The sequence below is a fragment of the Chitinophaga arvensicola genome, from assembly GCF_900110835.1.
GTDB lineage: Bacteria > Bacteroidota > Bacteroidia > Chitinophagales > Chitinophagaceae > Chitinophaga > Chitinophaga arvensicola.
The window spans coordinates 1,012,322-1,069,992 of sequence record NZ_FOJG01000002.1 but is presented as its reverse complement, the minus strand read 5'-3'; the positions used below and the strand labels follow the sequence as shown (position 1 = coordinate 1,069,992).

Sequence of the window (57,671 nt, the reverse complement as noted above, 5' to 3'; positions counted from 1 at the left end):
TGAGGCTGATGTGGTTGGATTAATTGTAGCAACTCATTCTCCTTTTATTATTGGGCAAAGGTTTAAATCATTTGCACGAGGTGTTAACGAATTTTTAGTTTAGACATGGATTACATTGCTGAAATGTTTCAATTGCAAGAAAAGTATACTGTTTCGGCCAGTCTATTGAATCTTAGCAACGAATACCATCCCCATAAGAAGACCCTACATCTATTTGTCGAGGATGATGACGACTATGACTTCTATCGTTCCTTTGCTGTTAGAATTTATAATGGCTATGAAATTCAGAAGTATTCTCAGAAGGGGAAACAGAATTTAGTTGATGCTTTTAATCAGATTGAATGGGCAAGGTATAATCCAGGGCGCGTATTATTTTTCTATGATAAAGACTATGATGATTTATTAGGGAATGCGCAGCCAATAGCAAGTAATCTATTTAAAACTTCACATTATTCTCTCGAGAACTACTTTGTTATTGACGAGGTTTACAGAATAATTTTATCTAAATTTTTTTATGATGTTCCTCCACAAATGATTGATGATGTGATCAGGGACATCAAACCTTTATATGATTTGTTTGTCGGTAAATTAAAAATTATTACTAGTTGGATTCTTATCTACCGGAAAAAAGGACAAGATTGCGATCTTGACGAAATTAAATTTGAAGACTTGTTTTACAGAAACAAGTCGAACCTTTCCTGTATAAAAATGTTGACGACTGGACAATATACGAAGCTTATGAATGATCCAAATGTTCCACCCCAAGATAGAAAGAGGTACCGGATTAAGAGTTTGAGGTCAATTTTAGAGGAGAGCACAAAGGCTGATCCAAGTTTTTTTGCCTTTAAAGAATTTGTTTCAAACTTCAGGCAGATAAATGGTATTAGTGAGAAAAAGCAATATTTAAGAGGAAAGTATGAGTTTTGGTTTATATTCAGGGTCTTTTTTCCATACTTTAAGGAAAAATCAGATGAATTTAATAGGAAGGCACATGCTCATAATTCGATATTAACAAATGTGATCAAGATTCCGGGGATAGTTCAGAAGACACTCATTAAGGAGGATAATATTTTCGGAATTGTTCCTCAGTGGATGAAGATACCTGCGGATATTGATCTTTTTTTAAGAAACAATCATGCTCAAGCATAATGAAAGCGATAAAAGAAATATTTCAAAATGCTGTTTATAGAATTCCCGATTATCAAAGAGGGTATTCTTGGGAAACAGTCCATTTGGAGGATTTTTGGCAAGACCTTAGAAACCTTCAGAAAGACCATATTCACTATACAGGCATGATAAGTGTAGAATTAGTTGAGGATAACGAGTATCGCAGCTGGAGTAATGACTTATGGCTAATCGAAGTAAAAAGAGATAGTCCATTTTTTATAGTCGATGGACAACAGCGGTTGACGACTATTGTGATTCTTTTGTCGGTGTTAGTCCATCATATGGAAGATGGTGAATTACTATCGTTCGATAGCAAAAGTGGCATTATTGAAAAATACCTTTATATAAAGAATCCAAAGACTAATTCGAAGAGTTATCTTTTTGGATATCACAAAGACAATCCGAGTTATGACTATCTAAAAATTGAAATATTTGAGCAGTTCGATGAAGGTGATATACATAATCTTGAAAAGACGTCCTATACGAATAATTTACTAAATGCCAAAAAATTCTTTCATGAGAAGATTCATTTAATGACTCATGAAGAGAGAGAGAACCTCTATACAAAAGTTACTCAGAATCTCGTATTTGATTTTAAACCTCTTGAGAAGCAACTAGATATTTTTATTGTCTTTGAGACTATGAATAATAGGGGTAAACCACTCTCTAACCTTGAAAAGTTAAAGAATAGGCTAATTTATCTATGCTCTTTATTAAACGTCGATAATTGCGAAAAGAGAGAGCTTAGAGATAGTATTAATGATAGGTGGAAGGTCGTTTATAGGTATCTTGGTCTCACTGCTGACAGGCGGATGGATGATGATACATTTCTTCAGACGCATTGGGTCATGTATTCACGGTATGATCGGAGAGAACCGGAGTTCTACGCAAAAGATATTTTTGACAGAGTGTTCACTCCGCATAATGTGGTTGACGAAAAAGTTGATATTGGCCAATTGCGTGGTTACATTGATAGTATTGCAGATGCTGTTAAATGTTGCTTTGTTATGTATAATCCTCATCACAAGGAATGTAAAGAACTTGGTTGGTCATATGAAGTGCTTGAATGGTTAAAAAAATTAAATCGACTTGGATTTAAATCTTTTGGTCCTCTAGTCTTAGCATCCCTGATGAAGGAGCGCGACAATAAAGTTCTAGTCGACTTTTTATCATCTGTCGAAGCATATATCTTTTTACTCTACAATGTATCCTTCAGGCGGTCGAATACAGGATCTTACCATTTCAGTGCTAGAGCTAGCGACTTGTACAATGGAAGACTTAAAACGACTGATTTGATTGCAGATCTTCATCTTTGGACTTATGGTAATAATGACGTAAAAGGTTATTTCGCTATTGAGAATTTTTTCGCTTTTCTCAATGATAATTTTAAAGATCCTAATCGAAATGGATATGCTGAATGGAAACACTTGAGGTATTTTTTGTTTGAGTTTGAGTTGGGGGCAGGAGGTGACCTTATTTATGATAGCAAGTGGTCGGAGCTTAATGCAATTGACTTTGTCTTGCCTAAGAATCCTGTTTTGAGTTGCTGGAAATCTCATGATTGGGCCTCAAAGAGCTTACAGCATTATCCGGCATGTAGTTTGGGTAATTTTATTCTAGTTCCCAAAGGAAAGGTTTTTAAAGAAGAGGCGTGCTTTGAAGAGAAAAGAGAGGTATTGAAAAATATTGCAGTTAATGTAGATAACGTAGTGAATGAAAGAACATGGGATTTTAATTTAATTGAGATAAGAGGAAAAGCCTTGCTAGACTTTATGGAAAAGAGATGGAATATCCAAATAGGAAGTGACGATTACAAGAGAAGGCTGCTCTTTCTTGACCAATTCCCTTCATTTTGAATATTTCAAGGGTAGCTATAAATTTTTTCCTGATTAACGAGAGATATAACTTTCTTGTAATTCGGAGAATCTGTTGTATAAATTTTGCATGTAGATTTGGAGCTTAATATTTACATTTCTTTGATAAAATCGATATCGCCCATCCAATGGAGAGGTCGTGAGCGTGTTGTCACAGTGTAAAGTTTCAATTTGGAGGTCGAGATTCTTTAATTACGTCATGATGATTGAATATATTGTCGCCAATATTGTGGGAAAATATCATTGTGGTAATAAAGAACTGGTAACCATTTTAGAAACGGGTAGTCTTCTGCATCCGTACGAAATGTTACCTGAAAGGGAGGTCTGTGTGCTTCGGAGTAGTTGCTTCTGATGGAAGTAAGCACATTCGAATTATTAAATTCACTGTACGTAGTTCCGGATTTACTGAAACGATAACCGGACCTAGTGCCTTACAGCAGTGGGAGACACAGGATAACACATATAATTTCATGCTAACTTTTTATAGCCAGTACCTTTATCATACTAAGGGGAGCGCTAATAATGTAAGTTCTACTCAACTACATTTAATAGAATCAAATTACAATAACGGTAAATTGAATCGACAAATTAATTTTAGGAACCTTTATTCACGGGGAACATCTTTTTTTACGTTTCCAGGGACGCCAATTCCTGTTCCCACATTTTATAAGTCAGGAAGAAAACTATTATATCCACCCGAATAGCTATGAATAGAATACCCACATCTATAAAAAGTGCAGTTGTTTTAATAGCGTTTTCGTTCCTGTACACAGGATGTAACACCTATTGCTTTGGAACTAAGATATCTGTCGAAATAGGTATTTTATTCCCCGGAGATTCAGTGAGTATTTACGCCGATAACACTTTAATCGCAACTAAATCTGTTAAGGAAATAGTATCTGTCGCAATTCGGGATAAGAGAAACAAAGTGGCGGAAATTTGTGCCACAAAAGATTCGATCTTAATTAATATTTTTTATAGTTCAATGGATACTTCACAACATATTCCTTCTAGGGATACTTCCTTTTATATTCATCCGAAAGAAATAAGAGGATTTTCAATAGCAGTGGACAAGATTCATGAAATAGCCGTATTCTTTGATAAAGTAAATGGTGGCTATGGAATATATGAGCCAAACAGCAGGTAGCTTATTTTAGTTTGATAGAAGCTTTTAACGTAGGCAATTGCCAAAGAAGCACCTTATCGTTTAGTTTTTACTAATTGGGAGTATTCTAATGCTTCCCGAGATTTTGGTAACGACAAGAATTTAACAAATAGAAGAATAATATTCTAAGAAGATGATTATAGTACGAATTGGTTATATTCCAGTCGGTGGGTTTGGATTTTGACAAAGGCATTAATTAAATACTTCGGTTTGTGTACATAGAGATCACGGAATAGAAAATACTTCAAGTTTCAATAGCTTGGAGGATTATTGTTTTAAGCCAGTTTGGCTGTGAATTTTTTGAATAAAAAATTACATTGATGTATTAACCGTGTTGAATTATTGGAGAGGAGGTTAAGAATTTCAAGTTTGAGAATTTCCGTGTTCCTCTTCTTTAATTTATTTTGATTTTGAATTCTATCATATTGGAAAATAAGAGCTCACAATTCCTAAATAATGAAACTGAAGAGGGGATTTTGTTTTTTACAGAAATGCTGGATAAACTTCATCAGCTTGTAGATAGTGATCCCGCTTTCTCAGATGCTAAGGAAAAATTATCGCAAGGATATACCTTGCAATACGAAATAAACCTCCTATACCAGGTTAGCGCGCTTGCAACTATATCGATACTTGATATGATGACAATATGTAGAGGCTTTAACAACGCTTTAAATATTGATTGGTTAAGAATATTCTATGCTAAACAAGGATATCTTACTATACACGAGACAATTACGCACTACGATAAGGAATATAACAAAGCGTTAAATGAACTAATTACCATACATCATCCACTTTTAATTAGCGACTTTAGGGCTTTTACTGATAAGCTAAAGAGGTTTAAAGTTAGTTATAATGCAAGGCTAATTTCGGTGAGGAATAAAATAGCGGGGCATATTCATGTCAATTTCAATGACTATTATTCTACGGTGACGGATTTAAAAAAGGAAGATCCGATTGCAATTATTTCGACCTTTCTTGAGATATTGATTCAACTTCAACAGTTCACAACTAAAATATTGCCGGAATCGATAGATAAGTACAAGACGCAGATTTAACGTCTAATTCTTATCAAGCCCAGGAGACGAATAAATCAAACAAAAATTCAAGGGTATGCTGTTTTTTGTTATTAATGAAAGTGTAGATTTACCTATTACTTAGGCCTGAGGGCATAAGGTTGGCTATAATAAATTGATTTTAAAAATTTTGTGAATCTCTATAGTATTCAATTTTCTTTCAAAGTACGATATGGTCGAATAAACTTTCCTTGATGGTAATTTACAATGCCATATTAGTCCTCAGATTTTAGTTCCGGTGGGGCTCCTGAATACTCACCAGAGGCAGTACATTAAATACCCCGTTTTTACGGCGAATGTTAAGTTTCCAATAAGTTATCCATTCGCTCCTATTTTGACCGTATAAAAAGGCAATGAACTTTATCTTTATACAGCTTATTACCGTTGCGTCATATGGAGAATGTATTAGATGATCATCAACTACTGGACCGGATAAAAGAAGGAGATGCCGAAGCATTCCGGATTTTATTCGAAAGACACTGGGAAGGTCTTTACGCATTTGCATGGAAGCGTTTGAAATCGAGGCAGGATGCCGAGGACGTTGTACAGCATGTTTTTATGAAAATATGGGAACATCGCAGTGCTAGAAATATTCAGTTGTCTATACAGGCCTATTTATACAGGTCCGTTTATTATGAGGTGATAGCTGCATTAAAGAATATCGCCGGGGGAAGTGAGGAAATATCTTCGGTTACGGAGTATACTTTGCCGGTGTTTAGCAGCGTGTTGGAAAAATTGTCGCTGGCAGACCTGAATGAATTGATCAATAAAGAAGTGAGCAACCTCCCTGAACGGATGCAGCAGATATATAAACTGAGCCGGGAGGAAGACTATTCCGTTAAAGCCATCGCTGAAGAACTCAATCTTTCAGAGCAAACCGTGAAGAATCAGCTCACGATGGCCCTTTCCCGCTTGAGGAAACCGGTTTTTGAATCTGTATTGTTGTTGTTGATAAAAGACTTAATGTTCCCTTAACATAGAACACCGGTACTTTATTCGAATAAAAGGCGCTTATAATAAAGCGCCTTTTATTTTTTAATGTATTGTAGTAAAGAATGAATAAAGATCAGTTGTCCGCCCTGTTCGGCAGATTCCTCCGGGAGGAGGCATCGCCACACGAAAAGAAGATGGTAGAAGCCTATATGTTGTTGTCTGAATCTGAAGAGGCGGAATTTTCCGACCGTGAGAAACAGGAAACAAAAGAACGTATCTGGAGTGTGCTTAATCCCTACTCCGGGGAACGCCGCAGTAACAACGTATGGTATGCCAATAGATCCTGGTGGCTCAGAACGGCTGCAGTGTGGGTGATGCTGGTAGGTATAACAGCAGCGGGTTTCCTGTTTCGCTACGATATAATGGACCGGTTGTTTCCGATAGCATGGAACCAGGATATAACAGGACCATACGAGATAAAACGGGTGGTGTTACCCGACGGCACGGTCGTGAATCTTGCTCCCAACTCCACGATCAGCTATCCGGCCCGTTATCGCGGGCATGCACGAAAGGCCAGGCTGTCCGGGATTGCCTTTTTCAGCGTTGTCAGTAATGAGAAGCAACCTTTCACCGTGGCCAGTGGTAACCTGGATATCAGGGTACTGGGTACTTCCTTTGAAGTGCGGAATGTACCACTGCTACATGATGTTGGCGTAACGGTAGCTACCGGTAAAGTGCAGGTGCGCTGTGGCGACCGGATGCAGGCGGTGTTGACTGCTAACCAGGAAGTGCGTTACAATGATACCGTCGGGCAGTTTAGCGTGATGGAAAAAGTAGACGCCGCTGCTGAAACAGCATGGACCCGGAATGTACTGGTGTTCCGGGAAACGGGGCTGGAAGAGGTGTTGAAAGCCCTGGAAGACCGCTATGGTATGAAGATCAGCATCCATCCCAATGCCATTAAAAAAGGAGCCACTTTCAGTGGTGCATTTAAAAGTCATGAATCAGGAAAAGAGATACTGGATGTAGTGTGTTTTTCGTCTGGTTTGAAATATACTATCACGCGGGATAATATCGCGGTCATTACAAAATAAACAGGCTTACGGTTATTGATATAAAAATATTGCATGCCAATGCAGTAAACGGTAGCGGCATGCCTGAAACTAAAGAAAAATAATAATGCGAAAACTTTTAACAGGGTTATTTTATCACCAGCAATGCTACAGGATATTACTGTTTTGCCTTTTATCCTTATCCTTTACAACAGGAGCATCTGCCCGGCAGTCTTCCGATCCAAAACTGACTATCCGCTTCGAAAAAGAAGACCTGCTCAGTTGTCTGAAAAAACTGGAAACCGCCAGCGGCATGCCCTTCTATTATCAACCGAGTGAGTTAAGGGAAGTCAGGGCCACTTTTACTGGCGTGTTTACGAATCAGCCTGTATCTGTGATACTGGAAAAAATGCTTCGCTCAAACGGCTTCGTATGGCGGATGATGGATGGAAAAATTGTAATACGCAAAACGGCCCCCGACGATGTGCAGCAGCCTGCCGGGCAACAATGGAAAGTATCCGGTAAAGTATTGGATCTCCATAAAACACCTTTGCCCGGTGTTACGATCCGGGTAAAAGGCAGGCAGACCGGCGTTATCAGTGATGGCGACGGATTGTTTGCTATCACGGTGCCACAGGGAGCCACATTGCAGTTCACCATTGTGGGCTACAAAATGGAAGAGGTAACAGTCAATTCTCCGAATGGCAGCTTAATAGTAGTACTAAAAGGAACGTCTTCTACTTTAAATGAAGTAACAGTAGAAGCCCGCCGTAACAGCAACACCGAAATGTCTGTATTGGATGAACGCCGCCGCGCAGCTATTGTACAGGATGCTATTTCTGCACAGCAGATCGAACGTACAGCCAGCATCACCACTACGCAGGCATTGCAAAGGGTAGCCGGGGTAACAGTAACCGACGATAAGTATGTGGCGGTGCGTGGTCTTGGCGACAGAAGCGTGATCGGCCAGCTGAACGGGGTACGCCTGGCTTCTTCTGATCCGGACAAAAGCGCTATCCCCCTGGATCTTGTACCGGCTTCCCTGCTGGACAATATCACCATCTACAAAACAGTAACGCCCGATAAACCGGCCGATGCCGCTGCCGGCATCGTGGAACTGAAAACAAAATCTGTCCCGGACAGCCTTACGCTTGAAGTAGTGGCGCAAACAGGTTTTAATTCCAATGTGGGTATGGGAGGAAGTTTCAATAGCTTCTGGAACAGTGAAATGGGCTTCCTGGGCACACGAATCAACCGCAAAAATCTTTCCCCGGAATTTAAAGCCCTGGCGCAACAATACCCGGATGGATCAGACGGTATACAACGGATGGTGGCGAATAGTCATTACAGTGTTGACGGCTGGCGTGAGGTAGACCGGGTGAACAAAATCATGCAGGGGTTCGATCCTGTGATGAGCACCCGGTACCGTAAAGCGCCGCTGAACCAATTATACTCAGCTACCTACGGGAACCGGTTTACGGTGTTTAAGAAACATCATCTCGGGTTGATCCTGGGAGGGAATTATTACCGCCGGATAACAGATATTCAAGGCGGAGACCTGACCCAGTATAGTATTTACCAGGGAATTGTAACAGGAAATCCGGATGTATACAGCTTTCGCAATATCCCTAATTACATCACCCCGAATAGCCTGTATATGGGCAAGTATCAGACCTACAAGGAAAATACCGGAACAGAAACGCTTAACTATGGCGTGTTGGCCGGACTGACTTACCGCTTTTCCCCGCGTCATGAAATCAGTATGCAGTATGTGGGTAGCTGGGGTGGCGAAAATACGGCCACGCAGCTCCAGGGAAAGTATGAATATACCGGTTTGCCGGGTGAGGTAAACAGTACTATTTATTCACTGAAACAATCATTCCGCAACCTCAATACTTTTAATCTGCAGGGGGAGCATAAATTTCTTCCCGGCGCTTATTCTCCGCGACTAAGCTACAATCTTGCCTCTTCCCGGTCTGCACAGAATAATCCGGATTTTCGGTTTATCAGTCTCGCTGATTATATGCCGAGAGGCGGCGGCTGGTACAGACGCCCCGCTTTAACCGGTGGGAATGGTGAACGGTTTGCTTATTCGGAACATCTGTACGCCCTTACTTCTGGCTATGTAAATGGATTTGGTTCCTACGGTACTATTCAGGCGGAGCCGAATGGCCGCCGCTGGCGGAAACTGGATGAAGTGAATTATAACTATAAAACAGACCTGGCGCTTCCCTTCAAAATGTTTGGTCAGCGGCAGGAGTTCAAGACAGGTGTCAATTACCTTTTCCGTGACCGCACCTTTACTGAAAACCTGCTGATGTTGCCTGGCTCCAATTTCAACCGGGATAAAGCCATTCCACTGTACGATGTGGAAGGTAATCCGGATCGCCTGGTGGGTAATGAGATCGTAGGGGTAAAGCTATCTACAGGGCAACAGGGAGACGGGATGGCGCCTGTAAGCGGCTTTATGTACAACAGCCGGAAGTCGCCCAACAACTACAGCGGCTATTATGAAACAAATGCATTTTACGGGATGATGGATCTCCAGCTGACCAGCCAACTGCGGATTGCAGGAGGCGTGCGTTTTGAAATGACAGATATTGGTTCGGCAGTGGATACTGCAAATGTATTTCTTGACCCCGCACTGACCGTTCCCGGGCCTGGAGGGGCGCAGATCCCATTAGTGCCCGTAGAACCGAATGCGGCCTATAAAACGACCTATAAACCCTATTATTCGGCAAACATTACCTATACCCTCAACAGGAATATGAACTTCCGTGCCGCCTTCAATACTACACTGGCCAGGCCGGAGCTGCGTGAGATCACCAATGTATTTGAGTTTGATGCATTCCAGATGGGACTGGTAGTTGGTAATCCCGGGTTGATCAACCAGTATACAGAGAACCTGGACTTCCGTTGGGAATGGTTTCCCAACAGGGGAGAGGTGATCGCTGTTTCTGCTTTTGGAAAACGTATCCAGCACCAGCTGGTGAAAGTGTTCGACCTGAAAACAGAAGGCCTGGCCGCTACCTATCCGGAGTTTCCCACTATCCAGTTTCAGAATGATCCTAATACCGGCCGGGTATGGGGCATAGAGCTGGAGCTGGTGAAAGATCTGGGGCGATGGTGGAGCCCGTTGAGCAACTTCTTTCTCGGCTCCAATTTGCTGCTGGCGCAAAGTGATATCAAAAAATCTCCGGAACGTTATAAAGCCAACAGCTCGCTGGACAGAAATACACCCAGAAACAGTCCGCTGTTTGAACAGGCCCCTTATTCCATTAATGGATGGCTGAACTACAACAACAAAAAACTGGGAACAGACCTTACCGCTACCTTCAATATGGTGGGCGAGCGGTTGATACAGATCAACCTCACCGGTGAACCGGATCTGTATACACAACCGGTGCCCGTACTTGATTTTATTTTAAGCCAGCAATTAAGCAAGCGGATCTTCTTAAAGGGCTACGCCAAAAATGTCCTGAATCCTGCTATCAAAACGGTGTATGCCAATCCCGGCACCGGTGGTAAGTGGTATGGCAATGAATACATCAACCGCAGTTATAAGCGCGGTGCTGAAATGATGCTTGGGTTTACCTATAAAATATATTAAGATGACAATGAATATTCCGGTACCACCGGTGATACAGCGCCTCTGTGCCGTTACGGTGTGTATGTTCCTGATACTTTGCGGCTTACCCGCGTGTAAAAAAGAAAAAACTGATCAGATACCCGACAACCGGGCAACCACGGTTAACCGTGCACCATCTGCTACCCGTATTGTGAACATGGGAGGCTATCTCGATGTGGTGGCCAATGGCCAGAAATTAACGAGTTATGTGTATAAGTCGCCCAATGATCCCGATGCACTCAAATATACAGGTACCCCGTATTTCCCGGAAGATGGCCGCCTGGGAAGTACCTGGATGATACCGCAGGACCTGTTCGGAAAAAATGGTGTTGCATTAATGAAATTCGATGCCGACCGGGCCAACGGAAGTTTACCGGAGCTGGCGATCAAAGATGATTACAGTCATCCGAAAGACTATTACCTGCCACTTGGCCAGCAGGTGGCAGAAGGCCAGCCGGATTACGTGATTGTAGAACGTGGTATGGCGCAGCCTTCCCGGCCGGATCATTTTAAGATCCGTATACTCAATTTATGTGCGCAGCCGAAGGAGAGTATCTTTTCCCCGCGAGGACCGGTAGAGGATCTGAGAGGACCCGTAACCCTTGCTTATGCGGATGGTACTTTGGTGTCTGAGAAAACAACCGGCATCAGTGTGGCGCAAAAAGTATCAGAATACGTTGAACTGCCATATGGCGCTTATCAGTTCAAGGTGCTCACCGCAGATGGCAGACAGATACCGGGAGCAGCCGCATTGTCTGATGAAAACAGGTTGATCGATCCTCCTACTTCCACCATTGGCCTGGTCAGCAGCGGTGCCATCGTATCGGGTAATCTCACCTTTGCGCCGGTATTCAGTTACCAGCCGGGTGGCATTTACACGATCGTTATTTCTCCGTACAATTTTAGCTATCTGGCTTCGGCAGAAGAGCAACGGAGCGGCGCTATACAAAATGGATTCAGAATCATTACTGATGTAAGTCCATCTCCCAATACTACTTATTTCCGTTTGCAGGGATTTAATGCATTGCCGGGTTCCGAAGCAGTTTCCTTCCGGGTAAACGGTAACATGTTGATGAATAAGTTGCCCTATGGCCAGGTATCTTCCTACAGTAACTATATACAGGGCCCCACCAGGATAGAAGCGTTGAATGCAGGAGGAACAGTACTGGCTGCCGCCGAAGAGCAATTGCGCCCGGGACAAAACTATACGGCCTGGTTATATCCGGATGCAACCGGAAAAGCAAAGATCGTATTGGTGGCCAATGACCTGAGCGGACAGCTATATGCTTCCGGCACTGTGAACAATGGCAGCAACAGTGGTACTACTTTCAAACAGGTGCGGGAAGATTATATGTTCGACAGGCGCTTCCTGAATTTATCTCCCGATATGCCTTACCTCACCTGCACATTCAGCAATGGCTTGTCTGCCGGACGTGCAGCCGTAAATCTTCAACCAGGCGTTCCCGTTACAGAGCAGCCTTACATCCGGGGGAGCAGCTTATACTTTCTGCCCTATGAAATAATGGCTTACCGTTCTGCACCTGACGTAGTGCCCGGTGCATGGGCAAAAGATATCACCGTGCTGACCAGCGATCGTTTTGTAGCCCGCAGGGAACTGTATGAAGCAGTTGGTCGTGGCGTACCCACGCAGGAGCCGGGCATTTTTACCATCGCCCTCATAGGCCGCACAGACAACCTGGCCCCGGCAGCAGAGAAAGCAAAAATGATCATCGTTAAACATAACAGGTAATGAAATATAAACAGTTATTATGGGCGTTCAGCCTGGTGCTACTGTTGGCCGGATGCAGGAAAACAGAATATACTAAAATCGATACGCCCGCCTATCTCCGTGTGTTCAACGATCTGAACTATGTGCAAAGTATGGATACCAAAGACAGTAAATATCCTTCCCTGTGCATGATCATTAACCCGAAGATGGATGCTGCCGGCTTACCGGTAGGAGGTGAGATTGTAGGTGATTTCCTGGATAAACGTGCGCCCTATGCGCCACCTTATCCTTCCCATATCGGTAACAGTAATTCCGTGTATAATCCCGAATATCCCGGTAAAGAAACCGTACTGGCAGGACCCATACTGAACGGATTTGATCTCAGCAGCTGGGCGCAGGTGCCTTCCGGAAAACTCCGGATCATGTTTTACTACCGCAGCTATAACACGATCCCGTTTTTTCAGCTGGAAGAAAAACTGAAAAAAGATGTATTGCTCGATACCACTATCGATCTGACCGCCGGAGAAGTGTATACCCTGCATGTGCTGGAAAAGGATTTTAACACCAAGGCATGTGGTGTGCTGTTGCGGCAGGAGAACTTTCACAAATTATCCTTGTCTGATTCCAGCACCTATGTGAATTTCTATAACTACAGTTCCAAAGGTTTCGTAGAAGCCGACGCCCGCTTTAAACCTTTACGGCCAACGCTTAAATCGTTCCAAAGCGGTATAAAAGATACGATGAATATCTTTTATACACTTTTCAAATCCCAGGCTAATCCGGGGGCAGCACCCTTTCTGAGCAATTATAAAAATGTATTTATGGGAGTGCTGGTGCGCAACCAGGAAAGTAATCGTCCGGCTGTTTATCACAGTTTCCCGTTATGGGCGGACGCAGAAGCGGATCGTATCCACACCGATATGTGGCAGCGGTTTGAGTTGGTAACACCAGGTATAGATGTAGCCAATAACTCCTATAACACGGCCGTTGCCGGCAGGGAGCTCACGTTCGGAAATTTCGCTGCTGTCAACTGCCTGCTGAACGGACAAGTGGATATAGGCGGCGCAGGCTATCTGGCCAACGGCCTGATATTACCTAACGTGCTGGTGAACGTGCATTCAGGGAAATACAATCCGCGCACGTTCGCAACAGTTAATACGATTGAAGTGGTGAACAGTTCTGTATATCTCACCACTATCCAGCGGAAGTACCCGGCGCCGGTGTATTGAGCTTATTCAGATAATTAAAAACACAGCAAATGAAAGGGACATATTCCAACATCTATACCGTGCTTTTACTGCTTTCCAGCCTGCTTTTTTCATGTAAACATGAAGATCTGACAGTGCCAAAGCCGAATAAAGATATACGGCCGGCGGGAGACTTTATCAGGAACAATTATGATTTCAGTCTTTTTTACGCAGCACTTGAATACACCGGACTGGTGGCAGAATTGAATGGCAAAGGGCCTTTTACCGTGCTTGCTCCTACAGATCAGGCCTTCCATGAACTGGGTGTACAATTGCCGGGCGATTTTCAGAAAATGAATAAGGACAGTCTCCGTTTTGTAATGGCCTATCACATACTGCCTATACGTTTGTTGTCGTCAGATATACCTGTCAATGGTGTTGATATACGATATCAAACGCTGGCAGGGAAACAATTGTATGCGTCACTGGGTATGTTTTCGCCAGGATACAATTATCCGCAGAACTTTTTCACTTTCGGTGGTTGCCAGTTAGACAGAAGAGACATTACGTTGTCCAACGGAGTGATGCATACCATGAAAAAACTGCAGAAGCCTTTCCCTGATGTTACGGTGCAGGCCTGGTTAGCAGCAAGACCAGCCTACAGCATATACGTGGCAGGCTTAAAGAAATTTGGCTTGTGGGATGCTTTGGCCCGGCCCGGGCGCTTTACCATTTTTGCGCCCAACAACCAGGCATTTGCTGATGCAGGTATTACAATGGAGGACATTGCCGCGCTGAACCCCGCATTGTATGAGGGTGCACGCCTGTTCGGTGCTTACATCCTGTATGACCGGCAATATTTTATTACCGATAAAATAGTTTTCGGGATCATCAATGCCGAAAGCCGCTATAAGTACCGGGTGAAGGATGATGACTGCGACTTTGAATTAACAGCCTATTTCCAGGAATACACGGTATCGTTATCACATGTTCCGGGAGGTAACAGTCAGCCGGAAGTATTTGGAAGTGTTACCGTTCCTTCCACCGAATGGGTGAAGATGGATAATATCTGTGAGAATGGTATTGTGCATCAGCTGCCGGGATTAATGGTGAGGCTCGACCAGGCAAAGAAGTAACGGGATGAAAAAATAGCTTAAGTCGATTAATAGCGATTGCAAATAAAATAGATAAAAATGAAAATTTTAAACCGCCTGATCAAAGACATTTCCGGTTATGCCGGCAGCGGGCTGTTGACAGTTTGTTGCCTGGCGATACTCGCCACCGGATGCAGCCGGGAAGAATTTATGCCCCCGGCGGAGGGAGAACAGGTGCCTTATAAAGATACCGTTCATATTACCGTGAAAGAGGCGCTGGCCCAATCTCCCGCCAAACTGTTTTACCAGGCATGGCAGCGTAGTCATATGGATACCATCCTGGCTGCTGTTACAGATCCCAAAAGCGGTTGTACCATTTTAGCGGTCAGCGACGAAGCATTGCTGGCGGCAGGTTATACGGCCAGCAAAATACAGGGCATGGACCCAAAAGATCTGGACAGCCTGCTGATGTTTTATTCACTTCGCGGGAGGTTCGATGCACCGGCCTTGACTAACCGGGCAGATAACCTGATTGCCCTGAGTTTGCTCATGAGACCGGGATTGCGGGGAATGCCGGACCCGGATACACGTAATCCTTATGCCAAATGGATTTATTATTTCAAACAGCACCTGCAGGTAATGAATGGAAAGACTTATGTAAATGGACGGGTGACAGGCAGTGGTGTTTCTATCCCGGCAAAAGACGGATATGTATGGTTACTGGACAAGATGGTGCCCAAACCGGATAAGACCCTGCTACAGGTGCTCGAAGCGGATAGCCGGTTTACGATACTGCTGGAACTGTTGCGGCAAAGAGATGCGTTATACAACCAGATTTTTGAGGAAGGTGCAGGTTACTCTCCCAATGTAAATTTTTCTCAGTTCTATGGATGGGCGCTGAAATTAAATCAGTACACCGGAGAGGAGGACGACATAAACCTGCTGTTTACGACCATCTTTCTTCCCACCAACGATGCCTTCAAAGCGGCTGGTTTTAATACGGTGGAAGATCTGATGGCGTTTAACGAACGCCGTGGGCTGCCCCGTTATGAGGACTGGAGCATGAAAGGTCGGTTTGCAACAGATTCGCTGTTGAGTTTCCATACAAACTGGGGCATTTTACCAAAGGAGTCGGCAGGCGATTACCCGAGAAGTGGCAGTTACCCGGTATTCTACAGCAATATGTTCCCGGGCAATGCGGTGTCCCGTCTGATATTCCTGGCATCGTTTAAAGACCCTAATGGAACGGACTACGTTGATGACAGCTATTACATGCCGCTGGAATTCCATCAGGATGCTTCCGGCAAAACACAGGTAAAAGTAAAAGGCTCAGAGGCTCCGGCAGCTACCGTAACAGAAGCCGATATTCCCACGCTGATGGGTCCCCTGCATGCTGTAGACAGGCTACTTATTCCCAAAGGATTTAAACTGGATTAATGATGAAAAGGATCAATATACTTATACCGGTAATGTTGGCAGCAGTGCTGTGCTGGAGTGGTTGCACGAAAAATGATGCGGACGTTGCCGGGATCGATAACGGCCTGATCACGCTGGTGGTGGCCGATAACTTTAACCTTTCTTCCTTCGGCGCAGCTTTAAGGCGAAGCGGTATGGATGCCACACTGAAAACATCCGGCCCTTATACCGCATTGGCCCCGTCTGACGGCGCATTTAACGCCGCTGGTTTTCAGGGAATCGGAAACATACTGACAGCAGATCGCCTGCTGATGACCCGTATTGCCAACTACCATGTGCTGGAAGGGAAATATGAACTGAACAGATTGCCCTATCTGTTTAACCAGGAACTGCGTTCCCGGGGCGGTAAATTATTTGTTACGCACTGGATCAAGGGTGAGGATACCGTGATCACCATCAATGGAGCAAGGGTGCTGGCGCAGAATATTGAAGCATCCAATGGGCTGATACAGGTGATAAACCATGTGCTGGCGCCCTATGTGCACGAACAACTGGGGAATGCCGTAAAAGCAGAAGAGAATATTACGCTCTTCGCGCAGGCACTTATCACTTCCGGGCAGATGGAGACGATCAATAATTCAGGGCCTTATACGGTGTTCGCTCCATCCAATGCAGCGATGATGGCGATAGGTTATACTTCTGTACAGCAGGTAAGCGAAACCAATCCGGAAGTATTGAAGCGGCTGGTGAATTATCATATTATCCGCAACAGACGGTTCATCTATGACTATGTGCTGAGCACAGGTTCATCAAATACCAGCCGCCAGGTAATGCTGGATGGCAATACCGTGAATATTCAGCTGGGAGAAGATCCTGCGGAACCGGGGAGGTTAGGCACGATCATACTCAGCGGGACCGGTAACAACACCGGTGTGAATGTGGTGAAAAAAGATATCCTGACCGGCAACGGTGTATTACAGGTGATAGATGGTGTTTTAAAAATTACGCAGTAAGCATACATAATACTTAGAGTATGAAAAAAATACTACGAAATTCCGTGTTTGCGCTCACAGGCTTGCTGCTATTGCTGGCGGCAGGTGGATGCAGAAAGAAACACGATAATGAGGCCACCCCGGAAATGAAAGTGGCGCGTTATTATCCCAACAGCGGAAAAGCAGGTACGCTGATCACGATTGAAGGGGAAGGCTTTGGAACAGATCGTGGACAATATACTGCTACCGTATCTGAAACGGCTGTTGAAGTGATCAGTGCCACCGCAAAGGCGATTGTGTTGCGTGCACCTGAAAAAGGCGCCAGCGGCCCTTTAACGTTGAAATATCAGCACCGCTCATTCAGCATCGGGCAATATACTTACCAGACGTTGAGCGTGCAACGCATAACGCCGCTCAATGGTCCTGCCGGATCATCCGTGAATATCAGCGGCGAAGGTTTTGGTGGCACCGGTAAGCCCGCTGCAGTATTCATGAATGGAAAAGAGGCTATCGTGATAACCGCCAGCGATACCCTGCTGGTAGCAGAAGTACCCGAAGATGCAGGTACCGGACCGGTAACGGTGAAGGTAGACAATGCGGAATCGAGCGGACAGGAATTTACCTACCAGGCCATAACCAACATCCGTCCGCAGTCGGGTGGAAAAAACACAAAAGTGACCATCACCGGTACCGGCTTTGAAGTGCTGGCTGCCGGTAATGTGGTGACCTTTAATGGTAAGCCAGCAGAGGTAATCGAAGCAGGTACATCAAAACTGGTGGTAGTGGCGCCGGAAGGTGTGGAGACCGGGCCATTGGTGGTATCTATCCATGATCAAAAAACAACCGGCCCCGTTTTTACCGTTGTAGCACCGCCGCTTATCAATACGGTGTCGCCGCTCAGCGGTCCCCGTGGCGTTGAAATGACGATTTCCGGAGAAGGCTTCAGCAATGTGAAGGAAGAAAATAAAGTATTTCTCAATGGCGTAGAAGTGCCGTTATCCGCAGCGAGCAGTAAAGAATTAAAACTAACGATACCTGGTGGTACCGGTGATGGTATTGTGAAAGTGGTGGTGAATGACCAGGAAACAGCTGGTCCCCGGTTTAAAGACCAGCAGCTGGGTATTGTGACGGTAAGCCCGGAAAGCGGATTGGAGGGTACTTTGGTAACGATTATCGGCACCGGTTTTAGTAGTGTTCCGGCTGAAAATACCGTTTACTTTAATGGGGTGCCGGCAACTGTTACCACTGCCACTGCAACAACGCTCCAGCTGACTGTTCCCGCAGGGGTTAGTACCGGGGAACTGAAGGTTGTTATGAAGGGTGCAACGGCTATTGCACCAAAGTTATTCAGAAGGGCAGGGGTGATGACGCTGGCGGGTGGTCCGAATAGCAATACGTTTAGCTGGACCATCTCCAAAATAGCAGTAGACCGTAATAAAAATGTGTACGTTTCCAATAACACACAGGTGCATAAAATATCGCCTGATGGTAATGTCACCGTGCTGGCGGGCAGTGAAACAGGAGAGGGTGGTCAGAAAGATGGAACGGGTACAGCAGCAAGATTTAACTATATCCGTGGAATGGCGGTGGATAACAACGATAACATCTACGTAATGGATGGAGGGTTGCGGAAAATTACACCTGCGGGTGTAGTTACTACCGTAAGTACACAGTTCACAGGCGGTAGCCTGACGTTTGGCCCTGATGGTAATTTCTATACGGCCAGGGGATTTGAAGGCATCTTCCGGTATAATATCAACGGGGTTACGAAAATTTCCAGCATCGGGTTATTTGACGATTGCCGCCCTGCAATAGATAAAGCCGGTAACATTTACATCAGCAAAGATCAGTATGAATCCGGTGTCAGCTTTATTCCCAGCGGATCTGTGTTGGGTTACTATCCCAGGGCATTGATTGGTAATCCCTACAATCCGGGATACCAGGACGGATCTTTCGCCACTGCTTTATTGAATTACAATCTTACCAGCCTGGTAGCAGATAATAACAGTCTGTATATCCTGGACGGCGTGAGCTATGCCATCAGAAAAGCAGATCTGGTAGCGAAAGAAGTAACCACCGTCATTATTACAGAAGGAGGGTTTGCAGATGGTGCTTTTGATCAGGCCAGATTCGGATATGGCATGTCTGATATGGCAATAGACAAGGATGGTGATATCTATGTGGTAGATAAGGCCAACAAGGCTATCCGGAAGATCTTCCTGAAATAGCATTTAATAACAAACAGACCGTAACAATACAGGTATGAAGAAAATATCGGGATCTGCGTTCAGATGGACGCTCGGGTTACTTTTGCTCTTACAGTTTCCTTTAAGTGTATTTTCACAGGAAACAGGCGGTTCGCTAAGCGGCCGTGTAACAGATACGACAGGCGCCCCTATGGAAGGAGCAACCATTATGGCGCTGCATACTTCCACAGGTACAAAATATGGGGTGATGGCCGGTAAAGATGGTCGTTATTTTTTGAACAATCTCCGTATCGGAGGCCCCTATACCGTTACGGCCACGATGATGGGGATGGGAGTGGATACCAGGGAAGATGTTGTTATCCGCCTGGGTGGCAGCTTACAGCTCGACCTGGTGCTGAAAGGAAGTTCCAGGCAGTTAAATGCGGTGACGGTAGCGGCGTATAACGGGAAAGCCCGTACGGATAATTATGGTACGGGAAAAAATATCAGCAGTCAGCAGATACGCAATATGCCTACGGTTAGCCGCAGTATCACAGATATTACCCGGCTCACGCCCCAGGGGAGCCGGGATAACAGTTTCGGTGGCACCAATTTCCGTTACAACAACGTTACGATCGACGGGGCGGTTAACAATGATGCTATAGGTTTCAGTCCTTCGTTGGGAGGGCAGACAGGTACCTCCGGCATGGCCGGCAGCAGCACCCGCACCAACCCGGTTTCCCTGGATGCCATAGCGGATATGCAGGTGTACCTGGCTCCGTATGATGTAAAGATCGGCAACTTCACCGGTGGTTCTGTGAATGCGGTTACCCGCAGCGGTACCAACCGTTTCAGCGGCTCGGTGTATGGATTTGGTCGTAACGCCGCCATCACCGGAAAAGACCGTGTGGGTAGTCTTGGAAAAATGAACAGCGATTTTCATGAATACCAGGCTGGTTTCCGCGTAGGTTTCCCGATCATTCAAAATAAACTGTTCTTTTTCAGTAATGAAGAAATCACCAGCCGGCAGGATCCATCGCAACTATCTGCCGGGATACCGGAAACGGCGCGCATCCTGAGTAAAGAAGATGCAACGACGATTGCCGCCACCGTGAAAAACCGCTATGGCGATATCTTTGATGCAGGTACAGCAGGGGTGTATAATAACTGGAACAGGTCACAGAAGTTTTTTAACCGGGTGGACTGGAATATCAACGACAAACATCAGCTGGCGATCCGTAACAATACCATATTGAGCAAAGCCACTCATATGGACCGTGATCAGCAGGATTTTCGTTTCAGCAGTATGGCTTTCCAACAAACGAATAACCAGAGCAGCACGGTAGCGGAGCTCAAAAGCCGTTTCAGTAACAGGTTATCCGGAAATCTGGTGGCAGGGTTTACGATGGTGAATGATAAACGTGACCCGCTGAGCGATCCTTCGCTGCCGCAGGTACAGATCATGGGGCGCGCACCTGGCACAACGATCTATCTGGGAACAGACCGGGAAGCCAGTATCTTTAATATGCGTCAGCAAACGTGGGAGTTTACCGCCAATGTAAACTATGTAGCTGGTCGTCATAAGATCCTGGCCGGTACACATAATGAGTTGTACAATATCCGCTATGGGTTTGTGAATAGCTGGAATGGCCGGGTAGATTATTCAAGCATAGATGATTTTATAGCTAATAATCCTTTCCGTGTGCGGGGTAGTTACAACTACATCAATAACACGCGCGATTATATCCTGTCGCACCCTGCTGCAAAGTTCAATGTGAATATGTACAGCCTGTATTTGCAGGATGAAATCCAGGTGAGTGACCGTCTGCAGGTAACGCCCGGGTTGCGTGCCGACTTCACGCATTTGCCAACTGCTCCTGTGCTCAGCGATAAAGTGAAAGATATACTGACGGATCCCAAATTTGGTACGACATACACCTACACGCCATTGAACAGGATAACAAATAATTTTCTGAATAGCGTGCAGATATCTCCCAGGATAGGTTTTCGCTATGATGTGCTGGGCGACCGGAGCCTGATACTCCGGGGTGGTGCCGGGCTCTTTACCGGCCGCATACCCTTTGCATGGCTGGCTTATGCCTACTACAATACCGGCGATAGTTATGGCGCATTTGATCAGCGTGCCGACCAGAAACCTTTTACGCCCGGTAGCGATGCAATCCGACCAGGGCCCAATGGGATCGGAAGTTTCATTGAACAGAATGGCGCCGTTATCAATAACCCCAACAGTGGTAAAACACAGGTGGACCTGGTAGATAATCATTTTGTATTGCCACAGGTATTGCGTACCAGTGTAGGGATAGATTATGAAGCGGTGAACGACTGGCGCTTCACAGTAGAAGCCATGTATACGCGCAATATAAAAGATGTTCTTTTTCAGCAGCTCAATACAAAAGATAATCCCTACTGGTTTGGTTATGATACCGCCAGAAAACAGCCGGTGTATAGCGGAACGGTAGATCCCCGTTTCTCCAATACCTATTTACTAAGCAACACCAATCAGGGCTACAGGTATAGTGTTACCGGGACAGTGAGCAAACGTGCTGGTACAAAATGGGAAGCCAGCGCATCTTATACCTATGGCGAATCAAAAGACCTGAGCAACGGCGTGCGTAACTCCATGGAAAGTAACTGGCAGCTGAACCAGGCGATGGTACCGAATAATCCGGCTTTATCGCATAGTAATTTTGATATACGTCACCGTATCATTGCCAGTGTCAGCTATAACCAGGAATGGAAGGCTGCCGGGAAAACCAATATCAGCCTGTTCTTTAGTGCACAGTCAGGCAGTCCTTTTACCTATGGTATTGTTAACAATAGTATACAGGGTTTGCCACAACAGGTGTCCCTGGTGTATATACCGCAGCGTGGCGAGGCGGTCAGTTACTTTAAAGATCTCCCGGAAAAAACGGTGGAGCAACAGGCCGATGCGTTTAACCGTTTCATAGATGATAATAAATATCTGAACAGCAGGAGAGGACGGTTTACGGAGCGTAATGAAGGCCGTACACCCTGGAATATTCAGGCAGATCTGCATGTGGCGCATGACCTGTTTGTAAGCAAGAACAAGTCACGTTTTATTACCATCACGGCAGATGTGATGAACCTGACCAACCTGCTTAACAAGAGCTGGGGTATTCAGTATTTTTCTCCCAATACCTTTAATTCCACCAGCAGTGTGGGATTGACACCGGTGTTATTTCCTCCGCAGCAGAATAAAGACAATTATCCGGTATTTATTTTTGACGATCCCGGAAAACCATATAGTGTGGATTACTTTGGTTCGCGGGTACAGATGCAGGTGGGGGTGAGGTATACTTTTCAGTAAGTAGTTCGGTTTCTGTGCTACAGGATCACGACAAGACCTGGAATCTGACGCTTTGCGTGAGGTTTCAGGTTTTTTTATTAAAAATACTTTTGGCCAGAAAAATAAATTACTTTTAAAGCCGGAAATTTTTAATATACCTATGAAGAAATGTTTGTTTACCATCGCCCTTGGTTTTATTATTGTAGGCGTTCATGCGCAGGATTTACAAACCGTAACTACAAATGGGAATAAGACTACCAACCGTCTCGTATTGGGTACTCTGGATGATGGGTTTAGTAAACTCCAGGTGGCCGGAGGCGGGCTTATATAATGGATATTCCTATGTCGGCAGAAGAGAAGAAAAAAAGGAGAGAAACAATGTCGAATATTAAACTTAAATGAGTTATGCGTAATCTACTACTAGTGAGTTTTATTACTATACTATTGATTTCTAACATCAATGTTTGTTTTGCTAAATCAATTGAAGATAGCTTGAGCGCTAAAGTCATTTCTTATATAAAAAAAACAACAGGTAAGAGTAATATTGTTCATTTACCTCGACAAATAGCTTTTACTCTTTCATCAATATCTGAGGATGTAATTAGAAGAAATTATGTTAAGGGATTTGGCTATAACCATAGGAATGATTTCTTAAGTAAAGAACCATTGGTTAGAATGGTAGAAGATTCTTTGAAAGAAGTATCTAATAAACTAAATAGCTATTGTCCTATTGAGGTTGATAGTACCTCGGTTTATTTTGATAAGAAGAATAGTGGGAATGTATTACTGATAAGTCAGCTCTGCTCAGGAGTGTTATTCGCCGAATTGGCGAACAGCTATGGTGTCCTTATAGGGAAAGGTGGTGTTGAGCTCTCCGGGACAGTACAAACATTTATGTTTAAGATTGTAGATGGTGATATTTTTGAAGTTTATTCAGGGCTTATGTTTTGCAATTAGAAGGAGATATGTTGTTATCCATTTGGACTGACGATGGCAGGGATAAGTTCGAATGCGTTGAAAGGGAGTAACTGCTCTGAAAATCGCATAAAATACAACGGAAAAGAACTGCAGAGTAAGGAGTTTGGAGATGGCTCAGGACTTAAATTGTACGATTATGGAGCAAGGATGTATGATGTATAAATAGGGAGATGGCATGTGATAGATCCTTTAGCTGATATGATGCGTAGACACTCACCATATAATTATGCGTTTGAAAATGAGATATAAGATATTTATCTATATAATGTTTATCCTTATTCTTCCGGTTATTCTGATTGCTCAGAATGTAAAGTTAGGACATACAGATTCATTATTTATAGAATGGAATAAGGCCACGATTCAGTCTATAGAAAATCAGATAAAAGTAGCTACAGATAAATCGGTAGAAGCGCTTTATTTGAATGAGGATTCAGCATTTAGAGGCTATATAGAGATTGAAAATATAACAACAATTAATCGTAGGTCAGTGCGTTATCTTTTCTTAAGCGCCTTTAATTCTTATTATCACAATTGTGGTGATGAAATTTACGTTGTGGAGGCGAATGAATCTGGAGAGAGGGTCCGGATCTGTAACTATGTATTGTCTTTAAACACTGCAACCAATAGTGTAGATATTGTAAGATTTCTTCTGATTGGCGAAAAATGGATTAAAGATCTCGGCACAAATGTGAAGATCGATAACTTAGCAACGAAATGGAGAAAATTTGAGACACAAAGAGTAGCAGATACTACGCAGGGGGTAAATGATGATGTTGTGATAGTAACAATGATAAAAAATGGAGTTATCAGATATTCAAATTATTATCCAGAAGGAAGACTGACAAATGATAATCTGATTGAGAGTACACTGTTAGCACCTGTTAGAAATAGAGTATTATTTTGATTTGTGAAGTTCTCATTAGGAGGCAGATTACCATCCCTATGGACTCACCATGAGTAGTATATCTTCAAATGCACTTAAAGCCGCGAATTATCCGCAGAGTTGGAAGAAATATAATTCATATGATAACCAGGGGTGTGGTGGCGGATTGTGTAATCCGGGGCTCACTCTAATAAATAGCGGAAATGTTGGGATTGGTATATCAAAACCTTAGTCATTATTGTCAGTAGCAGGAACAGTTACCGCTCAAAGGGTAAAAGTAACTTTGATGGTTGAAATGGGAAATGTTGATAAGGATGGAAAAAATGGCAAGGGTACCAACTCAAGTGTAAGGCATAACCCACTTAATTTGAATGATGGTTCAGATCATACTACGGCGATAACAAATGCAGACGGGTTTCGTTTAAGAAGATAGATTCCTTCGTTGTTAAATGGAACCAGGCAACGATAGCTTCCCTGGAAAGGCAAAAAGTTATGTCAAAAGACGATAATGTAAAGGATTATTACAATCAGCGGCTACTTGCTACTTTGTAGAATTGTATACTTATTTACTTGACGGCTGGTATCAGAATAAAGTAATTAAGATCACATCTCACAGGCTTCGAGAGCCATTAAGTAATCTTCTTGTAAATTTGAAAAAAGGTTTTAACAAGGATGATGTAATAATAAGTCATTTTGTGTATGATATGAATGATATGATAAAGATAACTTCCGAGTATTATTTGCATACGACACTATCTTGGGATAGTGGGATAAAACAGCTATTAGATGCTTATGATAGCAATAATTAATGACTCGTTTGATGATGAGAAAGGAAGAGTCATTACTATCCTTTTGGGTTTACCATGAGCGGGATATATTCAGATGTGTTTAAAGAATCGAATGGAGGGGTATAACTTCAGGCAGGGCTTCCCATACTGCAGATCGGTTGCGCTAAGTTTTACGATCTTAACAGACTATGTAAAACGCCGGCATGAAACCTCTGCTAACTTTAATACTGTTGGTTTTGTCCACTGTTTGTGCTAAATCCCAAAACGAGCAGAAAGTATTACTTACAGGTCGGATTTTAGAAGCGGGTTCCAAAATGCCTATGTTTGGAGCGGCTGTTTCTATTTTGAATGCAGATTCATCCAATACGCCATATCAGGCAATTTCCGATGTAGCGGGCCGGTTTTCGATTCCGGCTATCAGGCCTGGTTCTTATCAAGTATATATACGGTACTTAGGGTATCAGCCGGTAATGAAGCGTATATCTTTAAGTAAAGATTCTCTCAGAACGGCTTTGGGAGATTTGTATATGGTAAAGAATGGCGTCACATTGGATGAAGTTAAGATTATACAAACCCCGCCTCCCGTTAAAGTAAAAAAAGATACGCTGGATTATAGTGCCGCTGCATTTAAGACTAATTCGCAGGACAACCTGGCGCAGCTGATGCGTAAAGTTCCGGGTGTAGAGGTGATGCCGGATGGGGCCTTAAAAGTTAACGGCGTACTGGTAAAAACGGTGCTTATAGATGGGAAGGGGTATTTTGGAAATGATACCAGGATGGCGAGCAAATATCTGTTATCAGGTTTGGTGGAAAGGATACAGATCATTGACCGGGTGCCTGAGGAAACGGATGCGCGGAGTTCAAGGGTAGATAAGTTTGAGAAGGTTATTAACCTGGTCATTAAAAGAAGCAGTTATAATGCGTGGAACGGCTCGGCCTCGGCAGGAATAGGCACGGAAGGACATTATAATGGAGGCCTGAGTTTAAACCGGTTGAATGCAGACCAGCAGATCAGCATTATTGGTGGGGCCAATGATGTAAACGGTTTTGACCGGAACCTCGATCCAATGGGGAATAATGGACGCTCCAAAATCTGGAACGCCGGTGTCAATTATAACCAGGTGATTTCCCCTAAACTCAGCGTGGAGACTTCATTCAGCGTTTCAGATAATACCACTAACATTCAAAGTGAATCTACCCGCCGGAATACTTTGCCAGATTCCAGTTTTACTACCCAACAGGATCAGGTGTCCCATCTGCATGCGCAAAGCCAGTTCCTTACGCTGAATCTTACCTATCAATTGGATAGCTTGTCCACGCTTATTTTACGCAATCAGCTGGGATTTGGCCGGAATGACAATGAGCAGCAAAGTAATTATGAATCCCGAAGTGATAGGGGATATCTGATGAATTCCGGTAGTTCAGGAGCCAATGAGCATAGCAATAATTTCCAGTATAACAGCCAGTTGATCTATACCCGCAAATTTAAGCGGCAGGGGCAGACCTTAAATCTACAGTTGGAATACGGCATGGGCCGGTTATCCGGAGCCCCTTATAACCACTCTCAAACGCTGTATACCGGAGGCGATGGACAAGCGCGTACCGATAGTTTTAATTTATACAATAAGCAGCTGAATAAGACAAATGACGTGCAATTTATAGCAACATATGCTCATCCATTAGCTAAGGGGCAGTACCTGGACTTCAGCTACTTATTTTCCAGTCACCTGGACCGCAATAAGAAAGATGTATTTGATTTTGATCCGCTTAAACAGCATTTCGACATACAGAATGATAGTCTCTCTGCTGATCAACGTGCCGGAAGCTACATTCAAAATATGGGACTTGGTTACAGAAAGGAGGGGAAACGCCTGGATTATTCGCTTGGTCTGAACCTATTCCTTAACGCTCAGGACAGCCGTCTCCTCAATTTCAATCAATCAGCCACGCAGCGGTTAACTTCACTGCTGCCTTTCCTGGTTATTAAATATAATATAGATCCCACCCATCGGTTACGCCTGGATTATTCATCCACGGTATTGCCACCATCTTCCAGTCAGCTGTTGCCTGTTCCGGATTATAGCAATCCTTTACTGATCAGTAAAGGTAATATGGACCTGCGTGCGTCGCGCACTGACCAGCTGAGTGTAGCATACAGATTCATCAACCCGGTTAGTTCCCGGAGTTTTCTGGTGAAGCTTTCTGCAGAATTCCAGCGGGATAAGATTACAGAGAATACCACCCTGGATACCCTCGGCAGGCAGTTTATTACACCGGTAAATATCAATGGTCCGATATCGGGAACCATTGTTATTTCCAATACCTTCCCGATCACCCGGCTTCATGCCTTCCTGAATGCTAATACATTATTTAAAATGAGCAATGAGGTCAGTATGAATAATGGAATGCTTTTGAATAGCCAGCGTTTAATGGGCCTTCAGAGTGTCAGTTTTAATTATAGCCATAAACAGGCCTGGGACGTGATGGCCATGACTAACCTGGTTTATAACGGCAACCGGTATGGCCGGTTTTATCAACCGGATATTAATACCCTGGACCTTTATTTTACTTTAAAGGGAAACATAAACCTGCCGTCAGGCTTTCAGTTGGGAACAAAAATTAACTACTTCCAGGCTACCGGAAGGGAACCGGGATACAACACTGATCAGCTGATCTTTAATTTTATGATAGGCAAACAACTATTCAAAAAGAATGCAGCTTTACAGCTATTGGTTTATGACTTGTTTGATCAGACGAATGCGCAGAGCAGGAATGTCGGCGAAAGCTATATAGAGGATATCAGGACAAACCCCTTAACCAGGTTTGGAATGCTATCTTTTACCTGGTTTTTTGGACAAAAAGACGCCCGTTAATTATAATTCAGCGCACAAACCGGAAAGAGGACCTGGTTAATCTTTTGCGTTAACGAGGTGATGATGCGATCCCTTACCTCAGGCTGTATCTCCATGTAAATATGGAAAAGCAGAGATTCCCAGCGGCTCGCCGGGATATTGTTCTTTTCATAATTTGAGCCGATGACAAAGCCATTTTCAAATTTAATGGTGGGCTGCTCAAAATTCAATAATACGGTAAACGGGCCATAAAGGTTCGTCAGCAGGCGGTACAGGGCACCATCTTTCAGGTATTCTCTGATCAGGTATTTAGACTCCCTTTTGAATAATAATTTGATGAGCATGACTTCAATAAGTGCCGGCGGCACATGGTGGATGGAGGCCTCATCAATACAAACAGCTTTAAATTCGGAAATGGTGTGCTGGCTCATATAGATAAATTGGTTAATGATATACTCGTTAAATGCAAACAATAATCATCTCAATTAAACCTGACAGTATTGGCATCCAGGCTATACTTTATCGTTGTTACGGCAGCAAGGTTATTTAGAAATACGGTAATATCTGCGTTTTTATCGATTCCGCCGGTGAACTTTTGTTCCAGTAATTTTGGGTTGTCTATACTTACCGAAACGCCATACCAGCGTTCCAGAACGGTTTTGATTTCGGTGAGGTCGGCGTTTTTAAAGGAATAGTTTCCTTTTTTCCAGCCCAATACCACTTCGTTCTGTGATTGTTCTGTAGTAATTCCCGCATCTGGATTGATCGTAGCTGTTGTACCTGGCTTTAAGACCAGTTTCGAGGTTTGCGTCACTACCCGAACGGAACCTTTGATGAGTGAAACTTTAGTATGTTTCTCATCATAGGAGTTCAGGTTAAATTCGGTTCCCAGCACTTGCACATCGCCTCCTGGTGTATGCACCACGAAAGGGCGCCTGGCATCTTTGGCAATATTCAGGTATGCTTCGCCCGTTACGCTGATCTCCCGGCTTTGCCCGAAGGTAAACGGGAATTTGACTGTAGTACCGGAGTTTACCTGCAGCAGGGATCCGTCATTTAATTTAATACTGATTTGTTTCCCAGCCGGGACGTTTAGTGTATTGGTGCCACTTTGCGCGCCGGTGAAACTGAGTATTTCATCTTTAATAGCGACCTGTACATCCTTTAATGCAATGCTTTGAGTTGACTTGCTGAGGTCAATTTCCTGGCCATCAGCAAGTTTCAGGACAACTCCTTTGGGATTAACATGCGAGTCTTTCAGGCTGATAATGGATGTTTTATCAGGAGTGAACAGACGAGGTAAGTTTTTGATTGCAATGATGGAAATACAAATGGCGGCGGCGTATCCAATATAAGGCAGCCACCTGATCGATTTTTTATGGGTGGTTAACTCAGGAACTGGTGTATCGATTTCTTCGGGTGTAAATGGCTTCCAGATTGTTGGATTATCGATTTTATGAAAGTTGGTTAAAAGCTCTTGTTCCGTGAAATTTCCACAGAATTCTATCCAACGCTCCTGGGTAGGTTTATCGGTGGCGATTTGATCCAGCAGCGCACGTTCCTCCTTTTCAGTGAGGGTGCCTGCGCAAAGTCTGGCAAAATCGTATTCAATATCATCTTTTATTCTGAACCTCATACTCGGGAATTAAACACATGATTTCGATTAACCTTCTAATCGCGTCAATATTTATTATTCGTAATCACATGAAGTTTACAGGAAATGGGGGCATAGGAGCCGTCCACTTATATATAGACACTTGTATGAAATAAAATCTTCAAAGCCACTATATATTTTTTTTATTTTAATTTTTGGTGTATTTGTGCTTTTCATGAAGTATTGTGTCTATTGAATAGACACCTGGGTAAAGCACTATCTTCAAAACTGCCCATATTTCTTTTAGTCTTTGGAAGTAAGCATAAGTATTGATTTCCGGTAACGCCCGTATTCAGGGCAGTTCCAGGTCAGGATTGAAATTTTTTAGCCGCAGTCCCAAAAGCTTAATGGCATAGTTCAGTTGGGAACCGACGGTTTTTTTACTGATTTCGTTCGCCTGAGCAATTTCAGCATAGGACATTTCCTGGAAATAACGCATTTCCAGGATTCTTTTAGAGGCAGAGGGTAGGGAGGCAATTGCATCACGCAACAGCTTGTTCAGCAGGATCTTTTCAATCGCGGTTTCCGGCATGACGATTTCATCAGCCTCTTCCAATACGATCAGGGATTCCCGGACCAGCTTGTCCCGGACATAATTGAGCGCGCGGTTTTTAATCGCCACACATAGGTATGACTGGCAATTTTGGATCTTATCCAAATGCTGCCTGTCTTTCCATAAGTTCACAAATGCATCATGAACCAGTTCCAGACATGCAGCTTCATCTTTGATGAAAGTCCGGGCATATATGTAAAGCGCTTTCCGGTGTTTACTAAATAACTCTTCGAAGGCTGGAACATTTCCCTCCCTGATCAGTTGTAGTAAATAACCATCTTCATGACTTTTAGCTATCATGATGTAAGGACAATCTGTTTTGAAATTATGGGCCGGTGGTTATCTGGTAATTGAGGAAAAGCAAAAATTAAACATTACGCTGATGTTTTTGACGATGCCGGATAAGTAAGTTTTAGTTTTAATTAAGTTCTTGCCGGAGTGCAGACCAAATCCCCATTTGGTTGCCTGCTCCGATGATACATAGAGTGATCTGTCCAGTTTGTTAAATTTTAGTTTTTAGCCGTCGTTTGGATGAGTTGAAGCCCATTACAAGATTTACGAGTCAAAAAAAACTTTGGATTTATTTTATTCAAAAAATGACAATTTTTTTTGAATAAAAGGTTAAATCCTTATCCACTGTACATTCTTAGGTGACAATCATATTTGCAATTCCCTACATTGGTTGGTGGCGGTGCGAAGATTAGAAATATTTTTTTATTTTTTTTATTTTTCTTTTGAAGTTTTTCTTCACGGCAAGTGTCTTTATAAATAATGATTGTCCATTTCAGCTTTTTTCCCCGAAAAGCGATAAATAAATTTTAGAGCCGTAGTTAGTGAGCACTGAAGTTTACGCTATTGTAAACTTGACACCTGCTTATTAAAATGAATAGACATTTACTCCGCAATGTTATTGCATCCCTACTCTGTATTGGAATAATACAGCAAGCCTTCGGCTTTCAGAAAATAGCTGCCGATAATGATAAGCTGGTCACCCTGAATTTTTCTAATGTACCATTGGGAGATATCCTGACGGAGATCCAGGCACAGACAGGGCTTGTCTTTTTTTACAGCAATAATATTCTGAATGCTGCCGAGCGAAAAACCATTCGGGTATCAAAGGCCCCCGTTAATCAGGTCCTGCACCGGCTGCTCGATGAGCGACGGGTTTCATGGAATGTAAATGTGAATGAGAAAGCCATTAGAATTGTACCTAAAAACGCTTTGGGCAACGTTGTGCTCAGCAGCGATTCAACCCTTAAACCTTTCATTGGCAGAGTAACCGATAGTAAAGGCCAGCCTTTGCCTGGTGCAACAGTTAAGGTTAAAGATTATCCACTGGGTACCACATCTGATGTTTCTGGTGTTTTCAAAATATTTAACCTGCCCGTACATTCAGTACTTCAAATTTCATTCACCGGCTTTGAACCGCAGGAAGTTGCGGTTGAGGGGCGCTCAAATCTGGATATTGTATTGTCTGCTGGTTTGAAAGACCTGAATGAGGTGGAAGTGGTGTCAACAGGTTATCAGAAGTTGCCAAAGGAGAGAGCAACGGGATCGTTTGCGTATGTTGATAATAAATTACTAAACCGCAGCGTGAGTACAGATGTTTTAAGTCGTCTGGACGGTGTTACCAGTGGTTTGATTTTTAATAAGCAAGCAAACAAAATAGGGGGTGATCCTAATAATGGTGGTGACCCTACCATCAGCATACGCGGTAGAAGTACCCTCTTTGCCAACACGCAACCGCTTGTTGTTCTGGACAACTTCCCATACGAAGGAGATCTGCAAAACATTAATCCGAACGATATTGAATCAGTCACGATTCTGAAGGATGCAGCTGCAGCGAGTATTTGGGGCGTTCGTGCTGCTAACGGTGTTATTGTATTGACTTCAAAAAAGGGGAAGAGCAACCAAAAGCCAAAGGTTTCTTTTAACACAAATATCAATGTCATTGACAAACCGGATATTTATGCTGTACCTCAGATGAGTTCTAAGGAATCAATTGAATTGGAAACGTTTTTTTTTAATAAGGGAAAGTATAATGTGTTTTTGAATTTTGCGCCTTATTCAGTTCAGTCACCTGCTGTAGATATTTTGGATAAACGAAAAAAAGGTTTAATTAGTGATGCCGATGCTCAAGCCCAACTGGACCAGTTATCCAATATTGATTACAGATCCGATTATAGTAAGTATTTCCTCCGTAAGGCAATTAATCAACAATATGCGTTATCTGTAAGTGGAGGAGGAGAGAATAACCAATACTATATTTCTGGCGGTTTTGATAAGAATCTTGCTAGTCAGATACCTAACGATTACAACCGCTTCACTTTGAATGCGCGGAATACATTTCAATTTTTAGAAAAGCGATTGGAATTTTCGAGTGAAATCTTGTTTACAAAAAGCAAAACTGAAGGGAATTCAAATAATTATGTAGCGTTAAACCCGTATGAAAAGCTTGTTGATGCTTCCGGAAAAGCATTACCTGTAGTTCGCGACTGGCGACAAGCCAGTAAAGATGCATTAAGTAATAAGGGACTACTGGATTGGAATTACTATCCGTTTGATGAACGTTTAAACCAAAATAACCAATCAGATCTTTCCGACTATAGAATTAATCTTGGATTGAATTATAAGATTTATAAGAATGTAGTGTCATTTGCAATAAATTATCAGTACCAACAAGGTAATGTGAACCAGTCAACGTTGAATGATGAAAATACTTATTCTACCCGGCTTTTGATTAATCAATTTAGCCAGATTGATCCAACAGGAATTATTACTTATCCTATTCCTCTAGGTGGGATATTAACCAATACGAACACGAATTATAAGAGTAATACTGGCAGGGCCCAATTGAACTATAGCCAAATTTTTTCAGGAAAACATGCAGTGAATGCCTTAGGCGGTTTTGAAGTCAAAGATTATAATGCCTTTAGCATTACAAACCAACTATATGGTTATAATTCAGATAACGCAACCAGTGTGCCTGTAGATTATTTTACCATCTTTCCATATTCCATTGGAAGAGGGAGTGATAGAATTCCTAATTTTTATGGTCAAAACGGATCCTCTGACCGATTTGTATCTTATTATGCTAATGCCTCCTATTCTTATCAATATAAGTATACATTTTCCGCAAGTGCGCGTCGTGATGAGTCAAATTTGTTTGGCGTTAAAGCTAATCAAAAGGGTATACCATTATATTCTTTGGGGCTGTCCTGGGATATTAGTAAAGAAGCATTTTATCATGTAAGTTTTTTGCCTTATTTGCGTATTCGGGTTACCGATGGATATAATGGTAATTTAAGTAAAAATTTGTCCGCGTATACTACTGCTAAATCAATGGGTTATACGAACATATATAATTCTCCTCAACAAACTATAATTAATGCTCCAAATCCTCAGTTAAGCTGGGAGAAGGTGCATGTAATAAATATTGGAATCGATTTTGCATCCAGTGCAAGCCGCATTTCTGGTAGTGTAGAGCTATACTCTAAAAAAGGTCTCAATTTAATAGGAAACAGTCCGATTGCTGCACAAACAGGTGTTATCCAGTTTACAGGTAATACTGCAGATATGCTTACACGTGGATTAGATTTCACGCTTAATAGTATAAATACCAAAGGTGCCTTACTTTGGACTACGAATTTTCTATTAAGTGTAGTCAAAGACAAAATTACCTCCTATAAGCTTCAAACTGGCGTGAATGATTATTATGTCACTCAGAACTTTTCCAATCCATTAGTAGGACGGCCATATTCTTCTATTTTTTCTTACCCTTCAGCGGGCTTGGATACTACCGGCGACCCTCAGGGATACATTGATGGTAAAGTAACTAAAGACTACAATGGAATTTTGAATTCTACAGATCTGTCAAACCTTAAATATATGGGCACTGGCACACCAACGGTATTTGGGAGTTTAAGAAATAACTTTTCATATAAAGGAATTGATCTGTCTTTTAATATTTCATATAAACTCGGATATTATTTTAGGAGAGGCTCGTTTACAAGTTCTGGTTCTATATTCAGACAGGCTGACTATGATAAGCGCTGGCAAAAAATTGGAGATGAGAATTCAACGATAGTACCCGCTTTAAAATGGCCAATCGATAATCAGAAAGATCAGTTTTATCGCGGTTCGGAGGTCTTAGTGGAGAAAGGTGACCATATCAGATTACAGGATATTCAGGCGGGATATAATTTTAAATTTCGCCACGGACAATATTCTTTCACGAATTTAAGGATATACGGATATGTAAGCAACTTAGGAATAATTTGGCGGGCGAATAGATTAGGTTTAGATCCGGATTATACTGGTAATGCCAATTATTTGGTTCCAAACCCTAGAAGTTATGCAGTAGGAATAAATGTCAATCTCTAAATCTTAAATCCCGGCTTTATGTTAATACAAAAAATGTTCCTCACCACCTTTTTTATTTTGGTATGTTGCTGCTGTTCCAAAAGTGCTTTTTTAGATAAAAAACCCAATACCAACATTGTCATCCCATCAACCTTAGATGATATGACACAACTATTAGACAATCAAGATGTCTTTAGTTTTTGTACACCGGCGTCAGGTATCATGTCAGCGGACGAATATTATTACCCTACACAGGAAAGTTTTGATGCTGTTTTTTCGAAAACAGAGAAAAACTGCTTTACATGGAATAAAGATATTTATGGTGGTGAGAAGGAAATTCCAGAATGGAATGCTCCGTATAAAGCCATTTTCTATAGCAATGTTGTATTGGAGGGATGGGAAAAATTAAGTAATGGTGAAAAAGAAAGTGAAAAAGGTGCCTACGTTAAGGCCTGGGCACTGTTTAATAGAAGTTATAATTACTTTAACCTGGTTCAGGCTTTCGCGTTACCATACGATCAGGCAACGGCTAGTAGTGATTTGGGAGTTCCACTAAAGCTTACAGCTGATATAAATGATGTACAAAAACGAGCCACTGTTCAGGAAACGTACGATCGTATAATTTCTGATTTAGAAGCATCTATCAAATTATTTACCATCGCAATTTCAAGTAAAAATTTGAATAGGCCTTCAAGATCGGCAGGCTTTGCTCTCTTGGCAAGAGTATATAATTATATGAGGAATTATGATAAATCTCTACAGGCTGCTGATAGTTCGCTATCAATTTATAGTACTTTAATCGATTATAATACACTTGATCCGGAAGCATACGAGCCTTTTACAAATTATAATACTGAATTGGTTTATTATTCTATTACCAATACAACTTACCAGGCGGTAACAGTGAATTCAGGTAGTTCAACAATTGACACTGCTTTGGTAGGACTGTATGATCAAAATGATCTTCGTAAAGCTATCTTTTTTAACGTTGATAAAGAAAATTATTCCATGAGAAGTGGGTATAACGGAATAGGTGGCTACCCGTTTACAGGCCTTGCTGTGGATGAGGTTTATTTATTAAAGGCAGAGGGGCAGGCAAGGGCTGGTTCATTGGACGCGGCAAAATCAACACTCAATTCTTTGTTGATTAACCGGTATAAAACTGGCACGTATAAACCCATGACAGGTACATCAAAAACAGAAATTTTAAATGCCATAGTGAGTGAAAGACGTAAGGAATTAATTTGGAGGGGATTAAGATGGTCTGATATAAAGAGATTAAATAAGGAAGGAGCAAATATTACTTTGAAAAGAGTAATTGGGTCTACCGTTTTTACGCTGGCACCAAACGACCCAAGGTATGTTATGCCAATTCCAGATGATGAGATTTCTTTGAGCCATATACAGCAGAATCTACGCTAGATATTTGATAAGCACAAAAAGATCACATACAAAGCGCTTGTAGGGTTTAAATATTTTGTTGCCCTCATCAATGCCCTTAGGAGGGGCGTGGATGAAAATATCTGAGTTCCCCTCCTGGAGTTCGCCAATATTTGGGCCGATCCGGAGAGCCAGATCAATTTTATTCATATACCCAAAACAAACGATAACCTAACAACTAATTTTTATTATGAAGACAATATGGCTTTATTTTTTTCTCTTTTTGTCCTGCATATTTACAGTAGGTGAATCTGCAGCAAAAGATATTCAAATTAGCATTAGAAATTATGATTCAACGATAGTTGGACAACCTATTCAGATCGACTTTTTTAACAGAGTTTCACTTGTGGGCAACTGGCCTATTTCCGAAACTAAGGGGGGAGAAATTGGGGTTATTAATAAAACTAGTGTTATCAACTTTTCTGGAAGAGAAGGATATCTTAGGTTTAATGTGCCGAATATATATATGCATAACTTTGATGGGTATCCAATATTTGTAAAGGAAGGTGATGATGTGATTATGACTCTTCGGAATGGAATAGTGAATTTTGAAGGGCCACAGGCTGCTCGGTACAATTGCCAGATTAAACTATTGAAAACTCATTTTACTTCACGGGTATTTAATATGAAAGGCAACATTGATAGTGCTTATTTGGGTATAATTATGGAGGATTATGATCTATATAAAAGTAAATTATTACGGATACTTAATCAGTTTAAAAATAGAATTGATAGTCATGACTTTGATATAATTCAGCGCAATGTGATTTGGGAGATCGAGCTTATGCGTATATCATTCATAAGAAATTCAGCAATGATGAGTCCTTCTGATGATGAGAAGATAATATGTTTTAAGTTTTTGAAAAGTTTTTTAAGAAGTGGATTTCTAAAGATGCCTGATAAAGTGGATTTGTTTTCTTATTCCTTTTATGATTATTTATTAAAAAAGGAGATGTTGCTGGCGGAAATAAGTGGATTTGAAAGTGGAACTGGTGCCCATTTTGAAACTCTTTATTCTAACATCGTTAATAATTATGTTGGTGTATTGAAAGATAGGGTTCTTGCTGGTTCTATTTTAGGATTTGTTCCGTTTAGAGATACCACTGATTTTTATAGAGATAAAGCACTGAAAGTGATTTTAGATCCGTTTAGTAAAGATATTTTGACTAGAAGCCAGATTGTTTTTGGTGCTGGCATGCCGGCATTTGAGTTCAGATTACAGGATACCACAGGTCACTTTTTTTCATTGTCAGATTTTCGAGGGAAAATAGTAGTAGTAGACTTTTTCTTTAAGGGATGCACGGGATGCGCGCATCTTGCTACCGGAATGGATGAGGTTGTGCCAAGGTTCAAAGGCGATTCCAATATTGTTTTTATTTCAATTAGCGTAGATAAGACAATGAGCACTTTTAAAAGCTCTGTGAGAAGTGGTATTTATACCAATCCTGTTAGTATCAACTTATATACAAATGGAAAAGGAGAGGACCATGAAATAGTTAAATACTATGCAATTAGTGGTTATCCTTTCTTAATGGTTATTGACAGTGAGGGAAAGATAATGGATTGCAATCCGCCATATCCTAATTTCGGAGAAGGGTTTACTCAAAAGTTTATTGATATACTTAATTCATCACTGAAAAAATTGGAACTCAGCAAATCTTAGCTATCCAGTAAGATTTTATAACAATAATATATTCCGATGCAATTTGCCAATCCGGTATTATTGTTTGGGTAAATCAATGGAAACCTAGTGAGCAATTTGCTCACTAGGTTATTGGAATGATTAGATATACAGCTTGTTACCGCCGGTTGCTGTTGCACCTGCAGCAGTTAAGGTAGCTTTGGTAGTACTGTTACCAAGGTCTATCGTTGTTGTGTAACTGCAAGGGAGACTTGCATTTTGAGAACATTTGCTTGAAACATAAGTGCCAGCTAACTTTTGGTATACGTTAGGGGCAGTCTGTACGTATCTGAAAGTTACGCGACTGGTAGAAGCAATGGCAGATGATAAACCAACAAAGGCTGCAGCAGCCACGAGAACAAATTTTACGCTTTTCATTTTTTTGTGTTTTAAATGGTTAAGAGAAATTGAATTTTTGATACTTGCAAGTATAATTTGAAATGGATTAATTCATAACTTAGTTGATATGAAGCCATTAACTTTGTTAATGGTAAATTATTAACCCATTATATTTTCGCAGTTTTTAAGTTATTGTTAAATATATAGTTTATTGCCTCCATATCCTCTTGCTCCAGCTGCTGTAAGCGTTGCTTTTGTTACAGTCATTCCCAGGTCAACTCCAACTGTGTATTCGCAGGGCGATATCGCATTATAAGTACATTTGGATTGATTATATGCGCCAAGGAGCTTTATATAATAATTAGGGGAAATCTGGACGTATGTAAAAGTTACCCGACTCTCTAATGCAATCGCGGATGATAAACCAATGAAAGCGGAGATAAATACAAGCAATAATTTTTTGTAGTTCATATTTTTGGTATTAGCAGATTTAATAATTTGCCTGACAAGAATTCGTCTTAAGAATTTTGCTGGTATTTTGATACATACCTATTTGTCTCAGGTAACAATAACCGAAGAGGGTTTTGGGAGTCTATTGTTGTATTGTGATGAGTTGAATATTTCGATTTTTATATAATTTAGTTAACATGTCTTCCGTTGAATTCATGTCCGGTGAAGAATCCTGCAATTAAAAGCTCCGGAAATTATATGCTTAATGCAGAGATATTTGTTCACCTGAATAGCCGAGATTTTGCTTTTTATTATCGTTTTTATCAATTTGATAATCCAGGTATATAGCAACTACACTGATGATCACAAAAAACATATTAAATACCAGATGCTGTTGCCAGGAAAATGAACTGATTACTCCACCGCAACTACAAGGAATTCTTCCATAGTAATTCAGATTAACTAAAACTACATAACCGGTAAAACTTATTAAAAGCGCTGTAGTTAAAAATAATCCCACTCTTCTTAATTTAGCAATGGCAAGAAGAATTACAGCGATAATTTCAGAAAAGGGGACTGCATAAATTAAGAAATTTTGGAGCCATGGTAATAACGGTTGGGCTTTCATTGCCAAACTATGTTCTTCAAACTTCATTAGTTTGATTGAGGCAGTGTATACAAATAGTATGACTAGCATAGCAATGCATAGTTCCTGAAGAATTTTTTTAGTTTTCATATGGATGAACGTTTATTTGACCTGTTTTGATTTTCCCGTCCTTGAGATCCTCTACATACTTTTTTATTTCAGATTTCAAAGCAAGCATGTTCGGACGAATAGAAGGATCAGGGTTTAATAGTCTATGAATCAACGTAGTGATAAGTATCGAGTCAGAATACTTATTGATTTTTTCTAGGACTTCCGGGTACTCCTTTGGAATTAGCGTGGAGGGATGTTCACCCACAATTAGATACGCAAGCAATGCACCTAAACTGTACATGTCGACTTTTTCTGTCGGTCTGTCTAAGTTAGATTGCTCCGGCGCCACGTAACCTAATGTTCCCAATAGGAAAGGTATTTCTGGCTCATTTGTTTCCAGATTGAAGCTTAATTCGAAATCAATCACACTGACTTTATCCTCTGAGTTAACTATAAAGTTGTGGTCCTGGATATCTCTATGGATATAGCCAAGTTCATGTAGCTTAGTAACAATTGATAAAATTTGGATATAATAGTCTAAGATTTTTAGCTTAATTATTGTGGAAAGATAGATCCATGATACTCCATCCTTCAATTCGGCTACTTTATGTGGTAATAGCTTTCCTTTTAAATTTTCAATAACCAGATAATGATTTTCTTTTTCTGTGAAATAGTCCAGGTATCTCGCAGTAGGTACATGACTACCTATTTGAGAAAGAACCTTTTTTTGCCACATAAATCGATCTTTAATATCGCGCCCTGCAAAATCCTCAAAGACACTAAATCTTCCTTCTTTGATTACCACTTCTTTAATTTTTAATCCCTTCAGGCTATAAGCCAGGAATACGTCTCCTTTTGGGCCGGGGCGTAATACTTTGTCCTTCAAATACAGCCAGCCGTACCATTTTTTATTTTTAGGTTTGCTGTATTTTCTTTTTATAATGAAAGGTATGCTTGCTTTTGTGGGCACTTCAAGTGATAATAACGTCGTATTCTCCTGTTCAATTTGCTCGATTGACGTAGTTGCCCAATGTCCGTATATATTTTTACTTATTCGAAGGGAGTTTTGTACTTCTGCTCCTAAATAGTCTTCGGTTAACGGTTCAATTGCCTTTACCATTTCTACTGCCTGTTCCGTGGATTGGGTATAAATTGTAATAAATTTCCCAATATCATCGAAATCCAATTCACCTGTATTCAAGGCATAGGCGTGCTGATCGTCTTTAATTAACCGAAAAGGAACGTTAAAACCCTTTATTACTGGCATTAACCGTTTTAATATATCTGCGACCATTGGAATTTTCACTGAGATATATAAAACCCAATTATGTTGAAGATTTGATGTGCCGTGAATCAGCCAATGCTCTCCCTCGTCATAGTCAAGTTCGAGGCGGTCTAGCAAAGAAGAATATACCCGGTAAACAATATCATTTTTCGAAAACATAGATTGATGCTATTGAGCTTTGATTATTACTGGCTTCGACTTGTATTTAATATGTATATCCTTTTTGACAACTAGCCTTTGCTTTGGCTTTAATTAATTCTTCCTCACTGGCCCAAAATCCAATGTTTTTAAATGACTCGTAATACAATGGATGACTTCCCCCAGGAGCAGATTTGCCTCTATATTTATTATTTGTAAGAAGATATGCATTAGCCGGTCTGTCATATGAATAAAGATATCGTTCACATTTTGACGTGTCCTGCCTGTCTATACTAGAAGTGTATAGCAAAAGCATTAGCAAATAATTCATTCCAAAAAAAATTGTTGGCTGTTTAATGAGAATCGTTTGTCAGCAACTACACGATACAACATCTTTTAGTTGAGCAATATCTTGCCACTATGTTCTAGATGTAGCATTTTTTTTGTGAGCTTGGCGTACCTCCTGCGGCATCCAATGCTCCCTTGGTTGTAGTTGGGCCCAAATCAGTAGTTATTGTGTAATAACAGGGGTTGGCGCTGGGATTCGAGCACCTGGAAGCGTCAAACGGGCCAGTGAGTTTAACATACGGGTTACATTTGTTGACATATATGTATGTAACTCTATTTGCTTCTGAGAAGGCTTTTGAGAAGCCGAGAAATGCGCTGCAAAGCAGCATAATCACTTTAAACCATTTCATAAATGTATGTTTTCGGGCTGTCGTGTTTTTCAAGGTGTTACTTTACGGGTTTCTGGTTTCCCTTTCGGTTATTTTGAGTTTTTTTGTTGGCATTAATTAATGCTATTCGGTTCAGACATTCCCAATAGTTTGATGTAGCCATCACTTTTATTTGCATAAAAGTAGACTACGCTGTTACTTTTAGTATAATACTCAAGATAACCCAGTAGGCGCGCACTTACAAGCATGGCAATTTTGAACCACTTCATATGGGAAATTTGGCGGTGAACTTTATAATATGTTCTCTTGAAGGTTTCCTTTTTCTTTTTAGTTATTTTGAGTTTCTCTGTCGGCGTTTCCCGATGATGTAAAACTAAAAAAGATCACTGCAATTTATTCTCAGTTGAAAAAGAAATAGTGATTTTTTTTCGATTTATAAAGAGGAGAGGAAGGTGTCAGTTTCAATTACTGAAGCTTCGCTGGTTATAACACATCACTGTCCTTAATGATATCATTTCCCTTTTTGTACCGGAGTTTTTTTTCTATTCCTTTGTCGTTAATAATATACCATCTGTTATGCTTAAACAAGGCTCCGGAGCATTTTCCACTATGCGCATCAACATCAATTCCCAGTACTTTGCCCCGGTAGTACAGTGCAATATTCCGGTCCAGGATAGTGTGTCCTACGATGATTCTTTTGCATTGATAATAGTTCAGACTGAGGTCAACGTCTGTGAGGGTAGCTCTGGGTGCCATAAAATATCCCCTGTACCAGAAGGGCGAGTCTTTGCCGAAGAATACTTTCATTGTATCCGGTAGCGACTTTTTGGGCGTGGCTAGAAATGGCCTGCATTTTTCGTTGATTTCAGGGACGGATAAATGCAGTTTGAGAATTTCGGGGGATAATCCGGCGTGCATGAACAGCTGATCGCCTATTCGCTCCATCACATTCTTTGTCCGAAGCCATCTGCCCAATTCAGTATTTTCATCATAAAGCCGCATATAGTCGACTCCCATAAGCTGTGCACTTTCCTTGTATTTTGGTAATACATACCGGAGATCTCCGCTAAGATTCATGATATCATGGTTTCCTAAAATCGTATGTACGTAACCACCTTTGGATGTTGCATCCTGTTCAAGCTTATAGAGCAACCACAAATACTCCGTTACATGTGACCCGCGATCAAAAAGATCTCCATCAATGACCAGCTGCCCCTTGCCGTAGATCCAATTATACTGTGAGTCTACTACCTTATTCGCAAGCAGGAGCGCCCTGAACACCTCAAACTCTCCTTCAATATCGGAGATCACCAATAGTTTATCATCTGGCTTTTTCCATTCCGACGGCTCAATGTCCAGCTGGCCTTTTATAGCTACAACGAAATTCCAGTCCGGATGGTCTTTAAAGGTGATTTCGACATTATCGGGATTGGCAAATGTGACTACCTGGTTATCCCGGATGGTTTTTAAAATGGGTTTTCCTGTTTCGTAGAAGAGGTAGGGGCCATCATTTATAGCTACCTGGCTCTGAGCTGCTGCGTGCATGATGGGTAGCAATTGTGCGCACAGGACAGTTAATGCTTTCTGTATACCGTTCATTACCTGGCGGTTAATTCTTTAATCAATGCGGTTTCTTTAGGGGCAAAAGGGCTGCCGTCCTTTTTGAATATGTCGTGGTACCATACGGCAGGTTCCGGCTCGCCGCCCTTGTTACCCTGTGGATAGTTAGTTTGCGTTTTGCCGGCTACCAGCCCCCAGTTGATAGCGCTTACGTTTTCCCTTTTCAGGATAGGCGTTATCGCCTCAAATGTGCTCTGGTTAACCCGTTTCATGTATTCGGAGCAGATCAGGGGTTTGCCCCGAAGTTGGAGGCTGTCAATCGCCTCCTGCATAGATATGCTATCCCTATAATTGTGAAAGCTGATCACATCTGAATTCTCGATCTGGAATTTGTTGAAAGCCGTAAAATCCTTGTTCCAGACGCCAATAGTAATGGGTTGCCGGAGTTTGACTGATCTGGCCCATGTTACCACGTTTTTGAGTAATGGCCAGCTTTTTTCGCCGTGTCCGAAGTGTCCGGGTTCATTATACAGATCCCATACAGCCACACGCTGATCTTTCCGGTAGGTTTTTAAAATGTCTTTAACGTAGCTAGTGTGTCCATTAGCTGGGGCATTGAGTCGATCCGGCTGCCAGGATCTTTCAGCCAGCCACTGTTATGGACACCGGGCACAGGTGGCGGTTGGGTACCACCCTGGTATTTGTCCTTCCAGCAGTCATCGAAAAAAACGAACATTGTTTTGATGTGGTGCTTGTCAGCGATCTTTAGGTATTCATTAATCCGTTTTTTAAATCCTTTGGGGTCCTGTATCCAGGCAACATGGTGTAAATATACCCGCATGATGTTAAAACCTATGCTCTCTGCATAGCCAAGTTCCCGATCGATGGTTGGAAGGTCGAAAGTTTCCGTTTGCCACATTTCCAGCTGGTTCACAGCCGTAGAAGGTATAAAGTTGGCGCCGATCAGCCATCCCTGTTTTTTATACCAGGCATCAGCCTTTTCTTTTGGCCAGCTGTTCTGACTGTTTGCTGATAAAAAAGGGATTACAAAAACAATCCATAGTAGCCGGTTAATTATTTTCATCGTGGTGCTGGTGTTTGGTAAATGATATTTGCCTTCTCTTCTTACCCGATCTGCGCTTCATCCGGCAAATATCATTCATCCTGGCTAAACAGTGTTATCCATTTTCCAGCTATTTTTCATTCAGGTCTAATTTTTCCATCAACACACCGGAAAAAATGATCAGTATGACCATAGGAAAGGCCATATACCTGAATACGATAGGAGAGGCCAGGATCCCAAATGCTGCGTTTGCGATCAATAAACAGGTGAACAGCAAAATTCCGAGCTTTAGGGATTGTGAGGTGGTTTTAAGTTTACCAGTTCTGATCACACCTATCAGTGTTATCAGGTATAAAAAGTTCAGGCCGCCAAATAGCACCGGGAATAGACCTAAAATTACTTTTTGAACAGTTGCTGAACCTACTCTCACATTGCTACTGGGATAATCAAACCAATACCCGGCAATGGAAGAAACTTTGTTACTGCCTAAATTGTACACCTCGAGTTTTTCTAAAGGGGGGACCCAGTAATTCCCAAAATTCGGAAAGATGAAATGACGTGTGAAGGAGAAGGGATAACCGCTGATCAGGAAAGATCCGTAGGCTGAATATATGGGAGAGACCGATCCCCAGGATTGTATGCCACCTGTACTGTCTTCCTTGTTGCCCATTCTTTCTGCCAGGTATACTTTCAGTGGTGCTCTTTGGTCCCGGAGATAAAAGGCCCCATCTGCAGGGCTCAGGCTTTTCATTTGATCACCCGCTTTCTCAAAAAATTTAATTACTGTTTGATGGAATCCTGCACACTGCGCTGGTGGTGCATCGTGCAGCTCAATAAAAGGGTACATGTATAGTGCGTTATTGGCCAGCTGCCAGCCACCGAAAACGGAAAACTCCTTTGTTCCGGTATATTTCTGCGTTTCGTTCCTGGTATAGGAGATGAACAGGGCCACCAGGAGTACTGGTAATAGTATTCCCGTTGCCTTATAGGCCAGTTTTTTACTTGTTAACAGGTAGGCAATGGCACTTATAACCGGGTAGAAAACGGCATTATAGCGCACGGTAAAGGCGATCACTATCAGTAGGGAATGTAGCATCATTAGCAGTATGGTAGGCCTGTGCATGATCCTGATGAGTTGTCCTGCCCATAGGAGGCTTAAGGCCAAAAACAGCCCGTCACTGGAGATATAGTTACTCAGGTATAGGCTCAGGGGGTTGAGCATGAGGATATAATACACAACCAGCTTTACAGTCTTTCCAGGCTGGTAGTAGTAAAATACCGTAAACAGCAAGTATAGTGTCGCCCCCTGTATCAAGAGGTATTGAAATACAACCAGTGCAGTATCAGAATGGGTTATATGGTGAAAGAGCCAGATAAATTTCGTGTACCCAATTGGCCATAGGTTTACGTTCAGGCCAGTGATAGCGGCATAAATATAACTGTAGGAATCTGAAAAAAAATCCGCAAAAGGATAGAAGAGTTTGAATACGGTGATTTGTGTAATCATTAGGATTAGCCCTATCCAAATATGTTTTTGAATAACTTTATCCTTGTAAATTTCCGGTATTAGACGCTGAGGGATAATTGGCATTTTGTTGTATTTTAACAGATGATGATGCTTAGGCTAAACAGGTGTTTTTATTCACAATCGTTCAATACCCCTTTTTCATCGGATAGTAGTGGTCCGCCAATTATTGATAGAGTTGTGACTTCTGTATAAATGTAATTTCCGGAACTGAAATTAGATCGCAGTTGGTTAACATATTCAATCAAGGAATCTTGATCCGCAAATAGGAAGGTGGAACCAGATAGATCCGAAGATTGAAAATATGGAGGCCTGGTCGACATATGCGTCTAACTATGATAACCTGATCAGGTATAATGATTTTTTAGGAGATGTGCCAGAAGATTTTTACAATGAACTGAAGGAAGGTTCCATTTTATCTATAATAAAACAGGTGTGCTAGCGACTATGCCTATCATAATCAGATAAGATTTATTGATCCAGACGGAATGGGACCCACGGACATACCGTAAAAGCCTTAAAATATGAAGATGTTTTTTATATTGATTTTTTTTGCTGCTATGCATAGCCTGCAGGCACAACAACAAGTTTCGTTTAAGAAGATAGATTCTTTAGTTGTTAAATGGAATCAGGCAACGATAGCTTCCCTGGAAAGGCAAAAAGTTATGTCAAAAGACGATAATGTAAAGGATTATTACAATCAGCGGCTACTTGCGTTTAAAATGCTTGTTGGTAATGAAGATACTGGACGGTCAAATGATATTTCCTTAAGGGGCCTTTTTTGCAATAAATTAATTACAAAGAATAGGAGGAAGGATTTTTTCATTATAGAGAATAATATTACAGGCGCTAAAAATATCTACAGGATCCTACTGATTTATAAAGAAAATTCTACTTGCTACTTTGTAGAATTATATACTTATTTACTTGAAGGTTGGTATCAGAATAAAGTAATTAAGATCACATCTCACAGGCTTCGAGAGCCATTAAGTAATCTTCTTGTAAATTTGAAAAAAGGTTTTAATAAAGATGATGTAATAATAAGTCATTTTGTGTATGATATGAATGATATGATAAAGATAACTTCTGAGTATTATTTGCATACTACACTATCTTGGGATAGTGGGATAAAACAGCTTTAGATGCTTATGATAGCAGTAATTAATGACTCGTTTGATGATGAGAAAGGAAGAGGCTCATTATTATCCGTTTGGACTGACGATGAGTGGGATATCTTCAAATGGGTTCAAATGAAGAAATAGCGTCAGGTTTTTAAATTATCTAGTGTTTAGAGGTAGATTCAACTTAATCGTGCTGTATCTGTATGTTGGTAATGCACTTCCACAGAAACTATCAGGTAAATTTAAACCACCACAAAAAATATATTTGATCTATTTTGAATGATGCTGTCAAAGAAAATACAGACGCTCTCTCAAAAACGGTATAAACATATAAAATCGAGGTTCTGAAGTGGCCTCGATTTTTTAGTGTTAACCAATATATAGTTAAAAAAATAAATTACTTTTAAAGCCAGAAATTTTTAAGATACCTATGAAAAAATGTTTGTTTACCATCGCCCTCGGTTTTATAATTGCAGGCGTTCATGCGCAGGATTTGCAAACCGTAACTACAAATGGGAATAAGACTACCAACCGTCTCGTATTGGGTCCCCTGGATGATGGGTTTAGTAAGCTTCAGGTGGCAGGAGGCATATCTTTAAACGCTGGCCTGAGTAATGCCAGCAATCGCCCTGCTCTTGCCAGTGGTACGTCATTTGATATCCGGGGACAGAGTAATACTTCCTATTATGCGGATGACGGCTTTTTGAGGCTGAGTGCTGGTGGCGGCCTCAATGCCAATATGAAGTCATATATCGATCTGAGTGGCTATTCGACCGTACCTGACATGTATATGAATATAGTTTTTGGAACCTATGGAACAGAACGTATGCGTATTAACTCAACAGGTAATGTTGGTATTGGTGTTCCCAATCCCTCTCAAAAGCTGGAAGTAAATGGAATGATAGTGAGTAGTGTCACAAATGCTGATATCGGAGGTGTTATTTCCCTGCTGAACCCGGCTAAAACAGCAGTTGGAGCAGCCAGCCGCTGGAGTATCTTCAATATGTCCGGTACTTATGGTAACAGTCTGCAATTCTGGGCATATGACAATCAGGGGTGTGGCGGTGGATTGTGCAATCCAAGGCTCACTTTAATGGATAACGGAAATGTGGGGATCGGCACATCAAAGCCTCAGTCATTATTGTCAGTAGCAGGAACAGTTACGGCTCAGAAGGTGAAAGTAACGTTAACCGGTTGGGCTGATTATGTATTTGATCCGGGGTATGTGCTGCCTTCATTATCTGAATTAGAAAGGTATATTGCCGGTAATAAACACCTTCCCGATATACCTGCTGAAGCTGAAATTATCAAAGAAGGTTTGGATATGGGGGAGATGCAACAAAAGCAAATGCAGAAAATTGAGGAATTGACCCTGTACCTGATTGCTCAGAACAAGAAATTGGAAAAGCAGCAGCAATTGATATTAAAGCAGGAGCAACTGTTATCGCAGCTTAATGACCGGCTAAAAGCGTTGGAAGGAAAGTCATCTAAGTAAAGTGAGGTCGGGGCTGATCTTGTATGTTTGGATAGCGGGATGTTATTTAGCATATTTATTTAATTACTCAGTAATTGGGTTAGCGATAAAGGAACCTGGTGCCGAATAGAAATAGAAAAGTTAGGTCATTAAAGGATTAGTATATGCTACAATTTTATAAGTATATTATTTACAGACTTTACAGCTCAGCGCTGGATAAGAGATCACTTTATCCAGTCTTGGATGTTATATGGACGATCGCGTTTGTACATATGACTCAGATAGCTACTATCTATGCTTTGCTGCTCTGGCTAATACCGGGTGTGCCTTTATTTACAGAAACTAAAGGAGTCGTTTTTGTTTTTTGTCTTTGTATGCTTGTAGGTCACTATTTTATCTTTTATAACAAGGAAAAGTGGAATGGTATTATGGAAGAATTTAAAGATGAAGCACCTGGGAAAAAAATAAAAGGCCGCTGGCGTGTTTCCATATACATATTTGGCTGGCCAATTCTTTGCTTCATTGTAATACTGCTTGCTAGTCTTGCAAATACGTAATTACATTTATCTGATCCGGGAGTTGCTGGCGGTACTACAATGCGTCATCATTTCATGAAAAAATGGTTTAGAAATAAACGGGCTAAATAAGTAGAAACATGAAAGGGACTAATTATATCTCAGAAAAATATAGAAAGTATTTATTAGAGATCATATTTGCAGAACAGAAGTATTACACAGTCTTTGGTGCAGATCTTTCAGATAAGGAAACAGATAAGTTATTGGTTGATGTAGATGGTAATATACTTCTCTTCTCTATGCCGGCGGATTTGTTATCTTTAATTCTAAAGAGTAGTTCTTTTTTTGATAATAGCGTATTGCAAGAGTGGGCTGGAGAAATTAATGGTATTAAAGAACCATATACTGTAATCAGTTTCGACGTTTTAACAAAGAATATTTTTGATTTAAGTGATGTTGAATTGTTTAAATCTATTTATGATACATTGGGAATTGTGAAGGATTATTCAGTTCAAATCGGTGATGAAAGATTACGTACTCTTTTGGATGATGACATTTTATTACAATTTAAAGGTGACCTCGCCGGTTATTTTACCTGGTCTGAAAGTACGTCTTTTAAAATATCGGTAAACGTTGATGTTTTGTTTTTTTCTTTAAAAGAAGTTTATAAAAGATTAAAGGAGAAATTAAGCTTTTATCAATAGATCAATCATAAACTCAAATATTGTAAGGTTTTTCTGATTGACGACAAATGGAGTGTATTTTAATGAGGATGACAAAGGTAACGTAACGGCAGCTCACTCGGCAGTTGTTACAAAAGTTGATGAGAACGGAAATACGACTTAAGTGCAAAGTAAATGGGGGCAGGATGGTGTTTATACCCATCATCCACGAGACGTTCCCGCGGGTTATAACTCTCCTGGATCCAATCCAACATTTGAATCAAATGGGAAGACTTATGAAGCCAGAGTGTATTTTAGATATGATCCAGCAAAAGCATTTCGAAATGATCCAATTACACAGAAAGCGATGAAGCCGGCATCTGACAATACAAGGCATATAATTGATAGAGCTCCAGCGATACAAACTATAAAAACACCAACTTATACGATTAAACCAATTAAATAGTTGACTATGCGAATCATACTAGGCTACCTGCTATTTGTAATTTTAATAAGCTGTCAAGGGCGCCCAGATAGTAAATATAGAAAGGTAATCGCGGACACGTCTGATCATCGCGTTAAAGGATCTATTTTGGCCTTGTTGGATAGTTTAGAATATTCATATGTTAAGAATGTAGAAAATTCGGAGGACACCAGTCTATTGAAGTTTTATAAAAAGTCACCGATTGATTTTAGATTTGATAGCATAAGATACTATGCTGCAGAATCATCATTTTTTAAAACTGACAGTGCTATTATTGAGCAACTTTTGCAGTTTTCAGGTGATTCATCAAGATGTGCATGGATATATTCTCCGGATCCACATTCGTCAAATGTGAGGAAGTGGGAGTTTGGTTTTAGTAATGAAGATGGGGCCAAAGTGCTTATATATGCATATATTATGAGTGCTTGCGGTAGTGAGAAAAGAATACCACGAAGTCCAAGTGCTATTGAATATATAATTAATAAAATCGATTTAAAAGTTTTTTCACATTGGTTTAAATCTAATTATTTCTTGAATCGTTATCAGCTTTGTGAGAAATTCAAGCATGAGATGTTATAGCATAGGATGTATATTGTAACCGGAGGAGATGCATTATTACCCGTTTGGGCTGACGATGGCGGGGATAAGTTCGAATGCGTTGAAGGGAGTGAATTATCCGGAAAATAGGTTAAAGTATAATGGAAAGGAGTTGCAGTCCAAAGAGTTCGGAGATGGTTCGGGATTGGAGTGGTATGATTATGGGTCGAGGATGTATGATCAACAGATAGGAAGATGGCATGTGGTTGATCCATTAAGTGACTCAATGAGAAGATTTTCACCCTATAACTATGCATTTGATAACCCACTCCGATTTATTGATCGTGATGGACGAGCCCCGACGGACTGGGTTCGGTATGTAAATGAAAGTGGACAGATAAGCGTTACGTGGGATAAGTCTGTGACGGATCAAAAAAGTGCTGTTGCATTATATGGAAAAGAAGCTAAAGACTTGGGCCAACAAAGTATTTGGTATTCAAATACCAATGGAAGCCAAACGTGGGCTTTAGGTAAAGGAGGAAAGTTTCATGAGTTGCAGTCAAATTCTACGATTTCGGCTGTATCTACTGTTGCTGATGTAACATCAAACACAATTGTTCCTGTAGCTGAAGCTGGATTTAGTACAGCGGGTAGGATTCTTTCGGGAGCAGGCGCGACAGCCGCAGAGTTAAGTGATGTAGCGATGGCATCAAAAGTGGCGGGTATTGCAGGAAAAGTTCTAGGGGCTGCTGGAATTGGTTTAACTGTACTTGATGCCGCAACAAGTGAGAGAGGCTTTACAACTAAGCATGCTATTGACTTGACCATGGGGCTGTTGGATTTGTTCCAGGGGCAGGCACAGCGATCGGAATTGCATGGTTCGCTGGGAATATAATATCTACTGCTACAACAGGTAGAAGTATATCTGAAAATATTCAAAAGGCTATAGATGAGCGTAATCAATAAAAGTATCTGATGTATAAGTGGATTTTTGTGAGTACATATAAATATTATTCAAAATTCAGAAATGAAACTCCTAGGTTTAGTGCTGCTGCGGTAGTTACCGTAAGTCAATTTACATGTGTGGTTTTAATATTGACACTCTTAAAACGGTACATGATATGGGATTTTACCAGATATGTACCAAGCAAATTTGTTGCACTACCAATTATGTTTGGATGGATGGCAATTATATATAGATATTATTCGAAAGAAAGAATAAGCAGTTTATCAAAGACCTTTGATGAATTACCAAGATGGAAACGAATTTTTTGGGGTGTTATGAGTGTAGTATTCTTTGTATTACCCTTGATTTTGTTTGCATTTGCCGCAAGCAAACCATAACGCTCGGTTTTGAATGTATAAAGTAAATGACAAAGATGGGTATAATAGAAGGTATTAGGTTAGCTTATATTTAGCCATAAAGCTACTGTTAAAGGAACTTAATGATCGGCTAAAAGCGTTGGAAGGAAAACAATAAGTAAAGTGAGGTCAGGACAGATCTTGTATATTTGGGTAGCGGGATGCATATTTAGCATATTTAATGATTCAGTAATTGGGTTAACATAACGTTTAGCGATAATGGACCCTTATATGGAAAACCAGAAAAATAAGAAATGAAGTGAGCTGTAAGATATTTATCTGTATAATGTTTATCCTTATTCTTCCGGTTATTCTGATTGCTCAGAATGTAAGGTTATGAAATACATATTCATTATTTATTGAATGGAATAGGAGCGCGATTCAGTCTATAGAAAATCAGTTAAATGCAGCTCCAAATGGTTTGCTAAAGGTGCTTTATTTGAATCAGGATTCAGCATTTTAAAACTATATAGAGATTGAAAATGTAGCGACGGTTAATCTTAGATCAATACGTTATTTTTTCTTACGCGCCCTTAACTCTTACTATCACAATTGTGATGGCAAAGTTTACGTTGTGGAGGCAAATGAATTCGGAGATAAGGTTCGGATCTGTAACTATGTATTGTCTTCAAACACCGCAGTTAATAGTGTAAGTATTGTAAGATTTTTTTGATTGACAACAAATAGATTAAAGATGTCACATTGAAGAGGCTCATTGCTATCCGTTTTGATTGACCATATCCGGGATTGGTTCTAATGCATTGAGAGAGCGAAGTATCCGGAGAGCAGAATGGAGTATAATGGGAAGCCGTTTTAGAATAACGAACTTTATCAAACACTGATTTGCCGAGTTGAAACAATTTAATATATGAAGAAGGTGGGCCAGGTACCTATCCCAGATGAAAAGGCACTCCTGCCACCGTCATATCTGCTGATACAGGAGATCCTGCTAATAAGTCGCTTTTATCGGATGCAGAAGGATACCATTTCGTTGTGCCAAAACTAATTAGATGCTTGACTATTATGGCCACTTGTACAACCGGTTGTTTTATTCCCTTAGTGAGTGCCCGTAATTTTGATAATAGAGATACTGTATTGATTTCTTATGCTGCGCTGCAAAGAGAAGTTTTGCCATTTAAACGCATAAGCGGTCCACATTTTAAAATGGTTGGTATTAAAAATATCAGACCTTATTCCGATATACCCAATTCGTTGAGCATATTGGAAGAGAAAAGCATGCCTTTAAAAATCCGGTTGTATAAGTATTCGATTAATTGGTTTGAAGAGAAAGGACTGATAGAACAAGAATCAATAACGATATGTAATAAAAAAAAGTATAATCTTGATTCGTTATTTCGCTAGCCTGTTGGCGAAAAGCCCTTGAGGCTGGATGTGACTGCCATGTATAAATTTGAATATGGTAAACGAAAGTATATAACTGTTCAATTTGAAAAAGCGGACCTTAACGGCACATCTCCACAAGGATGGTATATCTTGTTATGTGATGTCACGAAAAAAAATGAGGTCGGGATATATCCGCTTATTACATTGAATAACGATGATGGAAGCTTTCAGCCTCCCTTTTGTATCGGGGATTTTAATAAAGATGGTAATCTGGAATTTGCGCAATGGGAACGAACGGCAGGAGATGATACAATACTGAGCTATCTTCTGCGAGATGGAGAATGTATGAAACAACCCTATTTTATTAAGCTATTTGAGGAAAGTCGAGGCGTCTACTATATTAATAATGAAATTTCAAAATGGTATTTTCCTATTAAATAGAAAATGATATTGTTGTTTCGGCAAATTTCAGACACATTATTATCCGTTTGGATTGGCGATGGAACTTACTCCTGAATTGCCTGTAGAATAGGGCTAATTCGATAATAGCATCTTTAGATTATTGGGATCATTATATTACCAGGAATAGAAGAAGAGCCAAGGTCTGATATTGAAAAGTAAATTTATGAAATCATACTTAATAGCGATTATTTTATTGGGATGTATCGGTTCAATAGCAAATGATACATGTACTAAACTGTGGAGCGTGGGTACAACTCATAAGAAAACAGAATATGATTTTGTAGATGCGTTCTCGGCACCCAATTTGAGTTTGGCAGATTCGATATGCGTGGAAAAATGTTTTCTTGATTCAGCCATTAATAGTCTTTCTGATAGCATCAACAATCAATCATTTATCGTGAACAAAATCGTGTTTAAAAAAGCGGTTTCCAGAAACTACTTTTTCCTAAACGATAGTATAGATGTACACAAAATTTATTGGAACAAAGAAAATACTGAGTACGGCGATTTCTCAAGTTTTATTCTCTATACAAAGAAGTACGGAGTAATTTATAAATTTTTCAGGAAAAAAGGAAAGGACTTCTTTAGATGGAGATTATTAAGTATAAAGTACAACGGTAATAAAGCAATTTCCCTCAATGCCTTTACAAATACCTTGTTAAATGATACGATACTTTTTGATAGGGCTCCCTTGATACCTTGACAATTCCCCACTGCAGAAAGAGGCGCATTATTATCTGTTTGGACTGACGATGGCGGGGATTTCATCTGATCCACTGGAGTGAAGCAATTGTCCGGAGAATGGGATGAAGTATAACGGGAAGGAATTGCAAAGTAGGGAGTTTGGGAATACTAGTGGACTGGAATGGTAATTTAAATAAGTATGTGAGTGAAAGATCATCCGGAGAGGTTATAGCCTTTTTTGACTTTATAACAAAGGATGCTAATAGACTGGATTATTCAAGATTCCTGATTTTTTATCAAGAACATAAAATTGGCGTTTTGGAATTGCATCATAAAACTAATCGGAATACTTTTTTGGAGATGGCTAGTCAAATAACAGCATCTTTAGCGTATTTGAGATAGATATGACAATGTAAGAATTATAGATAGATAGATTATTGGGCTTATTTAGATATCTCCCAGGAAAATAGCATCTTTATTTTCGGGGTCATACGCTACTTCTTCATCATATCCATCACTTTTACAAATATGATTTGGCTTATAAGACTTAGGATATAATGTATAAATATTAGGAATAGCCCTGGTTACTTCCTGCGCCTCTCTGGCATCATCAAAGAAATATTCTGCAAAGCCGTAATCATATCCGGTCTTTCCATAAAAAATATACATGATATTGTTTTTTCCCAATGTAATTCTAATCCACTTATCCAAATTTTCAAATTCCATAAAGCCACCTTCAAGGATAACTGAATTATCGTATTTAGATAGCATTTCTTTTCTCTCTGTGTTGTCATCTGGCTCAAGTTCTGAAATATTATATTCCAAAAGCATTTCCTGAAAGGACTTAATTCTCATAGCTATTGATATTTTGCTAGAACTGATATTACGAAAATTCCACCGGCCCATAAATCATTTCAAAGTTCAGATTCTTTAATATAACCGCACGCGATTACACTATCGAACAATTGGTAGCTTTGCGTTAAATAGCATTCCATTGTTTATACTCAAGCTATCCCGGTCACCTTCGTTCCAGGTTTTACCGGAATATACTGCATCAAAATCTCTTTTACCTATTCGTGTAATGGTATATTCTACTGTAGATACGGAGCCTGTAACGGCAAATCCATCCTTAATTTTCATTCCATATCTCCCATCATCCCAAAACAGAAAAGTTGGAGCAGTGCAAGTACAATTGACATATAGGAATTGCGCATAGCTACAGGATAAGAATAGTAAGGAGCTTAATTTTCAGCCAAAGTTACATAGAATTTGTAAAACAAAATCGAGTGCCCTGGGCCATCTTTTATTGTAAAATCATTTCTAATGAGGGTCATTATTTCAAAAAATGCAGTAGCAAACCCGATATGGCGTATGAATGGCAAGTGATGCCATATCCCTGAGCGCCGAGGCTTTTTATGAGTCAAATGAGCCTAAGGAGAAATGACAAAGCTCCTTCTGTTGAAAATATGCTCACCGATCGGTGCATGCTTTTAATGGCAGTGGGGCAACATATGAAGGCGCGTATGGATTAACCAGTGCGAATCAACAGACCCTGTTCAATAGCATTTTTTAGCAATGACTACCGGTGACTGAAAGAGAAAGAATCTATCAAGTCAATCCTGACAGGCAGAAAACACATCTTAATTTTGTATTGTTCGACGATCATTTTAAATTAGCGACGGACAATAGTGGAATAAATTATTTACCTTTTCGTTCTAAGCAAAACAAACTGTTGACCGTTCGATGTTAGTCGAGGAGAGCGTGGGGGATACTTAATTGCCCCAAATCCAATCAAACAAGTAAGGGCGATTTCAGCGTATTAGTCAATATTATGAATATTCTACTTTTGTATTTTATAATGCGGTTCAATCCGGCATCTCAGCATGCATTGTACGCTCATACGGCAACTGAATGTTCCGTATGGTATACTACGACAAAGAAATGGAACCTGAATTTGAAGGAGCATGGAACATTTAGCCTCAAGTTTAGTAAGGAAGATACCCGTTACAGGAAAAGAACAGAATCAGATTTTTTAGGTACCTGGGTAAACAGGAATGATACTATCCTGTTAACAGTATATGCCCCTTTGCCCAATGAATATGGGTTTAAAAATGCCGCTTATATTTTATCAAAGGATACCCTTAAATCGCTAATGATTGGTAATATCTGTTTGCCTGCATTATTAGAGCCTGTTAAAACAGTTAGTGGAATTGATTAATCCAGATAGCGTTTATAGATGTAAATAAGCAGCAGGCATTAAAAAAAAGTATTGGATGGAACTGATTATAATGACTAAAAGATTTTTTTGTATAGTGTTTGTGTTTCTATTATTATCTGAAATTACGTTCGCCCAGGTGAAATGTATTTCTGTAGATAAGGTAGCGTGTCGACATTATGCAGATCAAATGGATGGATATAAGTTAGTAATATCTGTAAATTTGGGAGATACCATTATAAAAACACCAACAGATTTTTATGATCTTGATGCGGTTCTTAAGCTTTCAGATAGCATAAAACTCGTCATTGTTGAAATGCTTTTGAAGTTTAAAGGAGATACCTCATTGTGCTGTAGAAAGGTGAATAAATTTTTTAATGAAGGGATAGAGCGGACATGTGTCGGAAAGCCTAAGACGCAATATTATAATATGCAAATTGATGCTTTATATATGATAAATAAGATAGTTCATCCGGAGGGCATCAGCATGTATTCATGTTTTCCTGTAGTAATAGACTGGAAAAGTAAAAAAGAGATCAATGATTGTATAGATTTTATTATTGATTATTATAGTGTTTATGAGAAATGTCTGAGGGTGGCCCGTAAAACCGGGCGTATTCAAGACTCCTTCCACTTTAATACAAAAAAATACGCCTGGTACGGAGCAGTGGAGGAAACGATTTCGAATTAACCGGAGGAGAAATATGATGATCCATTTGGGTTCACCTATTGGAGGAGACGCATTACTCAGGCCTGATGCCGCAAATGAAAACGTATCTCAAAATGGTACTGGTGCGGATTCGGTTTTAACCTTTACTTCTAACCAAACTCAGACTGAAAAACAATCTGAATATGTTGTATTAGGTCAAGAATTGGTTACCTCTCTTCTAATGATGGAGGGCTATGACTAAAATCCGGCGTATTATTTTCTGAATAGATAAAACCGATCCTATGTTTAAAATGAGGTTATTGAAACTTTTCTGTACAATTTTATGTTTGATCAGTTGCTCTGAGCGCCAATCTCGTAAGGAGGGAAGCAATAATTTAATTTACAAAACT

Annotated in this window: 46 protein-coding genes (2 of these 46 running past the window's edge); 34 read left to right on the top strand and 12 right to left on the bottom strand. The window is 40.9% G+C overall.

The genetic code is table 11. The features are described from left to right. The 19 genes from BMW79_RS21695 to BMW79_RS21605 all read left to right on the top strand — a co-directional run. Positions 1-103: the 3' portion of an AAA family ATPase gene (locus BMW79_RS21695; protein WP_089898039.1), read on the top strand. It extends 1,109 nt beyond the left edge of the window; the window shows 103 of its 1,212 coding nt (coding positions 1,110-1,212); the start codon falls outside the window, past its left edge; it ends in the stop codon at positions 101-103. Between the two features lie 2 nt (positions 104-105). Beyond that, a complete protein-coding gene (locus BMW79_RS21690) occupies positions 106-1,149 on the top strand; it encodes a DUF4435 domain-containing protein (RefSeq protein ID WP_089898037.1) in 1,044 nt (347 codons plus the stop codon). Beyond that, a complete protein-coding gene (locus BMW79_RS21685; protein ID WP_089898035.1) occupies positions 1,149-3,023 on the top strand; it encodes a DUF262 domain-containing protein in 1,875 nt (624 codons plus the stop codon). Before BMW79_RS21690 ends, BMW79_RS21685 begins: the two co-directional genes overlap by 1 nt. Positions 3,024-3,747: 724 nt before the next feature. Continuing rightward, positions 3,748-4,188 (top strand): hypothetical protein, encoded by a 441-nt coding sequence (locus BMW79_RS21680; RefSeq protein WP_089898033.1) that lies wholly within the window; start codon positions 3,748-3,750, stop codon positions 4,186-4,188. Positions 4,189-4,616: 428 nt separating this feature from the next. Continuing rightward, positions 4,617-5,264 (top strand): hypothetical protein, encoded by a 648-nt coding sequence (locus BMW79_RS21675; protein ID WP_089898031.1) that lies wholly within the window; start codon positions 4,617-4,619, stop codon positions 5,262-5,264. A gap of 411 nt (positions 5,265-5,675) precedes the next feature. After that, entirely contained in the window at positions 5,676-6,257 is a 582-nt protein-coding gene (locus tag BMW79_RS21670) for an RNA polymerase sigma factor (RefSeq protein WP_089898029.1), read from the top strand. Positions 6,258-6,337: 80 nt separating this feature from the next. Further along, positions 6,338-7,309: a FecR family protein gene (locus BMW79_RS21665; protein ID WP_089898027.1), complete on the top strand. Its 972-nt coding sequence runs from the start codon at positions 6,338-6,340 to the stop codon at positions 7,307-7,309. Positions 7,310-7,394: 85 nt separating this feature from the next. Continuing rightward, a complete protein-coding gene (locus BMW79_RS21660) occupies positions 7,395-10,877 on the top strand; it encodes a carboxypeptidase-like regulatory domain-containing protein (RefSeq protein WP_218150404.1) in 3,483 nt (1,160 codons plus the stop codon). A gap of 1 nt (position 10,878) precedes the next feature. Next, a complete protein-coding gene (locus tag BMW79_RS21655) occupies positions 10,879-12,645 on the top strand; it encodes a DUF4397 domain-containing protein (protein ID WP_089898026.1) in 1,767 nt (588 codons plus the stop codon). Continuing rightward, positions 12,645-13,853: a hypothetical protein gene (locus BMW79_RS21650; RefSeq protein ID WP_089898024.1), complete on the top strand. Its 1,209-nt coding sequence runs from the start codon at positions 12,645-12,647 to the stop codon at positions 13,851-13,853. Before BMW79_RS21655 ends, BMW79_RS21650 begins: the two co-directional genes overlap by 1 nt. A 29-nt stretch (positions 13,854-13,882) precedes the next feature. After that, positions 13,883-14,947 (top strand): fasciclin domain-containing protein, encoded by a 1,065-nt coding sequence (locus BMW79_RS21645; protein ID WP_089898022.1) that lies wholly within the window; start codon positions 13,883-13,885, stop codon positions 14,945-14,947. A gap of 57 nt (positions 14,948-15,004) precedes the next feature. Continuing rightward, positions 15,005-16,342, top strand: a complete 1,338-nt coding sequence (locus BMW79_RS21640) for a hypothetical protein (protein WP_089898020.1) — start codon at positions 15,005-15,007, stop codon at positions 16,340-16,342. Between the two features lie 2 nt (positions 16,343-16,344). Continuing rightward, positions 16,345-17,334, top strand: coding sequence for a fasciclin domain-containing protein (locus tag BMW79_RS21635; RefSeq protein WP_089904047.1), 990 nt, complete (start codon positions 16,345-16,347; stop codon positions 17,332-17,334). 20 nt (positions 17,335-17,354) lie between these two features. After that, entirely contained in the window at positions 17,355-19,541 is a 2,187-nt protein-coding gene (locus BMW79_RS21630) for an IPT/TIG domain-containing protein (RefSeq protein ID WP_089898017.1), read from the top strand. Between the two features lie 34 nt (positions 19,542-19,575). Beyond that, a complete protein-coding gene (locus tag BMW79_RS21625) occupies positions 19,576-22,848 on the top strand; it encodes a TonB-dependent receptor (RefSeq protein WP_089898015.1) in 3,273 nt (1,090 codons plus the stop codon). A gap of 139 nt (positions 22,849-22,987) precedes the next feature. Continuing rightward, positions 22,988-23,158, top strand: a complete 171-nt coding sequence (locus BMW79_RS33930; RefSeq protein ID WP_177192277.1) for a hypothetical protein — start codon at positions 22,988-22,990, stop codon at positions 23,156-23,158. A 74-nt stretch (positions 23,159-23,232) separates the two neighbouring features. Then, complete coding sequence (locus tag BMW79_RS21615; protein ID WP_089898011.1) at positions 23,233-23,784, top strand: hypothetical protein; 552 nt, start codon at positions 23,233-23,235, stop codon at positions 23,782-23,784. A gap of 259 nt (positions 23,785-24,043) precedes the next feature. Continuing rightward, a complete protein-coding gene (locus BMW79_RS21610) occupies positions 24,044-24,709 on the top strand; it encodes a hypothetical protein (protein WP_089898009.1) in 666 nt (221 codons plus the stop codon). Between the two features lie 970 nt (positions 24,710-25,679). Next, positions 25,680-28,349 carry a TonB-dependent receptor gene (locus tag BMW79_RS21605; RefSeq protein ID WP_089898007.1) on the top strand — a complete coding sequence of 890 codons (2,670 nt, stop codon included), beginning with the start codon at positions 25,680-25,682 and terminating at the stop codon, positions 28,347-28,349. Here the strand turns inward: BMW79_RS21605 and BMW79_RS21600 are convergent. From BMW79_RS21600 to BMW79_RS21590, 3 genes are all read right to left on the bottom strand, one after another. Next, complete coding sequence (locus BMW79_RS21600; protein ID WP_143059245.1) at positions 28,346-28,759, bottom strand: hypothetical protein; 414 nt, start codon at positions 28,757-28,759, stop codon at positions 28,346-28,348. The two genes, BMW79_RS21605 and BMW79_RS21600, sit on opposite strands and share 4 nt — an antisense overlap. A 50-nt stretch (positions 28,760-28,809) precedes the next feature. Beyond that, positions 28,810-29,964: a FecR family protein gene (locus BMW79_RS21595; RefSeq protein ID WP_089898003.1), complete on the bottom strand. Its 1,155-nt coding sequence runs from the start codon at positions 29,962-29,964 to the stop codon at positions 28,810-28,812. A 310-nt stretch (positions 29,965-30,274) separates the two neighbouring features. Then, positions 30,275-30,835 (bottom strand): RNA polymerase sigma factor, encoded by a 561-nt coding sequence (locus BMW79_RS21590; protein WP_089898001.1) that lies wholly within the window; start codon positions 30,833-30,835, stop codon positions 30,275-30,277. Between the two features lie 582 nt (positions 30,836-31,417). Between BMW79_RS21590 and BMW79_RS21585 the strand changes: the two genes are divergently transcribed. From BMW79_RS21585 to BMW79_RS21575, 3 genes are all read left to right on the top strand, one after another. After that, positions 31,418-34,918, top strand: coding sequence for a SusC/RagA family TonB-linked outer membrane protein (locus BMW79_RS21585; protein WP_089897999.1), 3,501 nt, complete (start codon positions 31,418-31,420; stop codon positions 34,916-34,918). Between the two features lie 18 nt (positions 34,919-34,936). Further along, positions 34,937-36,319 carry a RagB/SusD family nutrient uptake outer membrane protein gene (locus BMW79_RS21580; protein WP_089897997.1) on the top strand — a complete coding sequence of 461 codons (1,383 nt, stop codon included), beginning with the start codon at positions 34,937-34,939 and terminating at the stop codon, positions 36,317-36,319. Positions 36,320-36,527: 208 nt separating this feature from the next. Then, entirely contained in the window at positions 36,528-38,000 is a 1,473-nt protein-coding gene (locus BMW79_RS21575) for a peroxiredoxin family protein (RefSeq protein ID WP_089897994.1), read from the top strand. Between the two features lie 120 nt (positions 38,001-38,120). On the opposite strand, the gene BMW79_RS21570 is transcribed toward BMW79_RS21575, so the two are convergent. The 8 genes from BMW79_RS21570 to BMW79_RS21530 form a co-directional block, all read right to left on the bottom strand. Continuing rightward, the gene (locus BMW79_RS21570) at positions 38,121-38,396 is read right to left on the bottom strand and encodes a hypothetical protein (protein WP_089897992.1); all 276 of its coding nucleotides are present in this window, start codon (positions 38,394-38,396) and stop codon (positions 38,121-38,123) included. 156 nt (positions 38,397-38,552) lie between these two features. Beyond that, positions 38,553-38,828 carry a hypothetical protein gene (locus BMW79_RS21565; RefSeq protein WP_089897990.1) on the bottom strand — a complete coding sequence of 92 codons (276 nt, stop codon included), beginning with the start codon at positions 38,826-38,828 and terminating at the stop codon, positions 38,553-38,555. A gap of 241 nt (positions 38,829-39,069) precedes the next feature. After that, the gene (locus BMW79_RS21560; RefSeq protein ID WP_089897988.1) at positions 39,070-39,543 is read right to left on the bottom strand and encodes a MauE/DoxX family redox-associated membrane protein; all 474 of its coding nucleotides are present in this window, start codon (positions 39,541-39,543) and stop codon (positions 39,070-39,072) included. Then, positions 39,533-40,948 (bottom strand): serine/threonine protein kinase, encoded by a 1,416-nt coding sequence (locus BMW79_RS21555; protein WP_089897986.1) that lies wholly within the window; start codon positions 40,946-40,948, stop codon positions 39,533-39,535. Before BMW79_RS21555 ends, BMW79_RS21560 begins: the two co-directional genes overlap by 11 nt. A gap of 1,139 nt (positions 40,949-42,087) precedes the next feature. Then, the gene (locus BMW79_RS21540; RefSeq protein ID WP_089897980.1) at positions 42,088-43,203 is read right to left on the bottom strand and encodes a metallophosphoesterase; all 1,116 of its coding nucleotides are present in this window, start codon (positions 43,201-43,203) and stop codon (positions 42,088-42,090) included. Next, on the bottom strand, positions 43,203-43,742 hold the full coding sequence (locus BMW79_RS34130; protein ID WP_407641647.1) for a cellulase family glycosylhydrolase: 540 nt from the start codon (positions 43,740-43,742) through the stop codon (positions 43,203-43,205). Before BMW79_RS34130 ends, BMW79_RS21540 begins: the two co-directional genes overlap by 1 nt. Continuing rightward, a complete protein-coding gene (locus BMW79_RS34125) occupies positions 43,736-44,248 on the bottom strand; it encodes a hypothetical protein (RefSeq protein ID WP_218150402.1) in 513 nt (170 codons plus the stop codon). Before BMW79_RS34125 ends, BMW79_RS34130 begins: the two co-directional genes overlap by 7 nt. Positions 44,249-44,357: 109 nt before the next feature. Continuing rightward, positions 44,358-45,323 (bottom strand): hypothetical protein, encoded by a 966-nt coding sequence (locus BMW79_RS21530; protein WP_143059244.1) that lies wholly within the window; start codon positions 45,321-45,323, stop codon positions 44,358-44,360. A gap of 953 nt (positions 45,324-46,276) precedes the next feature. Between BMW79_RS21530 and BMW79_RS21525 the strand changes: the two genes are divergently transcribed. The 8 genes from BMW79_RS21525 to BMW79_RS21475 all read left to right on the top strand — a co-directional run bounded on the left by BMW79_RS21525 (position 46,277) and on the right by BMW79_RS21475 (position 54,416). Continuing rightward, entirely contained in the window at positions 46,277-46,894 is a 618-nt protein-coding gene (locus BMW79_RS21525; RefSeq protein ID WP_089897976.1) for a hypothetical protein, read from the top strand. Positions 46,895-47,303: 409 nt separating this feature from the next. Continuing rightward, complete coding sequence (locus BMW79_RS21520; protein ID WP_089897974.1) at positions 47,304-48,368, top strand: TMF family protein; 1,065 nt, start codon at positions 47,304-47,306, stop codon at positions 48,366-48,368. Between the two features lie 143 nt (positions 48,369-48,511). Next, complete coding sequence (locus tag BMW79_RS21515; protein WP_089897972.1) at positions 48,512-48,904, top strand: hypothetical protein; 393 nt, start codon at positions 48,512-48,514, stop codon at positions 48,902-48,904. A gap of 98 nt (positions 48,905-49,002) precedes the next feature. After that, positions 49,003-49,566, top strand: coding sequence for a hypothetical protein (locus tag BMW79_RS21510; protein WP_089897970.1), 564 nt, complete (start codon positions 49,003-49,005; stop codon positions 49,564-49,566). Positions 49,567-49,996: 430 nt separating this feature from the next. Next, complete coding sequence (locus BMW79_RS21500) at positions 49,997-50,587, top strand: hypothetical protein (RefSeq protein WP_089897965.1); 591 nt, start codon at positions 49,997-49,999, stop codon at positions 50,585-50,587. A 28-nt stretch (positions 50,588-50,615) separates the two neighbouring features. Further along, entirely contained in the window at positions 50,616-51,440 is an 825-nt protein-coding gene (locus tag BMW79_RS21495) for an RHS repeat-associated core domain-containing protein (protein WP_089897963.1), read from the top strand. 1,859 nt (positions 51,441-53,299) lie between these two features. After that, the gene (locus tag BMW79_RS21480) at positions 53,300-53,692 is read left to right on the top strand and encodes a hypothetical protein (protein WP_143059243.1); all 393 of its coding nucleotides are present in this window, start codon (positions 53,300-53,302) and stop codon (positions 53,690-53,692) included. 184 nt (positions 53,693-53,876) lie between these two features. Further along, a complete protein-coding gene (locus tag BMW79_RS21475; RefSeq protein WP_089897953.1) occupies positions 53,877-54,416 on the top strand; it encodes a hypothetical protein in 540 nt (179 codons plus the stop codon). Between the two features lie 428 nt (positions 54,417-54,844). Here the strand turns inward: BMW79_RS21475 and BMW79_RS21470 are convergent, their stop codons facing one another. After that, positions 54,845-55,252, bottom strand: coding sequence for a hypothetical protein (locus BMW79_RS21470; RefSeq protein ID WP_089897951.1), 408 nt, complete (start codon positions 55,250-55,252; stop codon positions 54,845-54,847). 1,099 nt (positions 55,253-56,351) lie between these two features. On the opposite strand from BMW79_RS21470, the gene BMW79_RS21465 reads away from it, so the two are divergent. The 4 genes in view from BMW79_RS21465 to BMW79_RS21450 are tightly spaced (at most 55 nt apart) and all read left to right on the top strand, a layout consistent with a single transcriptional unit that may run on beyond the window. Continuing rightward, entirely contained in the window at positions 56,352-56,615 is a 264-nt protein-coding gene (locus tag BMW79_RS21465; protein ID WP_143059242.1) for a hypothetical protein, read from the top strand. Between the two features lie 55 nt (positions 56,616-56,670). After that, positions 56,671-57,303 (top strand): hypothetical protein, encoded by a 633-nt coding sequence (locus BMW79_RS21460; protein ID WP_089897947.1) that lies wholly within the window; start codon positions 56,671-56,673, stop codon positions 57,301-57,303. 13 nt (positions 57,304-57,316) lie between these two features. After that, positions 57,317-57,523, top strand: a complete 207-nt coding sequence (locus BMW79_RS21455) for a hypothetical protein (RefSeq protein ID WP_089897945.1) — start codon at positions 57,317-57,319, stop codon at positions 57,521-57,523. A gap of 40 nt (positions 57,524-57,563) precedes the next feature. Beyond that, positions 57,564-57,671: the start of a hypothetical protein gene (locus tag BMW79_RS21450; protein ID WP_089897943.1), read on the top strand. Its footprint extends 423 nt past the window's final position; the window shows 108 of its 531 coding nt (coding positions 1-108); it begins with the start codon at positions 57,564-57,566; its stop codon lies off the right edge, out of view.

Coding starts and splice junctions, on each gene's coding strand:
- BMW79_RS21475 (WP_089897953.1), top strand. CDS start 53,877: ATGAAATCATACTTAATAGCGATTATTTTATTGGGATGTATCGGTTCA.
- BMW79_RS21575 (WP_089897994.1), top strand. CDS start 36,528: ATGAAGACAATATGGCTTTATTTTTTTCTCTTTTTGTCCTGCATATTT.
- BMW79_RS21615 (WP_089898011.1), top strand. CDS start 23,233: ATGCGTAATCTACTACTAGTGAGTTTTATTACTATACTATTGATTTCT.
- BMW79_RS21555 (WP_089897986.1), bottom strand. CDS start 40,948: ATGTTTTCGAAAAATGATATTGTTTACCGGGTATATTCTTCTTTGCTA.
- BMW79_RS21520 (WP_089897974.1), top strand. CDS start 47,304: ATGAAAAAATGTTTGTTTACCATCGCCCTCGGTTTTATAATTGCAGGC.
- BMW79_RS21585 (WP_089897999.1), top strand. CDS start 31,418: ATGAATAGACATTTACTCCGCAATGTTATTGCATCCCTACTCTGTATT.
- BMW79_RS21610 (WP_089898009.1), top strand. CDS start 24,044: ATGAGATATAAGATATTTATCTATATAATGTTTATCCTTATTCTTCCG.
- BMW79_RS33930 (WP_177192277.1), top strand. CDS start 22,988: ATGAAGAAATGTTTGTTTACCATCGCCCTTGGTTTTATTATTGTAGGC.
- BMW79_RS21645 (WP_089898022.1), top strand. CDS start 13,883: ATGAAAGGGACATATTCCAACATCTATACCGTGCTTTTACTGCTTTCC.
- BMW79_RS21470 (WP_089897951.1), bottom strand. CDS start 55,252: ATGAGAATTAAGTCCTTTCAGGAAATGCTTTTGGAATATAATATTTCA.
- BMW79_RS21460 (WP_089897947.1), top strand. CDS start 56,671: ATGGAACTGATTATAATGACTAAAAGATTTTTTTGTATAGTGTTTGTG.
- BMW79_RS21665 (WP_089898027.1), top strand. CDS start 6,338: ATGAATAAAGATCAGTTGTCCGCCCTGTTCGGCAGATTCCTCCGGGAG.
- BMW79_RS21685 (WP_089898035.1), top strand. CDS start 1,149: ATGAAAGCGATAAAAGAAATATTTCAAAATGCTGTTTATAGAATTCCC.
- BMW79_RS21515 (WP_089897972.1), top strand. CDS start 48,512: ATGCTACAATTTTATAAGTATATTATTTACAGACTTTACAGCTCAGCG.
- BMW79_RS21635 (WP_089904047.1), top strand. CDS start 16,345: ATGAAAAGGATCAATATACTTATACCGGTAATGTTGGCAGCAGTGCTG.
- BMW79_RS21560 (WP_089897988.1), bottom strand. CDS start 39,543: ATGAAAACTAAAAAAATTCTTCAGGAACTATGCATTGCTATGCTAGTC.
- BMW79_RS21590 (WP_089898001.1), bottom strand. CDS start 30,835: ATGATAGCTAAAAGTCATGAAGATGGTTATTTACTACAACTGATCAGG.
- BMW79_RS21670 (WP_089898029.1), top strand. CDS start 5,676: ATGGAGAATGTATTAGATGATCATCAACTACTGGACCGGATAAAAGAA.
- BMW79_RS21495 (WP_089897963.1), top strand. CDS start 50,616: ATGCATTATTACCCGTTTGGGCTGACGATGGCGGGGATAAGTTCGAAT.
- BMW79_RS21570 (WP_089897992.1), bottom strand. CDS start 38,396: ATGAAAAGCGTAAAATTTGTTCTCGTGGCTGCTGCAGCCTTTGTTGGT.
- BMW79_RS21660 (WP_218150404.1), top strand. CDS start 7,395: ATGCGAAAACTTTTAACAGGGTTATTTTATCACCAGCAATGCTACAGG.
- BMW79_RS21510 (WP_089897970.1), top strand. CDS start 49,003: ATGAAAGGGACTAATTATATCTCAGAAAAATATAGAAAGTATTTATTA.
- BMW79_RS21690 (WP_089898037.1), top strand. CDS start 106: ATGGATTACATTGCTGAAATGTTTCAATTGCAAGAAAAGTATACTGTT.
- BMW79_RS21600 (WP_143059245.1), bottom strand. CDS start 28,759: ATGAGCCAGCACACCATTTCCGAATTTAAAGCTGTTTGTATTGATGAG.
- BMW79_RS21680 (WP_089898033.1), top strand. CDS start 3,748: ATGAATAGAATACCCACATCTATAAAAAGTGCAGTTGTTTTAATAGCG.
- BMW79_RS21655 (WP_089898026.1), top strand. CDS start 10,879: ATGACAATGAATATTCCGGTACCACCGGTGATACAGCGCCTCTGTGCC.
- BMW79_RS21625 (WP_089898015.1), top strand. CDS start 19,576: ATGAAGAAAATATCGGGATCTGCGTTCAGATGGACGCTCGGGTTACTT.
- BMW79_RS21530 (WP_143059244.1), bottom strand. CDS start 45,323: ATGCTACATTCCCTACTGATAGTGATCGCCTTTACCGTGCGCTATAAT.
- BMW79_RS21500 (WP_089897965.1), top strand. CDS start 49,997: ATGCGAATCATACTAGGCTACCTGCTATTTGTAATTTTAATAAGCTGT.
- BMW79_RS34125 (WP_218150402.1), bottom strand. CDS start 44,248: ATGAAAATAATTAACCGGCTACTATGGATTGTTTTTGTAATCCCTTTT.
- BMW79_RS21565 (WP_089897990.1), bottom strand. CDS start 38,828: ATGAACTACAAAAAATTATTGCTTGTATTTATCTCCGCTTTCATTGGT.
- BMW79_RS21595 (WP_089898003.1), bottom strand. CDS start 29,964: ATGAGGTTCAGAATAAAAGATGATATTGAATACGATTTTGCCAGACTT.
- BMW79_RS21540 (WP_089897980.1), bottom strand. CDS start 43,203: ATGAACGGTATACAGAAAGCATTAACTGTCCTGTGCGCACAATTGCTA.
- BMW79_RS21650 (WP_089898024.1), top strand. CDS start 12,645: ATGAAATATAAACAGTTATTATGGGCGTTCAGCCTGGTGCTACTGTTG.
- BMW79_RS21640 (WP_089898020.1), top strand. CDS start 15,005: ATGAAAATTTTAAACCGCCTGATCAAAGACATTTCCGGTTATGCCGGC.
- BMW79_RS21605 (WP_089898007.1), top strand. CDS start 25,680: ATGAAACCTCTGCTAACTTTAATACTGTTGGTTTTGTCCACTGTTTGT.
- BMW79_RS21630 (WP_089898017.1), top strand. CDS start 17,355: ATGAAAAAAATACTACGAAATTCCGTGTTTGCGCTCACAGGCTTGCTG.
- BMW79_RS21525 (WP_089897976.1), top strand. CDS start 46,277: ATGAAGATGTTTTTTATATTGATTTTTTTTGCTGCTATGCATAGCCTG.
- BMW79_RS21580 (WP_089897997.1), top strand. CDS start 34,937: ATGTTAATACAAAAAATGTTCCTCACCACCTTTTTTATTTTGGTATGT.
- BMW79_RS21455 (WP_089897945.1), top strand. CDS start 57,317: ATGATGATCCATTTGGGTTCACCTATTGGAGGAGACGCATTACTCAGG.